This is a genomic window from Desulfobulbus sp. (assembly GCF_030824455.1).
In the GTDB taxonomy this organism is placed as follows: Bacteria; Desulfobacterota; Desulfobulbia; order Desulfobulbales; family Desulfobulbaceae; genus Desulfobulbus.
This window is the reverse complement of the sequence record NZ_JAVBXR010000008.1, coordinates 1-57,671: the sequence shown is the minus strand read 5'-3', so window position 1 is coordinate 57,671 and position 57,671 is coordinate 1. Positions and strand designations below refer to the sequence as shown.

Below are 57,671 nucleotides of genomic sequence, written 5' to 3'. Positions count from 1 at the left end.
GCGCACAGCCTGTCGTTATAAATTTTGATAAATCTCAGCATAACGACACTGGCGAGGCTTTCAGCAAGCCCGAGGAACACAGGGTGCATCTTTTTGACGTTGGTCGCCTTGAATATTCTATCGCCGTCAATGACGCCTTTTTTCGATGATTTTTGCATACCTACAACCTATCCACAAATGTAAAAATTATTTTTCCAACCAAAGCGTTACGCGATTGTCCGGGGCCGCTCGATGTCGTTGTGCAGTTCACCTACAATAAGAAGCTATCGTGAAAGATGAAATGGTTGGCAAAAATTAAGCCGGGCAAGGCAACCATGATAATTCACTTCGCACAGGCCGAGTAGGATAATCGACCTGACGCTTACTGGTTTCCCGGACAAAATCGCTGCGGCTCAGGCTGTCTCAGCCTGTTTATGCAGGAGCATCAAGAAAGGCCGGATGATTCGGGTGAAACTTCCGGTAGTGAGAGTGACGTTGGTTTGAGAGCGGCGCACGCCCCTGCGGGCAATCCGGACGAGGCGTGCGCGATGCAGTGCAGTGTCAGATTTTGTTGACCTTTTCAGCGGATGGGCCCTTGGCGCCGCTCACCACCTCAAATGTCACCCGGTCCCCCTCTTTCAGGGATTTGAATCCCTGCCCTTGGATGGCGGAATAGTGGACAAAAACATCTTTGCCGCCATCCTGTTGGATAAATCCGAATCCTTTGGAATCATTAAACCATTTTACTGTTCCCTCTGCCATTGCCGTTCCTCCTTGTGTCGACGACGTAAACAAACCGACCCGATGACGGGCCTTTTTTGAATGCGGGTTGATCCGTCCGGCGCCTTTGCCGTCCCGCTGGCGCGGAGAAACGGCAGAGGATTGTGGAGACAACCCTGGAAAATCGGAAACATCCGCACAAACCTGTTGATCGCGGCGTTGATCGGCGCGACGTCCACTCTGGGTTTGGGCTGCGCCGCACGCCTTGTCGCTTGCGAGGTGAAGCGGGGTGTGCGGAACGGCAAAATGCAGGAAAAAAGCCCTGGCGAGATGGGTGGGTATGGGGCAGTGTGGCGGAACATTAGATCAAATCCAACCCCTCGATATGGCAAAGGGGCAAGGGGCGGTCAAGCGGCGGAGCGCTGCCGCCTGCGGCGTGCGGGCTACAAATCCGGCAATCGTTGCTGCGCAGTGCGAGCAAGGGCGCATCGAGGGGCGGGATTGCACGGGAATTGAGAAGAGCGCGGAACAGGGGGCAAAGAGGCGCCAGAGCGGCGGCAAGGGGAGCAACGCTGGAATAGCTTTTGCCTGTCATTGAGCTGAGGCGCTCTGCAAAGGAGTTGAAACGGCAGACGCAATGCGGATGTTCGATGGAGAGAAATGCGGGAGGTGGCGGGAGTCTATGTGTACCACAGATAATCGAACTATTCTGCCTGGGCCAGGGACAAAAAAGGATGACGTTCAACTACGAATCGAATTTTATCTACTGCAAAATATTCTGAAAGGCCAGAATATTTTGAGTCTTTCGTTGTTGTTGCGCGCCTGTCGCCCCTTTTTTTGTCCCGTGTGATCGGAGAGTTTAGACTGTTTCCTTGAGCAGGGGGTGTCCCATGGCCGCGCGCTGCTCCACGTAGTGTTGGGCGACCTGGCGCGCGATGTTGCGTATCCTGCCGATATAGCGTGTGCGTTCAGCAACGCTGATGGCCTTGCGGGCATCGAGCAGGTTAAAGGTGTGCGAGCATTTGAGGCAGTAGTCGTAGCCCGGCAGGATCAGATTTTTCTCGACCAACTTGAGGGCTTCGCGCTCGTAATTGTCGAAGGCCACGGTCAGGTCGGCGACATTGGCCTCTTCGAAGTTGAAGGCCGAGAATTCTTTTTCCGCCTGATGAAAAATCTCGCCGTAGGTGACGTTCTTGTTCCAGGCGATGTCATACACCGAATCCACCTTCTGCAGATACATTGCGATCCGCTCCAGGCCGTAGGTGATTTCCACCGTGATCGGCTTGAGATCAATGGAGCCGGCCTGCTGAAAATAGGTGAACTGGGTGATTTCCATGCCGTCCAGCCAGACCTCCCAGCCCAGGCCCCAGGCCCCGAGGGTGGGCGACTCCCAGTCGTCCTCGACAAAGCGGATGTCGTGCTCAAGGAGGTTGAGGCCGAATTTTTCCAGGCTCTCCAGGTACATGGCCTGCACGTCCTTGGGCGAAGGCTTGATCACCACCTGATATTGGTAGTAGTGCTGCAGCCGGTTGGGATTTTCGCCGTAGCGGCCGTCGGTGGGGCGGCGCGAGGGTTGAACGTAGGCGGCTTTCCAGGGCTCGGGCCCTAGAGCGCGGAGCAGGGTGGCGGGATGAAAGGTGCCGGCGCCGACTTCCATATCGTAGGATTGCATGACGACGCAGCCCGCAGAGGCCCAGTAGCTGTTCAAGGTGGCAATGATGTCCTGAAAATACATGGCGAAATCTTTACGGTATTGATTGTTAAGGGATCATGGCTACAATTATGCGGCAATCTACCACAGGCCGGGGCCAGGGTAAACGAAATTGTCTCGCGCTCACGCGCAGCGACAAGCAATCCGGGCGGCACGTCCTTTCCCTTTCAGAGCCAGAGTTTATGGAACCGCAATACCTTCGCATTCGCGGCGCGCGCATGCACAACCTGAAAAACATCTCAGTTGATCTGCCGCGCAACAAGCTGATTGTTTTCACCGGCCTGTCGGGGTCGGGCAAGTCAACCCTGGCCTTTGACACCTTGTACGCCGAAGGGCAGCGGCGGTACGTCGAATCGCTCTCCACCTACGCCCGCCAGTTTTTGGGCCAGATGGACAAGCCGGACGTCGACCTGTTGGAGGGTTTGTCGCCGGCGGTCTCCATCGAGCAGAAGACCACCAGCAGCAATCCCCGCTCCACCGTGGGCACGGTCACCGAGATCTACGATCACCTCCGTTTGCTGTTCGCCCGGGCCGGACAGCCGCACTGCCCCCAGTGCGGACAGCCAATCCGCTCCCAGTCGGTGCACGACATGCTTGAATCCCTGCTCAGTCGGCAGGAAGGCGAGAAGGTCATTCTCCTCGCGCCCCTGGTCAAGCAGAAGAAGGGCCAGCACGAGCAAATCTTCCAGCGGTTGCGCAAGGAAGGCTATGTCCGGGTGCGGGTGGACGGCGAGATCCGCCAGTTGAGCGAAGAAATTGCGCTTGATAAGAACAAGCATCATTACATCGAGGCCGTGGTCGACCGGGTGGTGATCAAGGCCTCGATTCGCCGACGCCTGGACGAATCGATCAGCACCGCCGTGGCTCTGGGCGAAGGAAGCATGCTGGCGGCCTTTCCGGACACCGGCGAGGAGATTCTGTTCAGCGAATCCGCAGCCTGTCACCAGTGCTCCATCTCGGTGCCCGAACTCTCCACCCAGCTGTTTTCCTTCAATAATCCGCAAGGCGCCTGCCCCGCCTGCAGCGGCCTGGGCGTCAACCAGTTCATTGACGAGCACTTGATCGTCCCCGACGAATCCCTGTCGCTGCTGGAAGGCGCGATTGTGCCCTGGACCCGGAGACGGCTCTCCGCCCAGGCCGACGAGTGGATCGAGGCCTTTGCCCGCCATTATCGGTTTGAGGCCAGCATGCCCTGGGCCGATCTGCCCGCCAAGGTGCAAAAAGCGTTGCTGCACGGAACCGGCCGGGAAAAGCTGGAGTTCGTGCATACCCGGGGCAAGCGCACCCTGGTGTCGCAAATCGCCTTTGAAGGCGTCGTGCCCCGTCTCAACCGACTTTTCCGCGAAACCACCTCCTCCCGCCTGCGTGAAGAGGTGGAAGGGTTCATGAACGAACAGGGATGTCCGGGCTGTCAGGGCGCGCGCCTCAAGCCTGAGGCCCTGGCGGTGCGGATTGGCCCCTGGTCGATCATCGACCTGTGCCGCATGGCGATCGAGGAATTGATCAAGGAGCTGGAAACGATTGATTTTGAACCGCGCCAGGCGATCATTGCCAAACCGATCCTCAAAGAGATCCGCGAGCGGCTCTTTTTCCTCCAAGGGGTGGGGTTGGGGTATCTGTCGCTGGATCGCAAGGCGGGCACGCTGTCCGGCGGCGAGGCCCAGCGCATCCGCCTGGCCTCGCAGATCGGCTCCGGTCTGGCCGGGGTGCTCTACATCCTCGACGAACCGAGCATTGGTCTGCATCAGCGCGACAACAACAAACTGATCAAAACACTGGTCAACCTGCGCGACCTCGGCAACACGGTGATCGTGGTCGAGCACGACTCGGACACCATCGCCAATGCCGATCATGTGCTCGACATCGGCCCCGGCGCCGGCGTCCACGGCGGCCATATCCTCTATTCCGGGCCAGTGGCCGGCCTGCTGGATTGCGAGGCCTCGCAGACCGGCGGGTATCTCTCGGGCCGCCTCAGGATCGAGGTCCCGGAGCAGCGCCGCCCGGTTCGGCCCGGCGCCGAACACGGCATTGAGGTGCGCGGGGCCTGCGTCAACAATCTGCAGCAGCTCTCGGTCCGCTTTCCCCTGGGGGTGATGACCTGCGTCACCGGCGTTTCCGGTTCGGGCAAGAGTTCCCTGGTGATCGAGACCCTGTTCAACGAGGCCCAGCGGTATTTCACCGACAAGAAAGGCTACCGCAAGGGACCGCGCCTGCTCGCCGGTCTGGAGGCGCTTGACAAGGTGATCGACATCGACCAGGGCCCGATTGGCCGCACCCCGCGCTCCAACCCGGCCACCTACACTGGGGTGATGACTCCGATCCGCGAACTGCTGGCGCGGCTGCCGGAATCGCGGGCGCGCGGCTACCAGCCGGGCCGCTTCAGCTTCAACATCAAGGGCGGCCGCTGCGAGACCTGCGAAGGCGACGGCGTTATCCGCATCGCCATGCACTTCCTGCCCGACATTTACGTCACCTGCGAGCGCTGCCAGGGCAAACGCTACAACCAGGAAACCCTGGACATTCGCTACAAGGGCAAAAATATTGCCGAAATTCTGGCCATGACCGTGGAAGAGGCGCTGGAATTTTTTCAGAACGTGCCGCCAATCCAGAACCGGCTGCAGACCATCGTTGACGTCGGCCTGGGCTACCTTTCCCTGGGACAATCCTCGGTGACGCTCTCGGGCGGCGAGGCCCAGCGGGTCAAGTTGGCCAAGGAACTGAGCCGGCGTTCCACCGGCAAGACGCTGTACATCTTAGACGAGCCCACCACCGGTCTTCATCCCGCCGACATTCAGCACCTGCTGCGCGTGCTCGGGCGGCTGGTCGACGGCGGCAACACCGTGGTGGTGATCGAACACAACCTGGACGTGATCAAGACCGCCGACTACGTCATTGACATTGGTCCCGAGGGCGGCAGCGGCGGCGGTCAGGTGATCGCCGTCGGCTCCCCGGAGGAGATCGCCCTTCACCCCAAATCCTACACCGGCATGTTTTTGAAGCAGTTCTTGAACGGCGAATGAACGGTTTTTTGATTGTGTTTGCAGAGCGTCGCCTGTTACCATGCGGGCGACCAACAACTTGCCGGCGATCATCCGCGTTCGCCGGTTTTTATTGACTTAGACCACAAGGATACAACATGGCAGATCAGACCCCGGACCAGCAGGATCTCCCGATTTTCCGCATGCAGAAGATGTTCATCAAGGATTTCTCCTTTGAAAGCCCCAATGCGCCCAAGGTGTTTTTGGCAAGAAATCAGGACCCCAAAGTGGATTTCAACCTGCAACTGAAAAACCAGAAGCTCGATGACGACCACAGCGAGGTTTCCATCGCCATCACCGCCAAGGTGTTGGATAAAAACAACGAAGATTCGGTGATGTTCATTGTCGAGATCGAGCACGCTGCGGTGTTCCTGATGAAGAACATCCCCCAGGAGCACCATGCCCGCGTCCTGGCGGTCGACTGCCCCCTGATGCTCTTCCCCTTCACCCGTCAGATCGTCTGCCAGGCCGCAGTCGACGGCGGCTTCATGCCGTTTTTGATGGAGCCGATCAACTTTATTGCTCTGTATGACAACGCCCAGCGCCAGCAGAAGGATTCGTGATGCCAGGCTGAATCAGGCCGAACGCATCCAATGAACAAGGGCAACGGTTTCCGTTGCCCTTTTGTTTTTCATTTCGCAACAGACCAACACGTCCGTGGCAACATCAGCAGCTTTCCCTATTCAGTCTTTCGAGCTGATGGTATTGATCTGTTGGAATTCTTGTTGGATCACAGGGGGTTGGCGGGTATGGGCAGGACGACGAGACTCTTCTGTCCCGCCGGGCGGGGCGCCTGTCATCAATTGACCGTGCCGGTCGTTGAGGCTCAGGCGGTGGTGTGGGCGTGGTCTCCGGTGGCCGGGGTGTCCGGTGGTTCCTCGTGCTTGAACCACTCGGTCCACAGCTTGGCCACGGCGTCGATCAGCTCTCCACAGAACATGCTGGGTCCGATGCAGAGCAGGATGATGATCGGGCCAAAGAACTGGACTGCGGCAACCGCGGTGAAGAAGTCGGTCGCCCGCCACAGGGCGGCAAACAGGCCAGCAATGGCAACGCCGTAAAACAGATACACACCGATGTCGAAACGGCTTTTCTGCTTTTTCATGTGGAGATAATAAGCAGCCCGCCTTGCGGTGTCAAAAGGCGAAAATGACCTACCCGTGGCCGGGATGAGAGGGCTTGTCTTGTGGTCCACGAGGTGTTCGCGGGCATGGCCCGCTCCACATTCATGGCCCATCGAAGGTGTAGAAGCGGGCCATACCCGCGATGTTCAACAAAAAATTGGTAAACAACTGGGGGCTGTCCCGTTTTCCCTTTCGTTTACCGTTGGGGAGCCCGTTTTGTGATGAGTTCCAGAACCTGCTCCAAGTTCCTCTGAGTTGTTTCCACATAAGATGCAGCCTGGCCTGCCTCGAACACAGCCAGGGCCAGACGAAAGGCCGCCACCGACTCCTGCAAGCGTGTCGTGTCGCTCTCGCGCTCGCCCAATATCGCAAGCGCAATGCCGAGGTTGTTCTGTGTCCCCGCCCAATCCAGCGGTACCCGTTCACGCGTCCGTTCTTCCAAGGCCAGACGATAGGACGCTACCGACTCCTGCAAACGTGTCGTCCCGCTCTCGCGCTCGCCTAACATCTGAAGCGCATTGCCGAGGTTGTTCTGGGTCGTCGCCCAGTCCAGCGGTACCCGTTCACGCGTTCGCTCCTCCAGGGCCAGACGAAAGGCCGCCACCGACTCCTGCAAGCGTGTCGTCCCGCTCTCGCGGTCGCCTAACGTCTGAAGCGCATTGCCGAGGTTGTTCTGGGTCGTCGCCCAGTCCAGCGGTACCCGTTCACGCGTTCGCTCCTCCAGGGCCAGACGATAGGACGCTACCGACTCCTGCAAGCGGGTCGTCCCGCTCTCGCGCTCGCCTAACGTCTGAAGCGCATTGCCGAGGTTGTTCTGCGTCCCCGCCCAATCCAGCGGCACCCGCTCACGCGTACACTCTTCCAGGGCTAGGCGGTAGGCCTCAATCGACTCCTGCAAACGAGTCGTGCCGCTCTCGCGCTCGCCTAACGTCTTAAGCGCATTGCCGAAGTTGTTCTGTGTCCCCGCCCAATCCAGCGGTACCCGTTCACGCGTTCGCTCCTCCAGGGCCAGACGAAAGGCTGTTACCGACTCCTCCAAATGAGTCGTGCCGCTCTCGCGTTTACCTAAACTCGCAAGCGCAGTGCCGAGGTTGCTCTGGGCCATTGCCCAATCCAGCGGTACCCGCTCTCGCGTACGCTCTTCCAGGGCCAGTCGATAGGCCGCCACCGACTCCTCCAAACGAGTCGTGCCGCTCTCGCGCTCGCCCAAGATCCGCAACGCATTGCCGAGGTTGTTCTGGGTTAACGCCCAGTGCACCGGTTCAGTCGCACGGGGTGCTCCCGCCAGCGCCTCTTGGTAGGCCTTTATTGCCTTCTTCAAGGATGCGTCTTCCCCCATTTGGTTCCCCACGGTCTGCCAGGCATCCGCCAAAGCCAGATGCAGAAAAAACCGGGATTGGCCAAAAGGCCAGTCCCGCACCATGACCGCCAACCGGTCGATTTCGGCGCGCAGGGCACGGCCCACCGGCTGGCTGTCGGAAAAGCCACCCAAACGGGCCAACACCTGAGTGCGCACCATAGCCTCCAGGGGGGCACGGGCTGCAACCGGGAGTTCGATGGCCTGGCCCGCCTCCAGGCGAAGGGTTTCCTGGTGGTCGGTATCCCGACCGGTGAAAAAGAGCCGGACCATGCGCTCCTTGCCAGCTGTAGCCGGCAGAACCTGCCCCCAAAGAAGGAGGTCCGCTTGACTTTCCTGCAGCCAACCTTGCGCCTGCCGCTGGATGCGGAACTCCTCTTCCCTTGGATCGCTGGCCACACGCAGGCCGGTTGCGCGGTTAAAGAGCAGCACCTGGACTCCGGGCAAGCCCCGCAGCCCCTCCACCAGCAGGTCGCGCAGATCGTCGTTGGTATCCTTTTCCAGGCGGGCAATGGCAATGGCAAACTGTTTGGCTTGGGGCAGAGGGGGTTGTGGAGAGGGAACAATGTGACGATACTGCTGTTGCACCCACGGCCACCAATGATCGGAAGAGCTCCAGGCCAAGGGAATGCTGACGACCAGTACAAAGGCAAACCAACGGAATGGTTGGGGGATGAGCCGAATCCATCGTGGGCCGTACTCATCCCGAATTTCTCCCCAAAAGACTTTCCAGGAGGATCGGCGCTTGGCGGGAGAGGTGGATGGTAACGGACGGCCTTGGGCATCAACCAGGGGCGGGTGCTCAGATATTGATGATTCGTCTGTGGGTTCGCGGGGTGTCATGCGCGTTTCTCCTAGGTAGCGAACAGTTTCTCACCGAAGACGGGATCAGGACGTCACTGTAGCACAACTTGTCGAAAACGCACATTTTTTAAACCGACAGCCTCCCCGCCAAAGAGCGGGAGGCTGTCAGGGGGAAAATGGCGGGAGCCCTCAGCAGTGCTTACCTGCAGAAGGAAAAATTCAGATCTTCCGAAAAATCAAACAAGCATTCGTCCCGCCAAACCCGTAGCTGTTGCTCATCACCGTGGTGAGATCAGCTTCCCGGTTGGCCTCGACGATGTGCATGCCCACCGCCTCCGAATCCAATTCTTCAATGTTGGCCGAGCCGGCAATGAAATGATTGTTGAGCATCAACAGGCAGTAAATGGCCTCGTGCACCCCGGCGGCGCCCAGGCTGTGGCCAGAGAGCGATTTGGTTGAGCTGATCGGCGGATTGTTTTCGCCGAACACCTCGCGGATGGCGCGCAATTCGACGATGTCGCCGATGGGGGTTGAGGTGCCGTGGGCGTTGATGTAATCGACCGGCCCGGCCGCCGTTTCCAGCGCCAAGCGGATGCAGCGCACTGCTCCCTCGCCCGACGGCGTGACCATCTCGTAGCCGTCGGCGGTGGCCCCGTAGCCGACCACCTCGCCGTAGATCTTGGCCCCGCGTTTTTTGGCCCGTTCGTACTCTTCCAACACCACAATGCCGCCGCCGTTGGCCACAACAAAGCCGTCGCGGTTGCGGTCGTAAGGGCGCGACGCCCGCTCCGGCGCGTCGTTGTAGCGGGTCGAGAGGGCGCCCATGGCGTCGAACATGGCGGTTTGGCTCCAGTGTTCCTCATCGGAGCCGCCGGCAAAGACAATGTCCTGCTTGCCCATCTGAATCTGCTCCACCGCAGCGCCGATACAGTGCGAGCCAGTGGCGCAGGCCGAGGAGATCGAGTAGCACAGTCCTTTGATGTGAAAGGTGCTGGTCAAACAGGCCGAGACCGTGCTGCTCATGGTGCGCGGCACCATGAACGGGCTGAGGCGCTTGAGACCCTTCTCCCGCATGGTGTCGGCGGCGGCAACCACGTTTTCCGCCGAAGTGCCGCCGGAGCCGATGATCAAGCCGGTGCGTGGGTGAGACACCTCATCTGACGCCAGTCCAGAATCGGCGACGGCCTGCTGCATGGCGATGGTGGCGTAGGCGGCGGCGTTGCCCATGAAACGCAGACTTTTCTTGTCGATCTGCTCTTTCAAATTCACCTGGGTGAAACCGCCGAGGTGCGAGCGCAGCCCGATTTCCCGATACGGCTCATAAAAACGGATGCCGGAACGTCCCGCCTGCAGGGAGTCCAGAACCTCGCCCGCAGTGTCGCCCAGAGGCGAGACAATGCCCATGCCTGTGATCACAACTCGTCGCATTGATTTCTCCGCGATTAGGCTTCTCGGTGGATGGCCAGGGGCCCGCAGCTCTGGCAGACCGGCATGACCTCGACCGTGCAGATGTTGACGTGCGGGGGCACGCTGGTCACCCAATGGACGATCTCGGCGATGTCGGGCGGGGTCAGCGGCTGGGTTCCTTGGTACACCGCGTCGGCCTTGTCCCTGTCGCCATGGAAACGGACGACGGAAAATTCGCTCTCCGACAGGCCCGGCTCGATGTTGGTCACCCGGATTTTGGTGTGGGTCAGGTCGGTGAGCAGGTTGCGGGAGAATTGTTTGACAAAGGCCTTGGTCGCCCCGTAGACGTTGCCGCCCGGGTAGGGGTAATTGCCGGCGATCGAGCCCATGTTGACGATGTGGCCCTGGTTGCGCGCCACCATGACGGGCAGCAGGCATCGGGTCAGGTAGCACAACCCCTTGATGTTGGTGTCGATCATGGTTTCCCAGTCCTGGAGGCTGGCCTCCTGCGCCCCTTGCAGGCCAAGGGCGAGGCCGGCGTTGTTGACCAGAACGTCAACGTCCCGAAATCCTTCGGGCAGATCGCGGACCATGGCCTCCACCGCCCCCAGGTCGCGGACGTCCAGTTCCACCGCATGAACGGGCGTGTCGCGCAGTTGCGTGGTCAGTTCTTTAAGTCGATCCGCGCGCCTGCCGGTGACAATCAGCCGCCAACCTTCGGCGGCGAAACGCTCGGCGCACGCCTTGCCAAAACCCGAGGTGGCGCCGGTAATAAGAATGGTTTTCTGCATGGTTTTATCCTCCTGCAATCCCTTAAGGGAAACAGGTTTGCTTTTAAAAAACAACATTTTTCCAGAACAGCCTGGAATTCCTCATGGTTGTGCTTATAATCCTACCACTGTCAATCGCGACGGCAATCCCTCTGTCAAAACAACTTGTCCCCCAAAGGAGCACACCATGTTGAAGAAAAAGATGCTGAAGGCGCTGAACGATCAGATAAATGCAGAAATGTTTTCATCCTACCTCTACCTGTCAATGGAGTCCTATTTTCAATCGATCAGCCTCAGCGGTTTTGCCGCCTGGATGCGGGCGCAGGTCCAGGAAGAACTGATGCACGGCATGAAATTTTATGGATTCGTCAATGAGCGCGGCGGCAAGGTCACCCTGGAGGCCATCGCCAAGCCCGAGTCGGCCTGGGATTCGCCGTTGGCCGCCTTTCTGGCGATCCAGAAGCACGAAGAGCACGTCACCGATCTGATCAACAATCTGGTTGATTTGGCGATCAGCGAAAAGGATCACGCCACCAACAACTTCCTGCAGTGGTTTGTCTCCGAGCAGGTCGAGGAAGAGGCCAGCGTTGCCGAGGTGGTTGAAAAGCTCAAACTGATCCAGGACAACCCCTCCGGCCTGTTCATGATGGATGCGGAGCTGGGCAAGCGGGTCTTCACCATGCCCGCGACTCCGGCAACCTGATCGGCGTCGGGCAGACACAACGGAGAGCGGCATGAGCAGTCGCGCCATCAAACGCCAGGTCCTGGAGTTATTGCGTAGACAGGACCTGGGGCATTGCCTGGAAGAATTGCGCGCGCTTCCTCCCAAGGATGCGGTCAACGCCCTCTTCTCGGCGATCTGCCGGGAAGAGCCGATTCTGCGCTGGCGGGCGGTTTCCTGTATGGGCGATGCGGTGGCGCGGCTGGCTGCAACCGAGATGGAGGAGGCGCGGATTGTGATGCGGCGCTTTCTGTGGAGCCTTAACGACGAGTCCGGCGGCATCGGCTGGGGCGCGCCCGAGTCGATGGCCGAGGTCATGTGTCGCCACGCCGGTTTGGCCGACGAGTATGTCCATATGTTGATTTCGTATATGCGGGAAGACGGCGAGGAGATTTGCCAGGACGGCAATTATATCGAGCATCCCCTGCTGCAGCGCGGCCTGCTCTGGGGCGTCGCCCGTTTGAGCGAATGCCGGCCGCAACTGCTGCTGGAGCGGGGCGCGGGCAACGACATTGTGCCTTATCTGAAGTCGACGGACGCGGAGACGCGCGGACTGGCTGCCCTGGCCTGCGGCAATCTCAGGTTGACGATTGCCGAACCCCTGCTGCGCGGGTTGACCGAGGATGCGGCCGGGTTGAGCCTCTACCGCGAAGGCGACCTGGCCCCCACAACCGTGGCCGCTTTGGCGCAATCGGCCCTGGAGGCGATCCAGGGATGAACACGCCGCAACTGTTTCCCGCTGTTGCCTGTGTGCAGTTCCCCATTGTCCTTGGCGAGGTGGAGCGCAATATTGTCCAGGTGGAAGCGCTGATCGAGCACTATCGCCCTGCCCCGGAGACCCTGCTGCTGCTGCCCGAGATGTGGGCCACGGGTTTTGACTATCCGCGCACGGCGGAACTGGGGCGGCAAACGCCAACCATCCTTGCCGCCATGCAGCGGATGGCGCTACGGCACCGGGCCTTTCTCGCCGGTTCGCTCATTCAGGCGCCTGCAGACGGCGGCCTGCCGTTCAATACCCTGTTTGTGGTTGGCCCGGAGGGCCTGATCGGCTCCGTTGCCAAGCAGCATCTCTTTGCCTTCTGGCAGGAAGATCGGCATTATCAACCCGGGCAGGCGGCGCCGCCGATGCCCACCCCCCACGGTCCGCTGGCTGCTCTGGTCTGTTACGATCTCCGCTTTCCTGAACTCGCCCGGTGGCAGGCCTTTGCCGGCGGGCGGTTGCTGGCGGTGTCGGCCCAGTGGCCGCTCAGCCGGCTCGATCACTGGCAAACCCTGTTGCGGGCGCGGGCCATCGAAAATCAATGCTATGTGGCGGCGGCCAACGGCTGCGGCCTGACGGGGTCGATGGAGATGGCCGGGCACTCGATGATCGTCGGCCCAGACGGCGGAGTTGTGCAGCAGGCCGGAACCGAGCCGACGGTGATTGGTTGCGCGCTTGACAACGCCGCTGTTGACGAACAACGCAGCCGTTTCTGCCCTGCCGGCGAACGGCCCTGGCTGCGTTCGGATCAACACAAAATTCGCACCCTCGACCAACTTCTCCCCGAGCTGGTCCTGATCCGGCGTCAAGGCAGCCGCATCGCTTTCACTAACGGCTGCTTCGACATCCTTCACGCCGGGCACGTCAGCTATCTGGAAGCGGCCCGCCGCACCGGAGACTGTCTGGTGGTAGGATTGAACACCGACGCCTCGGTGCGCTTGCTCAAGGGGCCGAGCCGGCCGCTGAACAGCGAAGCCGACCGGGCGCGGGTGCTGGCCGCTCTGGGCTGCGTCGATTACGTGGTGCTGTTCGGGGAAGAAACGCCGATCCGGCTGATCAACGCCATTGCGCCCGAGGTGTTGGTGAAAGGGGCGGACTACGAAGAAGACCAAATTGTTGGCGCGGCCGAGGTCAAGGCCGCAGGCGGTCGGGTGGCGCGCATCGCCTTTGAGCATGACCGCTCAACGTCGGGTTTGATCAAAAAAATCAAAACCACCACGTGAGTTTGGCGCAGCGCAGACCAGACTTGGGTGTGGAACAGCCGTGAGGAATCAACGATGACAACGCTTGCAATTCAAGGCATGAAATGCCAGCACTGTGCGGCAACGGCGAAAAAGGTCCTGGAAGAATTGGGCGCCGCTGAAGTGACCATCGATCTTGCCAAGGGCGAGGCATGTTTTGCGGGGTCGCCCGACGCCGAGGCGGTGCGCAGGGCTCTTGCCGCCAAAGGTTTCACCGTGGTTGATTAACCGGCTTGCTGACGACAACGATCAAGGGCGAAACCTTCGCAAGGCGGCATCGGTCGCCTGCGACTCGCAGCTCACTGCACTGCGGTCGAAACCAGTTGGTCCTGCCCGAGAAAATGCAAGGCGGCCTCACGGTTGGTGAAATAGCGCATGGTGATGCCGTCGAACTCCGCCGCCTTGTCCAGCGACACCCACTGTTCCGCCTCGTCCGAGCCAAAAAGAACGGTCACCCGCAATTCCTTTTGCAGAATAACCGATTTAAACACCTGCAATAACGAGTGGAGCCGAAACAGCGAGGCCGTATGGTCGAATTCGGCCCCGCGCAGGTCCAACACCAACTCGCGAAATTCGCTGCCGTAGGCTTCAACGATGGCGTGCTGAATAATGCCGCAAGCGTTGTCGGCGCCGATGCGACCACCAACCCGGATTTCAAGTTTCCGGCCGAGATTGTCAATGTGACTGGTGACGTTCATTGTCGATTCCTCCCGCAAGGATGTTTCTTGTTTTCCTGAAACAGTCCGGCTTTCTGCCGTCTGGCCTTTTCTCCTTGTTGACACCCTACAGCAGCCCCCCGCAAGCGTACAGTAAGCTTTCGGTAAATTTTTGGGCGAAATGTAGGCGGTTTGCAAACAATTGTCACCACAGCGACAAGAAACCCAAGGTCCGCTGCGGCGAATGTGAAGCAGTGCGTTCATGTATCAGCAAGCGGCGCTTTGTACTGTGCGAATCCACGGTTTTCAAGCCCCCCTCGCCACATCCCGCGAGCAACATCCTTACTCCCTCCCAGCTGACGACTACGGCATTCAATCATTGTCAACAATGGTTATCGTCGCGGTTTTGTTTGTCCCCAGCACGGCCCCGGTCGTTGCACTCAACGTTACGCTGAACGTTTCAGCGCTTTCTTTGGTGGAGTTGTTAACCATCGGAACCGTGATTTTCTTGATCGAAGAATCCCCAGCTGCCCAGGTCAAGGAGCCGCTTACGCTTTTATAGTCTGAGGTTGATCTTGCCGTTCCGTTGGTAGTGGCGTATTTCACCGTTACCGTGCCGATTGTCCCGTTTTGACGAAAAACCGGGATGATGATCGAACCGCCGCCTTCCGAAACCGAATAACTTTTGGCGCTCATCTGTACAGACTGGGTTGTCGGCGTGTTGGCGTAGGAAGCCTGAAGGCTGACGCCGCTATACGCCGCAAAGGCGTGTAATGTTGCATAGTAGCGGCCGGCAGTGGGGTTGGCGATTGAGCAGGATTCGGTGTTGCCAGTCAGGTAGGGTGCGCAATCGTAGGCGCTTGTCGTCGGCAGACTGCCCCGCCGCACATAGAGGTCGACATCGCCGGAGCCGCCGGAGGTTTTGATGGTCAGGTTGGTTTGCCCGCTGGGGACATCAATATAAAAATGCTTCAGGTTGTCCACGGCGGCGGACAGGTTGCCGGCGGGCACCCCTTTGACAAGCGGCGTCACTACGGCGGTGAAGCGGGCGGCCACTGTTTTGTTGGCGTTCATAAAGACGTTGCAGGTCGCGGCGGTTCCCGTGCAGGCTCCACTCCATCCAGCAAAAGCATAGCCCGATTGAGGCGTCGCTTTCATGGCAACCGTCGTTCCGGCGTTGAATACCCCGCCGGCCGGTGTGGTCGAGCCTGCGCCGGCGGGGCTGACGTTGGCGACCAGGGTGTAGCCGCTCTGGTTGCCGACCGACGTGCTCAGATCCAAACGAGGAAAGGTCGCGCCGCTTCGCGAGTCGGTCACAGATTTCCCGCGTCGCAGACGGGTCACTGTTTGGCTGACGCTGTCCGTTGGATAGGCGGCGCGGAGAACGGCGGCGGCTCCGGCCACATGCGGCGTGGCCTGGGAAGTGCCGCCCATGACCACATCTGCGGCGTTGATTACTGCACCCGGAGCAAGCATGGTCAAGAAGGAGGCGCTGTTGGAAAAACAGGTGACCTTGTCTGCGGCCGTCGACCCGTCAGTGCAGGTGCTCCACTGCACGCCTCCGAGGTTGGCGTCATATACTGCGCCAACGGAGACCACATTGGAATAGGCCGCTGGCGTTCCCATGGAACTGATGTATCCGTCGTTGCCGGAGGCGGCGACGACCACAATGCCGGCGTCGACCGCTCGTTGGATGGCAACGCCCCAGGAATCGATGGGGTTGACCGGGGCTGTAAATTGCCCCCCGCCGAGACTCATATTGATCGACGCGATGTTATAAACGGCTTTGTTGGCGACGCACCAGTTGATGGCGTTGATAATGTCGCTGGTGTAGGCGTAGCCATCCGTCCGAAACACGTCCAATGCGGCAATTTTTGCGCCCGGTGCGACGCCGAGCACAATAGCGGCGACATTGGTTCCGTGACCATGGTCGTCAAGCGCATTGTCCGTGCTGGCGAAATCTTTCGCATAGACAACCTTGCAGGAACCTCCGGGAACGGAGCAGGACCCAAACGCCGAACGGGAGTAATCGACCCCGGTGTCTAGCACGGCGACGGTTGTATTGGCGCCGTTGTATGAGGCGACCTGGGCGCTGTCGCGCTCAATCAGCGGCAAGCTTTGCGTCAACCAGGTTTTATTCGCCCTGTTCTCGTCAATGGAAAGGATTCTTTTGTTTTGCGACAACTTCTCAAGCGCTCTAGCCGAGTTAATGCGCACATGCAAAATGGGGAGCACGGAATAGTCGGCGGCTACCTCCAAATTTGCATCAATCACTTCGGCGGCCACTTTTTCTTTAAGCGCGCTCATCCGCTGCTTTCGCTTCAGGACCCGCTGCTGATACTCAGATCCTCTTGCCCGAAAGAGTTTCGTTTGGCCTGCCTCCTCTCTCGCCTCCTCGACCTGTTCCGTTGCATCGTCGAGTAAAACAAGGACTTCCACCGTTTCGTTGCGGTCAACTCGTTCAGCGACTCGCGGCGAGTACAGCTTGGGCCAACTGGTCGGCGCAGCGAGCGATGCGCTAGGCGCGATGGTAAACAACACCAGCATCATTAGTCCGAACCAGGCGACAACGCTGGAACCGTTTTTGTGACCAACGAGCATTGCGGCGGGCTGTTGCATATCGTTTCTCCTTATTGTTGCGTCCTGTGGACAAGTGCGCGTGCGCGGCGTGTTAGCCAAGAGCCTTCTTCCTGGATGTTTCTCAGGCGTCACCCCAATTTCAAATCCAGTCCTGGAACAACAATTTTTGTAATCACGCCAAGCTGTTTTGAAGATCCCACCGGAAAAGCAGTGAGCAATCGTTGTGCGCCCTGGGGGCTTTCTCTACTGGTAAAACATTTGAAAACAAGTGGTTGTGCCGGCCGTCGGTTTTGGTGGGAAAATCGCGACGGCCGGGGACCTTGGCCAACAATCATCTGTTGCATGCTCTGTGGACCACCAACTATCGTGCCAGCTGGCAAGCGAAATTCGCACTGTCCGGGTTGGCAAGAAGTCCACATCCCAAAGGCGTCAAATGCGGCGCACCTGCCGGCACATCTAGTTGACCATCCTGGGCCGCAATGTTATCTTGGAAAAATCGCGAACTTGGCGGTTTCGGGCGACCGGGCCGCTTTTCTTTTGTTGGGGGCACGGAGATGAAAATCAAAGCGTTTTTGTTCAGTATTGCGGCTGTGGCGCTGGTGGTTGGGCTATTGGCGGGAACCAAGGTCCTGCAGATCGGGACCCTGATCAAAAAAGGCAAGGCAACGGTGCTGCCGCCGGAGGTGGTGACCACCTTTCAGGCCCAGCCGCAGACCTGGGAATCGCTGATCACCGCCGTCGGATCGCTTGAGGCTGTCCAGGGCGTGACGGTCGCCGCCGAAGTCGCCGGCAAGATCACCACCATCGCCTTTGAAGCAGGTGCCCAGGTCAAGGCGGGCGATCTTCTGGCGCAGCAGGACATTGCCGCCGAAACCGCGCAATTGCGATCTGCGGAGGCTGCTGCGGCCTTGGCCGGAATCACCCTGGAGCGATCCAAGAAGATGCTGGCCACCAAGGTGGTGGCGGAATCCAATTTTGACGCCGCCGACGCCGAGCGGAAGCAGGCCCTGGCCCAGGCCGACAACATCCGGGCGGCTATCGCCAAAAAGACCATCCGCGCTCCGTTCAGCGGCCGACTCGGCATCCGCCTGGTCAACATCGGCCAGATCGTCAAAGAGGCCGAGCCCATCGTCTCGCTGCAGGCGCTTGACCCGATCTTCGTTAATTTCCTGGTGCCCCAGCAGCAACTGCCCCAGATTCAGATCGGCGCGCCGGTGCGGATCACCTCCGACGGGCTGCCCGCAGGGCTTGTGGTGGAAGGCAAGATCACCGCCGTCAATCCGGAGGTCGACGCCGCCAGCCGCAATATTCGCGTCCAGGCCACGGTCAACAATCACAACGAACTGCTGCGTCCCGGCATGTTCGCCAACGTGGCGGTGGTGCTGCCCGCACGGGTTCCGGTGCTGACCATCCCTACCACCGCCGTGCTCTATGCGCCCTACAGCGATTCAGTGTTCATCGTTGAAGACGCCAAGGCGGAAAGCGGCCAGGGAGAAAACGCTCAGGCGGGCGGCGGCAAAGCGGCGCGGCAGCAGTTTGTGCGTTTGGGAGAGCAGCGCGGCGATTTCGTCGCCGTCCTCTCCGGGCTCAAGCCCGAACAGACCGTGGTCAGCACCGGGGTGTTCAAGTTGCGCAACGGTCAAAGCGTGGTGGTCGACAACGCGCTCGCCCCGGAATTCAAACTGGCGCCCCAGCCCAAGGACAGTTGAACCATGAAATTCACCGATCTCTTTGTCCATCGGCCGGTTCTGGCCATTGTCGCCAGTCTGCTGATCATCATTGCCGGGCTCCAGGCCATCGGCTCGCTCAATGTGCGCCAGTATCCGAAGAGCGACAACGCCGTGGTCACCGTGACCACGGTCTACACCGGGGCCAGCGCCGAACTGGTGCGCGGTTTCATCACCACCCCGCTGGAGCGGGCCATCGCCGCCGCCGACGGCATCGACTACCTCCAGTCGCAGAGCGCCCAGGGCGTTTCGACCATCAGCGCCCGCCTGCGCCTCAACTACGACCCGATCAAGGCGCTGTCCGAAATCAGTTCCAAGGTCGATCAGGTGCGCGGCGACCTGCCGCCTGAGGCCGAAATCCCGATCATCAACGTCGAATCGGCGGATTCCGAGTTCGCCTCGGCCTACCTCAGCTTCACCTCCGACGAGCTGCAGCAGAACGAAATCACCGATTACCTGGTGCGCGTGGTCCAGCCCCGGCTTTCGGCGCTGGCAGGCGTGCAGCGCGCCGACGTCCTGGGCGGCCGCACCTTTGCGATGCGCATCTGGCTCGATCCGGCCCGCATGGCCGCCTTCAACGTCAGCCCGGCGCAGGTGCGTCAGGCGCTGTCCGCCAACAACGTTCTGGCCGCTGTCGGCAAAACCAAGGGTTCGCTGGTTCAGGTCAACCTTACCGCCAACACCGACATGCGTTCGGTGGAGGATTTCAAGCGCTTGGTCATCCGCGAAGACAAAGGGGCCCTGGTGCGCATTCAGGACATTGGCCAGGTGGTGCTCGGCGCCGAGGATTACGACACCGAGGTCCGGTTATCCGGCCAGACCGCGGTGTTCATGGGCATCTGGCCCCTGCCCAACGCCAACTCGCTCGACGTGATCAAACGGGTGCGGGCGGAAATGATTACCATCGACAAGCAACTGCCCAACGGATTGTCGGCGCGCATCGCCTACGACGGCACCGACTACATCGAAAACGCGATCAAAGAGGTGGTCAAGACCCTGAGCGAGACGCTGTTGATCGTGGTGATCATCATCTTCCTCTTCCTTGGCTCGATGCGCTCGGCAATCATCCCGGTGGTAACCATCCCCCTGTCCTTGATCGGGGCGATGTTTCTCATGCAGGTCTTCGGCTTCACCATCAACCTGCTGACGCTGTTGGCCATCGTGCTTTCCGTGGGTCTGGTGGTCGACGACGCCATTGTCGTGGTCGAAAACGTCGAGCGCCATCTCAGCGAGGGCAAGACCCCCCTCGACGCCGCCCTGCTCAGCGGTCGCGAACTGGTCAGCCCGATCATCTCCATGACCATCACCCTGGCGGCCGTCTACATGCCCATCGGCCTCCAGGGCGGCCTGACCGGATCGCTGTTCCGCGAATTCGCCTTTACCCTGGCCGGCGCAGTGACCATCTCCGGTGTTGTGGCCCTGACGCTGTCGCCGATGATGTCCTCAAAGCTGCTTAGGGCGGGCATGACCGAGCACGGTTTCGCCGGCAAGATTGAGCGCGATTTCAAACGACTGCGCGCCGCCTACGGTCGTCGCCTGGAAATGACCCTCCGCCACCGACCGGCGATCTATATGATTTGGATTGTCCTTGGTCTGCTGGCTGTGCCCCTGTTCACGATGTCGGCCAAGGAGCTCGCCCCCACCGAGGACCAGGGCATCATTTTCGGCATCATCGAATCGGCGGCCAACTCGACCCTGGACCAGAACAGCCTGTACACAGCCGCGGTCAACAAGGCCTTTCTCAGCGTGCCGGAAACCAATTTCGTTTTTCAGCTCACCCAGCCCGATTCCGGCTTCAGCGGCATGGTGGTCAAGCCTTGGCAGGAGCGCAAACGGACCATCTTTGAAATCATGCCCGAGGTGGCGATGAAGGTGCACGGCGTTACGGGAATCCGCGTGCTGCCGGTGACGCCACCGGCTCTGCCCGGCGGCGGCCAGTTTCCGGTGGAGTTTGTGATTGCCTCGACCGCCGAACTTGATCAGATTCTTGAATTCGCCAAGAAAATTCAGTTAGCCGCCACCCAGAGCAAGATGTTCGCCTTTCCGCCGCTGATCGACGTCAAGATCGACCAGCCCCAGTCGGAAATTGTGATTGATCGCGACAAAGTGGCCGATATGGGCCTCAACCTGCAGCAGGTGGGCGGCGACCTAGCGGCGATGATGGGCGGCAACTACGTCAACCGCTTCAACATTGCCGGCCGCAGCTACAAGGTGACGCCGCAGATTATGCGGGTCGACCGGCTCAATCCGAACCAACTGAACCAGATCCACATCACCGGCCCGGATGGTCAGCTGGTGCCGCTGAGCACCATCGCCACCCTCAAAAACACCACCGAGGCCCGCTCGCTCAACCGTTTCCAGCAGTTGAACGCGGTCACCATCAGCGCCTACCCGGTGCGTCCCCTGGAGGAGGCGCTGCGGTTTCTCGAGGACGAGGCGGCCAAGATCCTGCCCCAGGGCTATACGCTGGATTACACCGGCGAGTCGCGGCAGCTGCGGGTTGAGGGCAACACCTTTGTCCAGGCCTTTGGGCTGGCGATTGTGCTGATTTTCCTGGTGCTCGCAGCCCAGTTCAACAGCTTCCGCGATCCCTTTGTCATCCTCGCCGGTTCGGTGCCCCTGGCCATGTTCGGCGCCCTGATCTTCACCTTCCTCAAGATGCCGGACCCGAACGTCCCCTTCTGGACCAAGGGCTGGACCACCACCCTCAACATCTATTCCCAGGTGGGGCTGGTGACCCTGGTGGGACTGGTGTCGAAAAACGGCATATTGATTGTCGAGTTCGCCAATAAGCTACAGGAGCAGGGGCTCAGCAAACACGCCGCCATTCTCGAGGCCTCGATGACCCGCCTGCGGCCGATTCTGATGACCACCGGGGCCACCATCGCCGGTCACTTTCCCCTGACCCTGGTCACCGGGGCCGGCGCGGCGGCCCGGAATTCGATTGGTTTGGTGCTGGTGGGCGGCATGGCGATTGGCTCGCTGTTCACCCTGTTTGTCATTCCTTCGATTTACATGCTGGTCGCCAAGGATCACTCGAAGGAGAAGAGCGTGCTGGACAAAGGCGAGGTGGTTGAACCGTAACCTGGGTGAAAGGGCTGCATCCGGGCTACGGACTTCATCGGATCCCGCAGACAGTGCGGAGCCGGGGCACCGGAACTAGAGACGCAAGGGTAACTCGTGGGATTTACACTCGATAAGGTTGTACCGTGGGGGAGGTCGTATGACGAATACCTCCGCATGTTTGACCTCACCGAGGCCGAACTTGGGCTTCGCCTTCTTGGTTGCGGCGACGGTCCCGCAGCGTTCAATGCGACGCTGACCCAACGCGGCGGCAAGATCATCTCGGTCGATCCGGTGTATGCCTTTGATGCAGACCAGATCCGGGGCCGCATCTCCGAAACCTATGCAACGGTGATGGCGCAAATGCGCCAAAACCAGAGCGACTACGTTTGGGGAGTCATTCCATCGGTAGAACAGCTCGGCAGCCTTCGTCTGGCGGCGATGGAAACCTTTCTCTCTGATTTTCACGCAGGCAAACAGCAGGGGCGATACATCCCTGGGGAACTGCCGACGTTGCCTTTTGCACAAGGCGCATTCGACATCGCCTTGTCGTCTCATTTTTTGTTTTTGTACAGCGCCCATTTGTCGGCCGAATTTCATGTGCAAGCGCTGCAAGAAATGTTGCGCGTCTCGCGCGAGGTGCGCGTGTTTCCGCTCCTTACACTCGCAGGCGCGCCATCGCCCCACCTGCCGTTCGTGCAGCAACATCTTTCGAAAAACGGCATCATTGGAGAAACCAAACGCGTGCCGTACGAGTTTCAACGAGGCGGCAACGCCATGCTGGTCATCAAATCTGTCCACGCCTGAGAGCAGGCCGCGCCGCTGAGTCGCCTCCTGTTGCCGAGGGTCTGCATGGCCCGGTTGACCGCCACCTTTCGCCTGCGTCAGTTCATCGTTGTCGCAACATGGTTATGCCAGGGTTGTTTTCGCGACGATTTGCGCTATGATGAATGCCATGAAGAAACACAGCAAAGGAGGGAGTTCCATGCTTGATTACAGCCAGAGAATCGCAGCGCTTCTTTTTGTGATTGTTTTCACCGTTGTTTTTTGTGGTGCGCCTGCGTCTGCCCAGGAATCAACCGCAAAGGCTCAAGCTGATTCGGACTCTATGGCGGCCGACATTGCGCTCGCGCGACCGGTCGGGACCGTGGCGACTGTGGCCGGGTTTGCGCTCTTTGTGATTTCCTCGCCGTTTTCAGCCCTTGGCGGCAACACCAAGGAGGCCTGGGAAACCCTGGTGGTCCCGCCGGCGGCCTATACCTTTAAACGGCCTCTGGGGCATTTCGAGGGTGAAACCACTCAAGGCCAGAAACAACAGTAAAGCCTGAAATGCCGGCCATGCGCCAGTCGCCGGCGATCCTGTCCGGGATTGCGTTGCTCTCCATCCCTTGATCAGACCTCCGCGATTTTCTCGCAGCGGTCATCTGTTGAACAACGACATCTTTGCGTTGCCGGACCGTTTTTCCTTCATTCCTGCATGGTTGCAAGGTGACACACCATCTTGAACGCAACTGCGAATAAGTCGTCAGCAATCAAAGGAGGTCGGACGCATGGCGCCGCGAAATGAAGGCAAAGGCAGGCCCGCCCGGAAACCGGTATTCGTCGTCCCCTGCTGGCCGCGTCTTGCCTTGCTGACGGTGGTTGTGCTGCTGGCCGGATGCGCCGGGCGCTCAACGGACTCGGTTCCGCAACAGCAAACGGTCGTTGCCCAACTCGATTCGTCCACCCCGATGATGTCGATGCTGTCAAGCATGGCCCCGGCCTTTGTCCTGCGCGAGAGCCAGGAACCCCACAACCGGATAGGTCGAGTGCAAGCCTTGGGAACCAAGGAAAACGAAACCCTTGTGGTTGATCCTGAACATCCGGTCGTCTACGCCGAAGCCCGGCCCTTTGCCACCGAAAAAGGCAGCTACACCAACCTCGTCTACCGGATTCATTTCCCGGAACTGCCGTACAGCCTGATTCCGTTTCATCTCAGCGCCGGCAAACATGTGGGGCTGTTGGTCATTCTCACCCTGGACGCAGAGCAGCGGGTGCTGCTGGCGACCATGGCGCAAACCTGCGGCTGCTATGCGGTGAGCGTTCCCACCCAGTCGCTGCCGGCGGCTCTGTATCCCGATGATTGGCCTCAAGCCCCGCTTGCCGTCTACGGCGAACGGCTGCCGGCGGTGTTGCCGTCGCTCCAGGCAACCGACGTCCTCCAGGTGGTGATTCGGGAGGACGTCCACCGGATTATGGACCTCCAGATTGTTGCCAAGAGTTCGTTGCCGCCGGAAACAGTGCTGGAAGCCGAGATGCGGGAATTGACCGCATTGAAACGACTGCCGCTGGCGGATGGCAGCCAGACCAGCTGGTACTACAGCGACTGGCCGCTGGCAGGGCACGTCAAGGGGGCAATCAAGCCCTGGGAATCGCTCTTGCTCAGCCTGATCAGCCTGGATTTCTTCGTCGGCATGGACAAGGAATACGGCGACGCCAAGGAGAGCGGCAATCCCTTCTACACCAGCCTGAAACCCTGGAACAGGTCCGCCTCGGACATGAACGATTTTGCCGGGTATCTGCGCTTTAACGGGTGGAAATTATGAGTGTGCAGGGGTTGGGATCAAAGACGCGGAAGCGATGCTCTGCCTGTCTGCCGGCCTTGATGGGCCTGTTGTTGATTGCATCGCTGTCGTTTGCCGAGACGATTCTGCTCGACGAGCATTTTGCGTCCCTGGAGCGCTGGCAACCCCTCCATTTCCCCAAGATCGCCCGCCATTCCACCTACACGGTTGATAGCTGCGAAACCGGCCCCTGTCTGCTGATGGAGAGCAACAATTCGGCCTCGGGCCTGGTGCTCAAGCAAACCTTCAATGTCTATGAGCATTCTCAATTGGCGTGGCGCTGGAAAGTGAGCAACGTCTACCGCAAGGGCGACAGCGGCAGCAAGGAGGGCGACGATTACCCGGCCCGGCTCTACGTGATGTTCGCCTATGAGCCCGACCAGGCGTCGTTGGCAAAAAAGCTGAAATATCAGCTGGCCAAGACAGTGTACGGGCAGTACCCGCCGGACAGCACCATCAGTTACATCTGGGACAACCGGGTCACAGACAAGCCGTTCATCGTCAGCGCCTACGCCGACGAGGCCCGGATGATTCCGGTCAGCGCGGGTTCCAGCGCGGTCAACACCTGGCGGGAGTACACCGTGGACATTGTCCGCGACTATCGCCTGGCCTTTGGCCGCAATCCGCCGCCCGTGGCCAGTCTGGCGGTGATGAACGACTCCGACAACACCCGCGAGTCGGCCCGCGCCTGGATTCAATTCATCCGCCTTTCCAGCCGCCCCTAGCCGCGGTAGCCGGCTTACGCCACGCCTTTTCCTCGCAAAAATCCTGCGCACCGCTTGCCGGTTTTTTTCATAATGTGCTCCACCAGCCAATCATTGAGCAACTGGAGCAACGGCATGTCCAGTTTCAAATCGCTTGCTTTGAATTTTCGCTGAAATGCAACCACCTGCGCCACGCGATGTTTGTGGTCGTTTGTCTGCGGAAGTTCTCCGAGGTGGTCATGCCGGGGAATAATTCTGTTTCCAAATCAAGCGAAGCATGATGCGCAGAGCAAAACCTCGTCGACGAAGGTGTGTCATCTCGACCGCAGGGAGAGATCTCAGGACGTTGCGAGATTTCTCCTCGCTGTGCTCGTCGAAATTGACAAGCAGACACGCATCACTTTTGAAATAGCAATGGAATAATTCCATTGCTGAATCAAAAGAGGCATGATGCACACCGCAAAATCTTGTCGAAAGGACGCACTCCCCAACCCGTAGCCTGGATGCAGTGCAACGGAATCCGGGAACACCTCACATCAAACCCCGGATTCCGCATGCTACATCCAGGCTACGGTTGCCGGAGGTCTCCCCCCGCTTCGATCCGGCTTGCTTGACCGGGTAAAGCCGATTAATCAGGATCACCCGTTGCCGGCGCCACGGCTACCCGGAGTGATCTTGTCGGCCGCGCCGCTGTCGCCCAGCTTGAAGCGGCTGGTTTCCTCCTGTAGCTCGTTGATCACGGCGGTGAACAACTGACTGCCCACCTCGACCCGGACGCTGCACTGGCGGGAATTGTGAATCAGCCGGGACACCTCGGTGATGTCGTGGGCGATCTCGCCGGCCACCTGCGAACTGCGGCCGACGTTGCCGTTGACCTCGTCGATGCCCCGGGCCGCCTCGGTGATGTTGCGGGTGATTTCCGTGGTGGTGGCGTTCTGGATCTCGATGGCTTGGGCAATCGACGACACCAGGCTGTTGACGTCGTTGATGACCTTGGTGATGCGGCTGATTTCGTCGACCGTGTCGTCGGTGGACTGCTGAATGGAGGCGATTTTGGCCTTGATTTCGCCGGTGGCCTGGGCGGTCTGCTTGGCCAGTTCCTTGATTTCGTTGGCCACCACCGCAAACCCCTTGCCCGCCTCGCCGGCGCGGGCCGCCTCAATGGTGGCGTTGAGCGCCAGCAGGTTGGTCTGCTCGGAGATGTCGGTGATCACCTCGGTGACCTTGGAAATTTCGTGGGCCGCCAGCCCCAGGGTGTTGACCTTGGCCGAGGAGCTGTGCGCCGCGGCCACGGCCTCCCGGGTGATTTCGTTCGCCTTTTCGGTGTCGGTGCTGATGCGGTTGATGGCGGCGGTCATCTCTTCCAGGGCGGCCGCCACGATATTGACGTTTCTCGCCGCCTGGCCGCTGGCCATGGCCACGGTGTTCATGTTGACGCTGAGCTCTTCGGTGGCTGCGGCCACGGTCGATGATTTGGCGGCCGACAGTTCGGCGTCGCGGGACATTTCGCCGGCAGCGGTGTGGAGATCGCTGCTGGTGTCGGCCATACGTCCGCTCTGGGAGAGCAGCGCGCCGATCAATTGCTGCAGTTGCCCCACCATCTCCCGCAACGAATCCTGCAGGCTGTTCCCCCGGTCGCCGGCCGCCTGGGGCGGAAACCGGATGTCGAGGTCGCCCTGGGCAATGCGCCCGGCCATGGCGGCCATGGCCGAAGGTTCGCCGCCGAGAATGCGAAGAATGGCGCCGGCGTTGAGGGTCAGAATCAAAAGGATCAGGGCAAAGCACACCACCGATCCCGCCAGGAAGACAAGTTTGATTCGGGCCGTCATCTGGCTGCTTGAGGCGCTGAAATCGGCGATGATCTTGCCTGAGGCTTCCCTGGTGTGGCGTTCGATTTCGCTGATCGAGGTTCCCAGGGCGGCGACGATGGCCGTTGATTCGCCGGCCAGCACCTTGTCGATGGCCGCTTCGTTTTGATCAATCAGCCGGTTGAAATGGGTGGTCAGGAGGTGTTCTTCCTCTTTGATTTTGCCGGGATCAACCGCCAGGTAGACGTAGCCGTCCGGTTCGTCCTCGTTGCCGACAGGATGGCTGACCACCAGAAATGCCTTGTCGCTCATCATGGCCTTGACGATTTCCAGAGGGGCGCGACCCGTGGTTTTGAGGAGCGTTTGCAGGCCCGGGTGGTTTTCGTTGAGATAGGTGGCCAGGGGGGTGCGCGAGCCGTCGAGGAAAAAAACAAGGAGGATGTCCGGGTTTTCTCTGGCGGTGCGGGCGTAACCGCTGAGCGTCGACGAATCGCGGGCACGCACGGCGGGAAGCGCCACTTGGCCAAGCAATTGGGCATGGGCGGCGGCCGAGTTCTCGTAGGCCTTGCGCATCCGCCAAAGCACCGATTCTCCGGCTTTGAGCATGGCGTCGCGGGAAGAACCGCCCAGTTCGCCGCGCACCGACTCCTTCATTATCTGCATCCGGGTTTCCAATTGGCTGGACAGCCCGGTCAGGTCGCGGGTAATTTTCTCGCCGGTGGTGTGGAAGGCCTGGTCAATCAAGGCGTTCAGCTGGGCGGCGCCGCGATTTTGCGAGACGATGATAAAACCAACAGCGATGAGCATTGTCGCCACCAGGGCAGCGGCCACCGGCACGATCAGAGCAAGGCGTAAATTATTGGCAAAAAATTTGATCGACATGTGGCCCCCTGGCGGAATATCACAAGAAGTATTTCTTTAAAACTCTATCACAAAGTCAAGCCGGAAAACAAGCGCCGCACAGCGTATCCTTGCCGGCCAAGGCCTTGCCGGAAAATGAGAGAGCCAAAGGGTGCTAAAGCTCGCATAGGATTCCTAAGGGCTCTCAAGAACTCCAAGCAGGCGGTGTGTTTCGGGAAAAAGTGAGATAAATGTAGCTGTTGGATTGCAAAAAGGCTTCCTTTTGTCGACAATGACAGCGTGTGACGCAAACCGGGGAGGACTGCGATGGGCGAGGGGGCGAAACCGGCGCAATCGAACGCCAACGGACCATGGGGCGGACAGGCTCGGACGCGCCGAAGCCGGTGGCGGCGGCTGGGGGCATGATTCTGGCGGCTGTTCTGGCCGGATTCTGGTCGCTGCGCAGTGGTTCCGAGGACGCTGCCGCCCGCATTGCCCGCACCGGCGTGGTCCGCACCGGCTACGCGGTCGAACCGCCCTTTGCCTTCGTGGACGCCCAGGGCCGGGTGACCGGCGAGTCGCCCGAGGTGGCCCGGGTCATCTGGCTCCGGTTGGGTGTGGAGCGGATCGAATGGATGCAGGTCGATTGTGGCTCGTTGATTCCCCATCTTCGCGCCGGCCGCATCAACCAGATTGCCAGCGGCCTGGCGGACGGCTTGGCCCTTTCGTCGCCAAGCATCCAACAGCTGGCTGATCAGCACGCCGACATGGAACGGGCCGTGCCGTTTCACAACGCCACCCTGACGCCGGGTTGCGGCGCTTTTGCCTTCAGGCCGGCGGACCAGTCCCTTCGGGATCGTTTCAACCCCGAGCTGCGCGGCTTCATCGGCGGCAGGGCCCACCTGGAGCTGATCGAGCCCTTAGGCTGTACCCGAGAGAGCCTGCCTGGACCGACAGCTGCAACCAACAAGGAGAAAACGCCATGACCTCTTCTGTGCCGCCTTCCCCGTTGATCGCCAAAACGCGGACACTGCGCAGCGAGCGGGCGATGGTCGTGATCGGCGTCATTGCCGTGGTCTCTTCAATGATGCTTTGGTGGGCCAACAACCTCTATCGCTCCTCCTACCCCAATCATGTCGCGCTGTCAGACAACCTGCAGCAGGCGCGTCGTTTCATCGCCCAGGCCATTATTTTTCAAGGCAAGCATCTGGCCGGCGAGCCGGTGACCGCCGGGGAGGCGCTGGCCGCCCTCGACAATGCCGCCCTCAAGGTTCAGGATTGCCTGGATGGCCGCAGCGCCCTGCAGGGGGTAGCCGCCGCGCCGCCGACGGGGCAGATGCTTGTTTTGCTCCAATCCTACCGGGAGGGGCTGGCCCGGCTTGACCGCACCGTGCGCAACCTGCTGGTCGCCAAAGAAAATGTCGAGGCGCTGCGCATTCAACAACTCAAGGAATTTCACGAAACCGAGCACATTGCCGACGCCGTCGAGACCGAGCAAGCGCTGCAATTGGCTGCGGTTATTGTCCGCCAGCAGCGGGAGCAGCGGGTGGGTTGGGCCTGCTGGCTCGTTTTTCTTCTCGGCTCTTTTTTTCTGCTGCTGCGTGCGACAAGAATTGAGGCTGCCCAGACGCAGCAGGAGCAGCTGATGCACGCCCTTTTGGAATCCACCACCGACGCGGTGTTTGTCAAAGATCGGGCCGGGCGCTATTTGCTGTGCAATGAGGCGGCCCAACGGGTGATCGGCAAGACCGCGAGCGAATTGATCGGGCGAACGGACCAGGACGCGTTTCCGGCTGAGATCGCCGAGCAGTTGATGGCCAGGGACCGGGAGATCATGGAATCCGGGACGGTGAGCAATCACGAGGAACAAATCGTCACCTTGAGCGGCGAGTCCCTGGTTTTTCTGGTGGCCAAGGGCGTCATTCGCGACCGGGAGGGCCAGGTGACCGGCCTATACGGCATTTCTCGCGATGTGACCAAGGAGCGTCGTGACCAGGAGCAATTGCAACGGCATCGGGTGCTGCTGCAGCGAACCAGCCGGCTGGCCAAGGTCGGCGGGTGGGAATTTGATCCGCACACCGGCCTTGGTTCCTGGACCGAAGAGTGCGCCCGCATTCACGATCTGGAGCCGACGGCCTCCATGAGCGTGGAGCAGGGCTTGTCGTACTATCACGGCGAGCACCGGGTCGCGATTGAACAAGCGGTTCGGGACGCCGTCGAGCTGGGCCGTCCGTACAACCTGGAGTTGGAGCTGATTTCGGCCAAGGGGGTGTGCAAATGGGTGCGCACCCAATGCGAGCCCCTCATGGACGAGGAGGGCCGGGTGCGCTACGTGTACGGGGATCTGCAGGACATCACCGAGCGCAAGGAGGCGGAAGCCTCGTTGCAACGGAGCGATTTGGCCTTGCGCGAGGCGCAGCGCCTCGCCGAAATCGGCAGCTGGCAATGGGACGTCGCCTCCGGGCAGCACACCTGGTCCGACGAGGTGTATCGGATTTACGGTCGGGATCAAAGCCTGCCGCCGGCTGAATACCCCGAGGTGCGGCAGTATTTCACTCTGGAGAGTTGGCGGGGGCTCAGCGAGGAGGTGGAACGCTGCCTGCGGCAAGGGGGCGCCTATGTCTATGACGCCGAGGTTGTTCGGCCGGACGGCGGCCGCCGCTGGATCACGGTGCGCGGAGAGGCGGTGCGCGGCGAGAACGGCGCGGTCGAATGTCTGCGGGGCACATTCCAGGACATCACCGAGCGCAAGCAAATGGAGGAAACCCTGCGCGCTTCCGAGGTGCGGTATCGCACCCTTTTTGAGCAGTCGATGGACGCCATTGCCATTATGGATGGATTCCCGCCGCAAATCCGCTATGTCAACCCGGCGTTTGTGGAGTTGTTTGGCTACACCGAGATTGAAATGCGGGCCATGGGAGGAGGAGACGTCTGGCGGCTGGTCCATCCCGAAGATCTGGCCATGGTGCAGGAGCGGGTGCGAGAGCGCATGGATGGCAGAGTCTCGGCGCTTCGTTACGAATTTCGGATTGTGCGCAAAGACGGCAAAATTCGTTGGGTGGAAGCCACCGGCATCCGTGCGGATCGCGGCGGTCAGGCGGTCAGGCGGTCAATCAGGCCATCTATCGCGACATCACGCCCCGGAAAAAGGCGGAGGAGGAGCAGGAAAAACTGCTTGCCCAATTAATGCAGGCGCAAAAGATGGAATCCGTTGGCCGACTGGCCGGCGGCGTGGCGCACGATTTTAACAACATGCTGAGCGTGATTCTGGGCCTTGCTGATTTTATCGAAGAGCAACTGGAGCCGAATTCGCCGATGCGCGGCGACCTCCAGGAAATCAAGAAGGCTGGGCAGCGGTCGGTGGAACTGACCCGGCAACTGCTCGCCTTTGCCCGCAAACAGACGGTCTCGCCGAAGGTGCTCAACATCAACGCCACGGTCGAGGGATTGCTCAAAATGTTGCGGCGATTGATCGGCGAGGACATCGCCCTGGTCTGGGCGCCGGCGGCGGCGTTGTGGTCGGTGCGGATCGACCCGACCCAGGTCGACCAGATCCTGGCCAATCTCTGCGTCAACGCCCGCGACGCCATTGGCGGCACAGGAAAATTAACCATCGAAACCGGCAATGTGACGCTTGACGCGGAGTATTGCGCCGAACATCTGGAGTATGTTCCCGGCGAATATGTCCTGCTCGCGGTCAGCGACGACGGCTGCGGCATGGACGAGGATATTCTCGCCAAGATATTTGAGCCGTTTTTCACCACCAAAGGCATGGGCGAAAGCACCGGGCTGGGGTTGTCGACGGTATACGGCATTGTGCGGCAAAACAACGGGTTTATCAACGTGTACAGCGAGCCCGGCCAGGGAACGACCTTGAAAATTTATTTGCCGCGTCACGGCGGCCAGGCCCTGGAGGAACTGTCGGAGAGCGTCCCGGCGGCGGACGGCGCTGGCCGGATCATTTTGCTGGTGGAGGATGAGACCGCGCTGCTGCAGTTGAACCAGCGGATGCTGACCAGTCTGGGCTATACGGTGTTGGCGGCGTCAACCCCGGGCGAGGCCATCCGGCTGGCGCGGGAGAGCCAGGGGCGGATCGATCTCCTGCTGACCGACGTGGTTATGCCGGAGATGAACGGTCGCGAACTGGCCGCCAAGCTGCACAGCTTTTTGCCGACCATGAAGCAGGTGTTCATGTCGGGCTACACCGCCAACGTCATCGCCCATCACGGCGTACTTGACGAGGGCGTTTATTTCCTGCAAAAGCCCTTTTTGAAGAAAGATCTGGCGGCGAAAATTAACGCCGCCCTGGCCCAACCGCCTCAGGATCCGGCGGCGTGAGCAGTGACGCCCTGCTTGAGCAGGAGCAGGCAGGCGGCGCCGTCTTCCTTCATCTGGCCCGCCTCCTGCCCCGCCTGTTCCCCGGTTCCCCAAAACACGTCGATCCGGCCCGGTCCCACCAGGGCTGAGCCCGTGTCCTGCACCGTGACCAACCGTCGCATCGCCCGCCACTCAATCACTTGCCCTTGCTGCATCACCGGCCTCCGGCTGTCGAGAAAGATCAGCGATCCCGGCGGATACCAGCGTTGATCGGCGGCGACCGAGCGTCCGGCGGTCAGTTTCTGGCCGAGGCTGCCGACGGCCGGGCCCGGCTTGCTCCAATGAAAGAAGATGTACGAATCGTTGGAGCGGAGGATCTGGTCGCGTTCCTCGGGGTGCTGTTCGATGTAGCGCCGGATGCTGTCCATGGTGACGTCGGCAAGCGCCATCCGGCCCGTGTCGACCAGGTATTTGCCGATGCTGCGGTAGGCGCGTCCATTGCTCTGGGCGTAATGGACCCCGCGAACCGAGCCGTCGGCGAGTTGGATCACGCCTGAACCCTGGACGTGGAGGACAAAGGCGTCGAAGGGATCGCGCAGCCACACCAGTTCGGCGCCGCGCAACAACTCTCCCTGTTCGATCTCGCCCCGCGTCCAGTAGGGCGCAAGCCGTCCTTTTTCTGTGCGCCCGATGACCGGTTTTTTCTCCTTCCCGGTTTTGACCATTAGGTCGTCTGGAATCCGGTGCAGGGGGTAGAGGTAGGGCGGTTGCCGGTGCAGACTTCCCGGAAAAATGGGCTGATAATAGCCGGTGATCAGCATCCGCTCTGTGGGCGAATTCGGTTGGCCGTGGAGTTGCACCACGTCGTAGTCGCGCCGGATCTGCTGGTCGAGCGCTTCCGGGTCGGGACGGGCATGGAGCAGGGTGCGCAGATGGAGGGCGGAGTCGATCAGGCGCTGCACCGGCACAGCCCTACCGGCAACGTCGTAACGGGTGGCGGGCGGCAGCGCGCGGAGGTAGGCAAGGCTGGCGGCCAGGGCGGGCTCCAGGTCGCGCAGTTCCAGATCGTCTGCAAACGCAGGGGCCAGGTCGGGGGAGCGGTCTGTCGCCGGAGTCGCCTGGACCGCGATTGCCAGCAACAGGACAAAGAGTGCGGCGATGCCGGCGCATAGCCGACCTTTTTGCCGCCTCACGTCCTCAGCCTCAAACGCGGAGGACGGCCTAGCGGGCCAGGGCCTCGGCCAATTCGGCGACGGCCATGGCGTAGCGGTTGGAATGGTTCCATTCGGTGACGGCTTGGAAGTTCGGATAACCGGCCACATAGCGTTTTTCGTAGGGGCCGCCGGGCTCCAGTTCCAGGCCAACGATGGTCACCGGACGATCCTGCGGCGAGGCTGGCAGTGCGAGTTGCTGCGCTTTTCGCACCAGTTCCAGCGCCACCCGTTCCTTGCGGCCCTTCTGTTCCGCCGCCGCCAGCAGCGGATCGTTGAGGGTGAAGCCGATGTCCTGGTACACCGGGGCGTCCAGGGTCCACTTGCACCGCTTGAGGTAATTGGCGATCGAGGCCAGCACGTCTGGAACCGAATTCCAGACGTCGCGCCTAGCGTCGCCGTCGAAACTGACCGCATACTCGCGGTACGATGAAGGGATGAACTGGGTCTGGCCAAAGGCCGCCGCATAGGAACCCATGACGCCGTGGGGATCCCGGCCGCTTTCCCGGCAGAGCAGCAGGAAATCGATCAGCTGTTTGCGGAAAAAATCGGAGCGCCGGGGGTAGGCGTCGAACAGGGTGTTGAGCGTCTGCAGGGCGTCGTAAGCCCCCTGACGGGTTCCGTAACGGGTTTCCACCCCCCAGATGGCCACCACCACCTCCCGGTCGACGCCAAAGTTCGCTTCGATCCGGTCAAGCAGCGCCTTGTGCCGCTGCAATTGCTCTTTGCCGTCGCGGATGTTGTCCGGGGTGACGAACATCGGCGCATATCGGTAGTAGGGCTTTGCCTCCCACTGTTTGTCCATCAGCACCAATACCTTCTGATTGATGGTCTGGCCCTGGAAAATGGATTGCAGTTCGTTGGCGCTGAATTGATGTTTTTGGGTCAATTCGGCGAAGAGGCGGCGGTATTTCTCTTGCTGCAGATCAATCGTCTGGCCGTCCTGCACCAGATCTGCGGCCAAGGGCGGGTCAGCCGCCAACCCCTGCGCAGGCCAATGCGTCAAGGTCAGCAGCATGGCGGCGGCAAGACAGACGGCAATTCGGGGGAACAAGCATCGGCTGGTCGGCTGGTCAGTCATGGGGAGCGCCTGGGGGATTATTGGAAAGAGTGGGCGGCAAAGGCGGCGAGAAAGGCATCCAACTCCTGCTCGGGCAGGTTGTTGACGCCGGCCGCGGCAGCCCGTCCGCCGCCGGTTGCGAACTGGCGACAGAGCGTGTCGGCCCCCTGGCGGGTGGTCAGAGGCGCGCGGACACTGATCAGGAAACCGCCGTCGGCGTGAGGCAGCAGGGTGGCGTGGGCCAGTTCGGGCTGTTCGCGGGACAACAGGTTGGCATATACACCGACAACCCGTTTGGACCAGGCCGCTTGCGGCAGCAGAAACACCCGGCCGCCGGCAAAGGTTGTGTAGGGGGCGAGTCTTGCCGCCTGGGCCATGTCGTTCTCGTAGCCCTGCCGCAGTTGGGCCAGCAGGTCGGAGGCGCGGTGAAAGGCAAACGGGTCCGCATAAGCGCGCACCTCGCGAAACAGGTCGGCGGGGTGGATCAGCAGATCCGATTCGACAATCCCGTAGCCGTTGTAATTGAGGAGCCGGCCGATTTCTTTGAGCGTCTCTGTGTTGCTTTCGCTCAAACCCAGCGCGCGCGCGAGCCCGAGCGCAACCTCGTCCAGGTTGTCGCCAAAGGCCCCGGCAATGGCCCAGGGACGATATTTGCCCGCCAGCAGCTGATCTATGATGAGCGAGGTGCAGAGCTGCGGCGACGGATCAAGGTGGGTTTCCAGCGTCTCCGCCGTGGGGATGGTCCCGCTGTAATGGTGGTCGGCATAGAAGACGCGATTGCCGTCTGCCAGCAGACGCTCGAGGGCGCTCCGGTTGCGGTCAAGCGAGACGTCCAGCACGGTGATCTGACAATGAGCGACGCCAACCAGCCGATCCAGAAGGGCGATGTCGCGTTTGACGCCGGTGACAAGACGCGCTGCCGGTTGAGGCGTGTGCAGGCGGAGCTGCTGCAGGGCGCAGATGCCGTCGGCGTCGCCGTTGAATACATCAATATGGTGCATGATGTGCCCAGGTCGTCGGGGATGTGCTCCCCCTTGCTTACATGCCGGGGAGGTCAAAACCCAAGGGATTGCCAATGTTGGCAAGGCGGAAGGTGAGCATGAAGGTCTGGTCGCCGGGCGTGGAGCTGGAGGCGAGTTCCACTGACCAGCAGGGCTGGAGATAGCGCAGTTTTATCGTCTCCTCAATGGTTTCGTCGGCCTCGATCGCCCGTTCCAGGCCGTAGCCGGCGGCGAAATTGTACGGCAGCAGATACCAGGCACTGCCCTTGACCGAATTAACCTCGGTGAGTTCGTTGTAGCGGTAATCCAGGGAAAATCTGTCGCCGGCGGTGCTGTAGTAGGAGCTGTCGATGGAATGGTAGAAGGCTCCGTCGCCGTACACGTCGACGTTGGTGGTGTATTTGAAGAGCAGTCGCTCAATCGGGTACCAACCAGTCTCGGCGATCACTGGGGTCAGCGGGGTGTCGCTTTCCTCGCTGCGCAGATCATAGCCTTGTTTGATTTTGAAAAAGGCGTATTCGCGTTCAAATTCGCGGCCGTTGCGTTCGCCGGAGATGCTGAAAAAGTTATTGAAACCGTAATAGAGGGTGTTTTGTTCCTCCAGATCGTCGACAACGTCGAATCGCGGCAACAGCTCCTTGTCCGGTATCGCGGTGTAGCCGTAGGCCACGTAGGGGCGCAGGGTGTGGCTCCAGGCGTTGACGTCGCCGAAATCCGCCGTGAAGTCGCGCATCAGGGTGGTGCCGATTTCTCCGCCGAGATTATAGAGGAAACGGTTTTTCGAGTCGCTGTCCTCCCAATCCGAGGCCCCGTTGTCCTGAATCATGTAGGCGGTGTTGCGGACGCCGCCGCTGACGTAACTCTCGAGATACGGGCTCAGCGGGATGCCGGTGGTCACCGTGGGCAACAGATCGAGCCGCTGGGATCCAACCCCTTCTTCCCGCCAGAAGTTGGTGTAGTTGGCGTCCCAGGAAAAGTCGGGCCCTTTGCCTCCGGTCACCGGCACGAGTCCCGAATAAGTCAGTGAGGGCAGTTTCCAGGGCTGAGACGGATTGTCGGCGGTGTACGTCGCCTCGCTGAGGTCGTTGATCGCCTGCATTTCACCCAACAGCGATGTGCCGTCGTCCCAGGAACGCAGGGCGGCAAAGGTGTTTTCCCGGTACTGGTTTGTTTTGTCGGTAAAGCCGCGGCCAAAGATGTTGAGGAATTTTTGCTGGCTGTCGGAGAAACTGCTCGACCCTGTGTTGAATTCACGCAGGTAGTCGATGTCTGAGGCGACGTCGATGTCCAGTCGGGTGGTCCATGCGCCGATGTCCTGATCCGCCTTGCCGCGAATCCAGTAGCGGTCGGAATTGGTGTGGGTGTATTGACCATCCTGGTAATACTCGACTTCGGAAGGGTCAGACAGGGCGTCGTCGAGATAATTGCCCATGAGCATGCCCTGGCTGTCGCTGTCCAGGATGTAGCGGAACTCGGCGCCGCTCATAAAGCCGCGGTTGGCAAAATAGCGCGGGAACAGGGTGAGGTCGGCGCTGGGCGAAAGGTTGATGAAAAACGGCGTTTCCATGCTGAAGCCGTCGCGGTCGGACATGAACATGGACGGAAAAAGAAAGCCGGTTTGTCGTTTGCGTTTGGCGGGCAGCAGCATCACCGGCGAGTACAGCACCGGCACGTCTTTGATGCGAAAGGTGGCGTGCTTGAGATAGGCGTAGCCGCCGTCGGTGATTTCGGTTTCGGCGGCGGCAAAGCTCCAGGGGGCGGTCTCTCCGGGCTGCAGCTTACAGGTGACGACCCATCCGTCTTCGATGAAATAGGTGGTCTCGCCGGTCTTCTCAATAACGTCGCCCTCGAAATGGAGATCCTTTTGCTGGCGGATGACCGTGGCGTTGTTGAAGCTGCCGGTGGCCTTTTCCATATCCAGGACGCCGGAGTCCGCAGTCAGTTGATCGGCCCCGACGTCGATGAGCAGGTGCCCTTTGGCCTCCACCGTCCCCTGGGAGATGTTGTAGGCGACCCAGTCGGCCTTAATGGTGGTCACGGTTTTAATTTCAGTCTCCGGTTCGCCTGGCTTGGCTGCGGCTGCGTCGGGGGCGGGGTCGTCGCCCAACAGACCGCTCCATTGCGAAGAGGTTTTCGGAGCCCGTTTTTCCACCGGCTCTTTCTTTTCCAGAAGCACGTTGCCCTCGGCCACGATGCGCGCCGGGTTCTCGTATCGGGTCATTTTATCGGCGGTTATGTCCCATTGGCGAGCGTCGACCGACACGGCGGCAGCCGGGGTTGAATGCAGAAGCAGGCCGGCAAGAATCGGAAAAAGCAGTGCAAGGATCGGGGAGGATGGGTTGGTATGCTTCACCTCGATCAGCTCCTTTGAATAGAAGGGCGAAACAGAAGAGCGGACGCACCGGAGAAAATCGTGATTGCGTGTGAACGGCGCCTCAACTGGTTGGAGCGATTAAAGAAATGGGACAACAATAATCACTGGTAACAGGCCCGAATGTACGTGTCCACCGGATTTGTGTCAAGCGAAAAGTCGTAGATTTGCCTTGCGTCAGCGGGGAATTTGGTTTAAGTATCGGCAGTCGCAGCACCGTCTAATGACTTGATTTTCCAAAGCTTGCATCATCTATCATATTTACGCTTTTCACGGCGGCATCAACCCTTCGCAGCGCTGCATGAAATGTATCTTCGGCCCGGTGAATTCCAGGCGACTTGGCCGTTCTCTCGGCATCGATCTTTTTTCGAGTAAAATCTGCAATCTCAACTGTATATACTGCGAGGTGGGCCGCACTGCATCCCCTGTCGGCGAGCGCGGAGATTATTCCGACATCCAGGCGATTGCAACCGAGATTGACGCGGTGTGCGCCGATGCCGCGCGCATGGCGAACATTGACGTGCTTACGGTCACGGCCAAGGGCGAGCCGACCTTGCACCGCGGTTTGGGCGCGATCCTGCGGCATATAAAACAGCGGACGGAGAAACCGGTAGCGGTGTTGACCAACGGCACGACCCTGACGGACCCGGAGGTGCGCCGGGACCTGCTGGTTGCGGATTTGGTCGTTCCCTCCCTTGATGCAGCCCGTTCTGAGACGTTTCAACGGGTGGACCGGCCTGTTGCCGGGCTTGATCTGCACGAGGCCATTGCGGGGTTGACGACCTTTTCCCATCAATATGCAGGAAAACTTTGGCTGGAAATCCTTCTGGTGCAAGGCGTCAACGACGCCCCCGAGGATGTCGAGGCGTTGATAGCCGCGCTTCGGCCCATGCGGATTGACAGAATTCAACTGAACACGGTGGTTCGGCCGCCCGCCGAGGGTTTCGCCCTGCCGGTGAGCAGAGAACGATTGACTGAGATAGCCCGCTCTTTTGAGAAAGCCCTGGGATTGCCGGTTGACCTGCCTTTTGTCCCGACAACGGGCGAAACGGCGCCGACGCTGCAAGGCGACCGAGCCAACGCGCCTGCCGCAGACGACGCGGTTGTGCAGGAAATTATAGAGATGTTGCAGCGGCGGCCTTGTACCGCAGCTGATATAGATCGGACCTTCCAATTGGGCGGTCCGGATAAGATTGAGCAACTCCTTGAGCCGTTGATATGTTCAGGAGTCCTGCAGCGGCAGGATCACGGCGATCATCGCTTTTATCAACACGCTTCGTGCCTCATAGGACTCGCGACGCCTGGCTGAGCCGGCGTTGCGTCTCTGACGCGGGAAGTGCAAGTTGCTTGAAAAAAATTACCCATTAAGGATACGAATGACCGAAAACGATCAAAACGAACAAGAAAAGAAAGCGCCTCCCGTGCGAAAAGCCAAAACCGGCGCATGGTGGAAAAGCGTGCCCAAAGCGGCCGCCGCCGAGGCGGCAAAGGCTGCGCAGGCAGCGGCGGAGGCGACTGAAGCGGCGGCGTCGACTGCACCAGTTGAACTCGTCGCGCCGGCCGTCCCGGATGTAATCGAAGAGCGGCGGGAGGAGTCGCCCCCCGTGGTTTCTCCTCCTCAGCCCGATGCGTCTGCGCCTGTCGCTGATCAACCGCTTGAGGTGGTCGAGCCCGTGGTCGCGGAAAGCGTGACTGAAGAGGTCGCGACGTCTGCGGCGGCGCCAGGCGTAGCCGATGAAGCGGCCCCGGCGGTTGCCGACTCAGGGAGCGAGGAGGCGACGGAAGAACCGGCTCCGCCCAAGAAAAGGCGGCCCCGGCGCAGCGGTAAAAAACGCGCCAAACCGGTTGACGCGTCCCAGGAGGCGGAAGAATCGGCTGAGAAGGCGCGGGAAACACCCGTTGAGCCGGCTGTTGATTCGGATGGCGACGAAGACGACGATTCGGATCGGGTGGTCGACGACGGGTCGGAATTTCCCGACAAGGCGGTGGTCTACAAGCTGCTGATCAACGCCGAGGAGCCGGAAGAATGCCGGATCGCCCTGGTGGAAGACGGGCGGCTTGAATCCTTCCACGTCACCACCATTGATCGCGAGCCCACCAAAAACAATATTTATAAAGGTCGGATCGTCTCGATCGAGGCCAATCTCCAGGCCGCCTTCGTTGATATCGGCACCGGCCGCAACGGATTCCTGCCGTTCAACGAAATCCATCCCGAGTACTATCGGCAGGACGTCAACGAGCGCAATCGCAATCTGATTGCCCAGCAGCAGTGGAAAAAGCTCAAAATCGAAGAGGTGATGCAGAAGGGGCAGGAGGTGCTGGTGCAGGTGGTCAAGGAGGTCACTGGCAACAAAGGCGCCAACATGACCACCTATCTGTCTCTGCCCGGCCGCTGTTTAGTGTTGATGCCGGGCAGCGACAGCTCCGGCATCTCGCGCAAGATTGTCGGCGAGGAGCGCAGGACCAATCTGCGCGAAATCATGAGCGAGTTTGAAATCCCCGAAGGCGTCGGATACATCATTCGCACCGCCAGCGCCGAGATCACCCACGCCGCTCTGGAAAAGGATCTGCACACCCTGCTCGCCCTCTGGGAAGAGGTCAAAAAGCGCGGCCAGACCATGGACGCGCCCGCCCTGGTGTTCGAGGAGCAGGACACGGTGGTCCGTTTTCTGCGGGATCATTTCTTCGCCGACATTCAAGAGATCCTGGTCGACACCCAGGAGTCGCTGGCCAATGTCGACGCCTTTATCGACCTGCTGCCGGCCAAACAGAAAAACGTCAAGGTCCGGCTGCATCGCGGCACCAAGCCTATCTTCAACCAGTTCAACATCGAAGAGCAGATCGAATCAATCTACAAACCGCAGGTGGCCTTGCCTTCCGGCGGCTCGATTGTGATCAACCCCACCGAGGCGCTGGTGGCCATCGACGTTAACTCCGGCCGGACTTCAAAGAATTCCGATTTTGACGACACTATCTTCCTCGCCAACATGGAAGCCGCAGCGGAATTGGCCCGGCAACTCAGGTTGCGCGATCTTGGCGGACTGATCGTGGTTGATTTCATCGATATGCGGAATAAAAAGCATATTCGGGAAGTTGAGCGGCAGGTGAAGGTCAGCATGAAGCGCGACAAGGCCAAGGTCGACATCAGCAAGATTTCCCGCTTCGGCCTGATGCAGATTTCCCGGCAGAAGATGGGCGCGCCCATCGAGAAAGGCAGTTACCGGACCTGCGAATACTGTGAGGGGCGCGGCGTGGTGCGTTCGGTGGAAACTTTGGCGTTGTACCACCTGCGGCGCATTCAGACCGGCATCAGCCGTAAAAAAGTGGCCCGTGTCGAATGCCGCCTGCCGCTTGACGTCGCCCAGTATCTGCTCAATAAAAAACGGGCGGAGTTGGCTGATCTTGAAGCCAAGCACCAGGCGAAGATCGACATTATCCCCCGGGTGGAGATGAAACCGTCGGAAAATCAAATCGATTTTCTGGAAACGGAAGCGACTCGGTAGACGATTGGGATGAAGGACGGCGCTGACTTGGTATGCAAGGTTGAGAGGCAAGGCGCCGTCAAGGACATGCGGTAAGAAAAAGCTTGATTATCGATCAGGTTCAGAGTATATGAGGGGACCATTTTGCGCCTGTAGCTCAGCTGGATAGAGCGTCGGACTACGAATCCGTAGGTCGGGAGTTCGAATCTCTCCAGGCGCGCCAGTACTCAAGGGTTTAGAGAATTTCTCTAAACCCTTTTTTCTTTTCCCCGGTCTCCCCCCGGTCCGCACGCGAGATTGCTTGTTCGATAAGGGATCTTCCGGATAATAGTTTTGGCCCTTCCCATGCAAGCATCCCAATTTTCCTCAGCCCGCCTGCTCGTCACCGTCTGCGTTATCAGCTTTGGCTGCTTTTTGGGTTCTTTCATGAGGATTCCCATTGTCCCGCTCCTCGCCACCTCGTTGGGCGCGGATACGGTGCAAGTCGGGCTGGTCAACAGCGCGTTCATGGTGATGACGGGGGCGCTCTCCATCCCGTTGGGTCTCCTTTCGGATCGACTGGGCCGGCGACTGCCGTTGCTGAGCGGACTCCTCCTGCTGTCAGGCTCTTCTTTTCTGCTGTACTGGAGCCAGAGCCCGCTCCAAATGGGGTGCATCTATCTCCTGTTCGGCATGGGGCTGTCAGCGATTTCGCCAACGCTGATGTCGTATGTCGCTGACTTTACCCCTCCTGGAGCATTAGGCCACGCGTTCGGGTGGTACACCATGGCCTTGTACGGCGGCATGACCCTCGGCCCGGCAACCGGCGGCCTTCTTGGAACGGCGCTTGGGTTGCGATCGGTCTTCCTTGTTGCCGGCGTTTTGATCTTGCTGATGTTCTTCGTGGCATACTTTTTTCTCCCCACCCATTCCCGCCGCATTGAACCCACCTCAGACGTCGCCTCCACCTTGAAAAATCTGCTCAGCAACCAGTCGCTCATTGCCTGTTTGCTCGCCACCCTTGGCGGTTGCGTTGGTTTTGGCATGTTCGTTTCCTTTATGCCGCTCTACATCAAGGATTTGGGACTGAGCACAACTGCGGTGGGATTTGTATTTGCGACCCAGGCGTTAGCGAATGCCGTGTCCCGCGTTCCGGCCGGATGGTTGTATGATCATCTGTCGAACCGAACCCTCCTGGTGACGGCCGGTTCCACTGCGCTTGCCATGGCGATGGTCGCTTTCGGCTTCTGTCGTTCCCTGCCTTCTCTTTTGGCAACCGCCGCCGGCATGGGGTTCAGTATGGGGATGGCGTTTACAGTCATCTGCACCCTGATTGCCGACTCTGTGCCGAAAAAAATGAGAGGCTTGGCCATGGGGTGCTACAACACCAGCGTCTATGCCGGGATGCTGACCTGTTCGCTCGGCATGGGGGTGGTTATTCGAAAGTATGGTTTTCAGGCGGGCTTTTCTTTAACCGGAGCGGTCATGATGTGCATGCTGCTGCTGTTTAACGTCCTGTATCACCCTGCAAAGGCATAGGGCGCTTCTTTATCGGCCCCAAGAGGTGGATTTCGTGGCCAGAGTGGACCAGCAAGAAGCAGGAAATCAAAAGCAGAAAACAGCTCAAGGATAGGCGACCACGCTGGAAAGCAAATTTTCCGATCAATGATCGGGACTGCAATATGTACACACGACGAGGCAGTTGCCAAGAGAGGTTCTCTTTGGCAATTTTCTTGCAATAAGACCAAATGCTTCTTGTCTTGAGAAGCGAGCTCAAAAGGGGAAAATCGAAAATGTCCATTGTTACAATCGCTCGAGGTTCTTACAGCCGTGGCAAAGAGGTGGCTGAAAGGTTGGCAAAAAAATTAGGATACGAATGCATCTCTCGGGAGATTCTGCTTGAGGCGTCGAAGGAATTTAATATCCCAGAGATCAAGCTTGTCAGAGCGCTTCACGATTCCCCTAAAATCTTTGCGTCCGACGGCGCGTCGCACTATGTGAAGTACTACCGTTCAGCCATTTTACGCCATGCCCGCAACGACAATATGGTTTATCATGGACTGGCCGGACATTTTTTTCTCAAAGACATCCCCCATGTTCTAAAAATCAGAATCAACGCCGATATGGAGACGAGGGTGCAAGAGGAGATGGCCCGAGAAAACATCTCTGCTCAAGAGGCTCTGCGCATCCTGAAGAATGATGATGAAGAACGCCGGAAGTGGAGTATACAAGTGTACGGCACCGACACCTGGGACAGCCGTCTTTATGACATGGTCATTAACATCAGCACGCTCACGATTGACGACACGGTTGACGTCATTGCCTATATTTTGCAAAAAACAACGTTCCAGTCGACGTTCGAATCAAGAAAACTGGTTGCGGACATGGCAATGGCGGCAAAACAACAGGCAGACATCATGAAAGCAATGGGCACAACACTGTTCTGATATGCGCCATCCTGAACACCACCGCATTCATCGTTCCGGCTGGCTGCGAGCAGCGGTCTTGGGCGCGAACGACGGCATCGTTTCAACCGCCAGTCTGATTATTGGCGTCGCGGCAGCTGATGCATCCCGAGAGAGCATTCTTTTAGCGGGCACGGCTGGCTTGGTGGCCGGAGCGCTGTCGATGGCCGCCGGCGAGTATGTTTCAGTGAAATCCCAAGAGGACACGGAGCGTGCTGATCTGCAGATGGAGTCCGACGCGCTCGAGAATGATCGAGAAGAGGAAGAGAAGGAGCTGGCGGCTATCTATCGCGATCGTGGCCTGGATGAGCATCTTGCGCAAGAGGTGGCGCGCCAATTGATGCAACATGACGCGCTTGCGGCCCATGCGCGTGATGAGATCGGGATCACCACCGAATTGAGCGCGCAGCCCCTGCAGGCGGCTTTTTGGTCAGCCGGCGCATTTTCTCTGGGCGCGGCAATTCCGCTCGCAACCGCAACGCTTGCTCCTGCTTCTTCACTGCTGTGGGTTGTCCCACTTCTGGCGATTGGCTTGCTAGGGGCGCTCGGCGCGGTCGCCGCTGCAACCGGGGGCGCTTCACTCTCTCGTGGCGCTGTGCGTGTATGTTTTTGGGGTACGGCGGCCATGGGGATAACTGCTGCAGTCGGCAAGCTGTTTGGCATTGCGGGATGAGTCAGCCCTGCAGACCGATTCAGTTGCAGGAGGCAAACCTTTGCCGTATCTTTCTCGCGGGAATCCCCCCTGCCCTGCCATCGGCGGTTGTCCCCTTCAGTCACGCTATACAATGTCAGGCCAACATCTCTCTTTTTACCATTTTTTTAACTTAACCGAGGAGTTATCGATGAGCAAAACCCTTGTGCAAATGACAGCGGAAATCATCCAGTCGCAGATCAGCAGCAAACAGATGAGCACCGATGAAATCAAAGCCGCCCTGAACGAAACCTTCCAGGCGCTCAAATCACTGCAGGACGCTGAAGCAAGCGGGGTTATAGAGCCTGGCGCAGAGGCAACCGCGCCGACTGTTGATCCTAAGAAATCCATCCAGAAGAATAAGGTGGTCTGCTTGGAATGCGGGCAAGAGTTCAAGATGCTGTCTCCGAAGCACCTGAGGTCGCATGGCTTTGATGCCAAGGAATACCGCAAAAAATATGGTTTTTCCGCCCGGCAGCCACTGTGTGCGAAAGCGCTTTCCGAGAAACGGTCCGCCTCTGGGAAGGAACGCGGCATTCCGGCCAACCTGCAAAAAGCCATAGTCGCCCGGACCAAGAAAAAACCTGTTGCAGATGAATAACAATAGAGGGATTTCAACAAGAATGAAGAAAAACGTCACACGAAAAGAATTGGCCCTCTCGGTCACGGAAAAGTTGGGCGTTGCCCAGCGGAACGCAGCGGAAATCGTCGACACCGTTTTTGCGACCTTGAAAAACACCTTGGTCCAAGGCGAATCAATCAAGCTGGTCCAATTTGGCAGCTTGAATGTTCGGGATAAATCCCCGCGCCGGGGCCGCAACCCGCAAACCGGCCAGTCTCTGACCATTGCCAAGCGACAGATGATCAGTTTCCGTCCGAGCAGACAGTTGCGCGAAAGGTTGAACGACAATCTTTAAGCGCTGAAAAGGGCGGCAACCGGTAGCAAATTCACGGGATATTGAAGCGATTTTCTGTAATTCCATTTCTATTTCAACCGTGAAGCACGCCGATTTGTCTTTTCGACGAACACCGCGAGGAGAAATCTCGTTATGGCGCGAGATTTCTCACTTCGTTCGATATGACAGACCTTCGTCGGCGATGTTTTGCGCTGTGCATCATGCTTCGCTTGATTTGGAAATGGAATACCTCATCACCTCAACCTCTCAAATCAACGATTATGAAAATAGTAGGCATTTGCGGCAGTCCACGCCTTAAGGGCAATTCAGCTCAACTTCTCGATTCTGTTCTGACTCAAGCAGCAGGACAGGGCGCACAGATTGTGAAACACCATCTCAACAGTCTGTCTATCAGGGGGTGCCAAGCCTGTTATAGCTGCCGCTTGAAAGGCAACGAAGGCAAATGCGCTCTAAAGGATGACATGAACCCCATTCTTGACGATGTGCTCACGTCAAACGCTGTGGTTCTCGCCTCTCCCGTGTACATGTGGCAGGTGACCGCTCAAGCGAAACTGTTTACTGATCGCCTGATGCCGGTGCTCAAGCCGGATTACTCCTCCTGGCTCACTGGGCAAAAACTCCTCTCCATTTATACCCAAGGACAGCCGGACATTTCCAAATTTGCGCCGTATTTCGAGCATGTTAACCAAATGTTCGCCTTCCTGGGCTTCCGAACCTTGGCCCCCCTGGTTTTTGGTGGACTACGGAATATTGACGACATTCAAAAGCATCCAGCAGCATTCGAGCAGGTCCAGCAGGCTGTTAACGGCTTGCTGGCTGAATGAGACGATTCTTTTTGAAGAGTAGGTCGCAATTGGAATAAGTGTGCCACGAGGCTTCTGGTTCGCAACTGCAATCAAGACACTCACGCGAACCACTAACCCCCTGTGTTGCAAATGTAGCGATGGTGTCGAGCCGGCACACGCGGCTAACCCCCTGCCTTATGAAATCGCCCGAGCCGAGCGGGTTATTCTCGTCGCTTTCTGATAACACTCGCCAACCCGGCAAGGCCTATCCCGAAAAGGAGCATGGTTGTTGCTTCTGGGACAGGAGTCGTTTGAAAATTTGCTTTCAGATATATGGAAGCGTCGTCATTGCCAGACCAAATCCATTGCGCCAATTCATCGATACCTTGGATCTTGCCGAGGCTCACACTTGTCCAAATATTATTTCCTCCATTGTTGCCATAGGAGGTAACCGAAGCCCATTCCAATCCATCCAATGAATATTCCCATTGGGAAACAGCGGCAGAGTACAACGGGCCGCCCGCAATATCCCCTGTGAGTTCGGCTAGGAATGCAGCAGGATCCCCGCCACCGATGGAGTTGCTAGGCGTTGAGTAACCAGCATTATGCATTTGCCATATAAACGAATAGTTATGGCTAGCCAGAAGATTCGCCAGGATGAGCGAGTCTGACTTGGTCCAATCGCCGGAATGCTCACCTACACCCAAGGATGACGTTACGCCGCCATCAACAAGATAAAAATTATCGACCACGTTGTCGCCGGTATAAGTCACCGCCACAGACAGCGCATTCGCCGCGCTGTTTCCACCCAACAGAAACAATCCACTGGTCAATCCCACGAGTATTTTTCGTCGCATATCCCTCTCCGATTATGTTTGCGCCATGACGCATTTCCTTGAAATCAACAAAGACTCTCCGGTCAGTGGTCATTGCAAAAATGGGGGCCTTGTCTCAAAGAAAAACAACCTGCATTCAAGCAGCTGAATTTGTACGTTTTTTTATTAAACTTGAGTCTGATGCAATCAAACAGGAGTAAACGTCATTTTCTGAATAGGCGTGCGGGAAATCCGAAATTCTTATGTGTAATTCAATCACCTCTCGCAACGGTTGTCGACGACAAGCAAAGCAGCACCGCTGGTGGATTTACCCATGTGGAATTAGATGGTTATGTATTGCCCTGGTGCAGAAAAAGAAGACGCAAGTTAAGAGCGTTTAATCTGTTCTGAGGAGGTGTTCACATGCAAAACAGTACGCAGAAAATTCACAGACGAATTCAAGGAAGGGGCCGTCAAGCTGGTCACGGAACAAGGATACAAGATTTTTGGGTTCCTCAGTAGAATCTGCGGGTAGACTTATGGCTGGACAGATCACCAAGTCCATGATACAAGGCGATTTTCTATTTATGATGGAAAACAGCTTTGCAATTCTTCCATTGAATTCTGTATTTTTTTGTTGCTTGACTGTTGAGATTGCTTGATCCTCCTGGCATTAGCCATTTGTTCTTATCATGAAATCTTGAGGCTCCTTGTATTCTACTTGTTAGTTTTGGGGATTGTTTTGGCTCTGTTGGGCTTTTGTTAGGGAATATTTAAGAAACAGTTACTTGTCCCTTCACCTATTTATGAAAAATGACCGGAGGCGTTTATGCTCTTTGATCAGGAAACTGTTACAAAGGTAGTGAAAATTTTACACGAAGAAATTGTACCGGCACAGGGCTGTACAGAGCCTATTGCAATTGCTCTAGTAGCAGCTAAAGCAAGAGAGGTGCTTGGCGAGATTCCCGAGCATGTTAAAATGTTTGTTTCGGGAAATATAATCAAAAATGTAAAAAGCGTGGTCGTGCCCAACAGCGGCGGGATGGTCGGCATGGAGACTGCGGCTGCCATGGGCATTGTGGCGGGTGACTGTAAAAAAGATTTGATGGTTATCAGTGATATAACCGATGAGGATATGGTTGCAGTACGAAAATACCTAGATAAATCCTCTTTTGAAATGATTCACGAAAAGACACCTATCAAACTATATGTACGTATTGAGGTCTCTGCGGGAGAAAAAAGCGCGTTGGTTGAGGTGCAGTATCTGCATACCAATCTGACCAAAGTAGTCAAAAATGGACAGGTGCTTCTTGATCGCGGTTTTAGTCCCGAGAGCTTTAATACCACACAGGAAGACCGCTCTGTCTTGTCGGTAAGTCTTATTTACGATCTGGCCAAAACCATTGATCTTGGTCTGATACGCCCCCTGTTCGAGCAGGTCATCTCCTTGAACTGCATCATTGCGGATGAAGGACTTCAAAATACGTACGGGGTGAACATCGGAAGCAGTATTGTCAAAAATATTGACCAGGGAATTTACGGTGACGACCTGCGCAACCGCTGTGCAAGCTATGCCGCAGCTGGAAGTGACGCGCGAATGAGCGGCTGCCCCCTGCCGGTCATGACCACCAGCGGAAGCGGCAATCAGGGCATGACAGCTTCCCTTCCTGTGATCAAATTTGCAATACTTAAAGGGTATTCCAGGGATGAACTCATAAGAGCCCTTTTTCTATCGCACCTCTGTACTGTGCACATCAAAACACAAGTAGGGCGTTTGTCTGCCTATTGCGGAGCCATGTGCGCGGCAGCCGGAGTCAGCGGGGCCATAACATTTCTGATTGGGAAAGACATGGCCACTGTAGCTCACGCTATAGTCAATACACTTGGCAATATTTCCGGTATAATCTGTGATGGAGCCAAGCCTTCATGTGCCATGAAAATCGCCACCGGAATCTATGCCGCTTTTGACTCGGCTACTCTGGCTGCCTATCACAAGGATCTGCATGGAGGCGAAGGCATTGTGGGCAATGACGTGGAGGCCACGATCCGCAATATCGGCGAACTTGCCAGTGCGGGAATGGAGCAGACCGATGAAGTGATTCTAAAGATTATGACGACAGAGTAAGGGCATGAAATTGAAAACACCAGAAATGAAGATGAGTTCCCAAGACTGGGGATGGGTAGCTATCAATATAGGCATGGGCATTGGGGCTGGAATTGTATTCCTTCCGATTCAGGCCGGAATTGTCGGCTTATGGACTTTTCTGTTGGCAATAATTGTAGCTTATCCAGCCCTGTATCAATTTCAAAGGCTTTTTATCAATACCCTTGTCGAGTCAAAGCAGTCAACAGACTATCCCGCAACCATAAGTGAATATCTGGGGACTAAGTGGGGGACGGGACTTGGGCTGATTTATTTTGTGATGCTTGTGATCTGGCTTTTTGTGTACAGTGAAACAGTTACCAATGACAGCGCTTCCTATATTCATACGGCTGGTATGACTGAAGGGCTTTTGTCGACCAACGTATTTTACGGCCTATTTGTAGTAACATTGCTTGTTTTTCTTGCATTTGTAAGCAAAACTTTACTTTTTAATCTTTCGAAGTTGCTTGTAATTGTCATCCTCTCTTCTCTGGTTGTACTTTCAGTAATAATTATACCTTACTGGGATGTTGATAATATAAAGGAGATAATTTCCGTTCGGAAAATGATTCTCCAGGCGGTCATAACCCTGCCTTTTGCCATGACCTCGATTCTTTTCCTGCAGTCCCTCAGCCCAATGGTCATTTATGTCCGCTCCGAGCATCAGGACATAGCCATTGCCCGTCGCAAGACTGTGCAGATAATGAACTGGTCTTTCGGCATTCTGGGAACTATTGTTTTTTTCTTTGCCTTTTCCTGCACCATGTCCATTACTTCCCAGGAGGCCTATATGGCACTTGCTGCCAACACTTCCTTTCTGGCAATAATGGTCAAAAATGTACCAGGGGCAATCGTTCCGGCTATGGGAGTGATTATTGATATATGCGCGGTAGTAACCTCTTTTTTCGCGGTTCTGCTGGGCATGCACGAAGCCTGCGTCGGACTGTATATGAATCTTGCGGCCAAGGATAAGCCCAGAGAAAACATCAATATGAAAAGGCTGTCAGCCGGGGTTATTGCCTTTATCATCCTTCTCGGCTGGGGCGCCACAGTCGTTGATTTTCCCATTCTTTATTTTACAAGTATCTGCAGCCCGATTTTTGCCGTTATCGGCTGTTTTATCCCTGTCGTTCTCATTTACAGGGTAGACAGCCTAGCCAGATACCGAGGTCTTCAGGCGTGGATGGTTGTTGTTACAGGTGCGCTGCTGGTGATATCCCCTTTCCTGGCCTTAATTGACAAGTAGGATTTTTGGTTTACCTACCCAAATGATAGAAGAGGATCTAGCCCTATCCAGTGACATTGTTACCTGCGAAGATGCAGCGCTCCCCGGACTTCGAATCGAGCTGTTAACTCTTGAGCGCAATATTCAAGAGCTCGCTAATGCCAAGGCGGAATACCTCAGCATGATTCATACATTCAACGAAGAGTGCAACCGAAGGCTCGGTGAACTTATCAAAAAACTCGTGAAACTTCGGGAGGAACGCTTGTTTATGTTTGAGCCTAAATCACCCGACAGTTCCAATGATGATGCTTATGAAAAATTAACGAACGCCTCAGAATCGTTTGGAAAGCAGCATGACGAGATCTTCAGTCAGCCAATTGCAGAATTAAAAGCAAGGGACAGGGCGGAAATAAGGAAAAATTATCGCCTAGCAGGTCGTTTGTGTCATCCGGACACTGTTGGTGAAGGCAAGAAAAAGAAAGCTGAGGAGATTTTTAAAACACTTAGCACCGCATATGCGAAAGGCGACCAAGAGGCCGTAAAAAAGATTCTGGAAGCCTTGCAGAACGGGGAATGTCTTGCTAGTAATTTTGAGGTTATGAATGACAAAGCGCTGCTCAAAAAAAAGATAGATAGCTTGAAGACTGAAAAAGTGCACATTGAAAATGAACTGGAAAGAATAGAAAAAGATAAAATTTTCCAGCTGTTAAGTCACATTAACGATTGGGATGAATATTTTGAGCGCAAAAAAGAAGAATTGGAATCTCAAATTCATCTTTTGCTCATCCGGTCAGCCATTGGTGACCCAGAACGAATCTCTTTTTATTGAGCAGTGTTGAAAAACGAAAAATTAGCAACTTGAACATTCTGGCGCGACATTGTCGCCATGTTTGTAAAAACAATAGGTTGCGAGGCAATGTCGACGAAATACGTACACCACCAGAAATCGACCGGAACCAATAATCAGGAGAAGGTTTATGGCCGGTGTCCTCGACATCCATACCCACGCCTTTCCAAATGGCAGAACAGCTCTGTTCGCTATGAGTACGCCTTGGTGATCTGCCTATCCCCCGTAACTCGAGGCGTGAATTCAAAAAACTCGCAGGAGGAAAACCATGCTAAATCTTAAGTCAATTTCAGTTGCTATCGGAGTTTTTTCCCTCATCTTGGGCGGTTCGACGAACGCTCAGTGCCAACTTTCGCTGGAACAGGCACAGGCTGAATGCCGCAGCATCGCTGGGCAACAAACTGGTTACGCCCCCAACGCCGCAACCACTTCAGTGCAATCAGAGAAGGGTGGTCGAGCGCGCGGTGCGGCAACTGGCGCCATGGCAGGTGCAGCGAGCCACTTCTATCTGCACTTATACAAAATTAACAAAGGAGAAGGGCTATGCGTTCTAAAATTTTCGTATTTGCAACCGTTATGACATTCTTATGGTCAGCATCGACGTTTGCTGTCGCACAAACGCAAGAAAAGAGTACTGATACAGAGCTCCAAAAATTTCAAGGCACCTGGGTTATGATTTCAGGGGAGATGGACGGGAAAAAGGTGCCTGAAGAACATGTCAAACAGAACAAAATCACCGTCGTCGGGAATAAAGTCGAACTCTTCAGTCCTCATCAACATAAAGAAGTGATCGTTGCTTCTATCACGAAACTGGATGTGACTAAGAATCCCAAGGAAATGCATTGGGTTCGCGTCAATGGACCCTATGCAGGGAAGACTGTTATTTCAATCTATGAATTTGAGGGTCCAGATCAATACAAGGTAAGCTTCGATCCTGCAGCACTGACTGTGCCTAAAAAGTTTGGCACAGAAACGGGATCGGGACATATTTGGCACAATTGGAAGCGGTTAAAATAACAAACACGAACAAATGAGCTGTACCTGTCAACGAGATCCAAGCGGAAAGCGTGATTCGGCCCATGTGCCGCCTTCACAAGGAGTCAAACCATGAATGCTCGCGACATTAAAATTCGTGGCCAGAATTTTTCTTTCGTTACACTCGCGCTGAGTGCAGTGATACTGTTTGGTTGCGCGACGACAATTCTTGCTCATCCTCCAGACGTCATTCGAGCATCAACATTGCCCGATTTGAGCGGACTGGCTTGGGTTAAGGATGACCTCTTTATCGGCGTCCATGATGCCAAACGCAATTCGGAGAAAAAATACTGGCCCCGGGTCAGCCTTGTGCATCTTCCTAAATCGGAGCTCGAGGGAGTCACCTGGCAGTCTCTGGATTTAGAGTTTCCTGGACCTGATGGGCCCAGCAGCGATTTGGAAAGCGTTAGCCGTATCCCGGGCGGTAGGGGATTTTTGTTTGCTGAAAGCGGGCAGGAAGGTGAAGGGGCTCGACGGATCTTCTTCGCTGTGTACACTAACGATACGCTGAAGATCGAGTCTCAGGTTCCTTGGCCTGTGCCCGTCGAGAATGTCGAGGCCACCGAGGTTTGCCAAGTTGGCCAGCAATTGGTGTATCTGTACGCGGAACGTGCGGAGGGCCTTGCGGCAACGAAAATCAAATGGGCCACGCTTTCATTGCATCCGCTGGAATTCGGCCCATTCAAGGAAGTTACTTATGAAGGAGTCGATCCCGTCGGGAAGGGTGCTCGACCCATTGTAGCTTTGGCGGTTGATACCGATGGTTTTATTTACAGCGCATCTGCCTATGATCCGGGAAACGATGACGGTCCGTTCCGAAGCGTAGCTTGGCGGATTGGAAAAATGATTGCTGATAAAAATGGCAATCCACTGGTTCAATTGGGTGAGAGCAAGAGGCTGGCGACCTTGGATGGATTGAAAGTAGAGAGCATCACTGTGCGCGAATCAGAGAAGAGTGGCAAGCAAGTATTCGTAGGAACAGACGATGAGCACTATGGTGGAATAATTCGCCTGCTTCCAAGTGTACCTTGAAGCAGCAAGACCTCGATGGATGCCCCTAACACCTATTAATCAGTTCATAAATTAGCGAACATTTGATCGTTTTAAAACGCATGTAATTATAGGTAGTTATTCACTAGTTTTATGTTCGGCAATCAATAAACTGGTTAATAACTCCACTCCCACTCGGCAATTCATGTAATGTTGCCGATAGATTTTCTTTATCAATAACTCTCTTCCATTTGCCGGAGGACCTCTTCGGGGGTAATATCGCGTCGTGGAAGAAAGTGCGCAAGCAACGAGGCTATGTCGGCACAACTGAACAACGAGTGCGACTCCTTCTATTCTCTTCCGGTTTTCGGCAGAAAGAGCATGGACATCATCACCATGCCTATATGATGATGCTAGGCCAGCCAGCCTCGGGCCTGGTAATGATCCATACCGGCTGTTGCTCCGCCTTACATTTTGCTACCCAGTCAAGAAAGCTTTTTTTCACACCCTCCAAACACAGGAGCACTTGCCCATGAATCGCGCCACCTGCACCCGTCCATTCTTCAAGAAAATCCTGAAGTGCCTTTGGCCGCTTTTGCTTGTTGCCGGGTTTGCCGCCTCCAGCTTTGCGGCTGAACAGCAGGGACCGTTGAAAGTCGGGATGGAGCTTGCCTACCCCCCGTTTGAGATGACCGACACCACCGGCCAACCGGCAGGCGTCAGTGTCGATCTAGCCAAGGCGCTTGGCATAAGCCTGGGCAGGGAGATCAAGATAGAGAACATGAGTTTTGACGGCCTCATCCCCGCCCTCAAAACCGGCAAGATCGACATCATCCTTTCCTCAATGACCGCTACACCAGAACGGGCACAGTCAATCGACTTTTCCAAGCCCTATCTGCAAACCGGGCTCTGTTTACTGGTGCGCAAAGATTCTGCGGTGCAAACCATTGCTGATCTTGACCAGGCCGGCATGACGGTTGCCGTGAAGAAAGGAACGACCGGGCACAACTATGCCAGCAAAGAATTGAAAAAGACCAAGGTCCTGGTCCTTGACAAGGAGGCGGCGGCCCTGCTTGAGGTCGTCCAGGGCAAGGCCGATGCCTTCATTTACGACCAGATGTCCACCTACAGCAACTGGAAGCGCAACCCGCAGACCACCCGCGCCATCCTCCAACCCTTTCAGCAGGAATCATGGGCCATTGGTATCCGCAAAGACAACACCGCCCTCAAGGAGGAGATCAATATTTTTCTCAAGGATTATCGGGCCAAGGGCGGCTTTGAAAAGCTCGGCGACACCTGGCTTCTGGAGCAGAAACAGGAATTCAAGCGCCTCGGCTATCCGTTTTTCCTGTAACCGCCCAGGAAAAAAATGGGCAGGTTGACAACCTTGTGGCGGATGCCGGACAATGACGCGCCGTCGCTGATCTCCCGGCTTATGGCCTTTGTCTTGGTCCTCCTCCTGCTCTCGGCTCTCTTCTTTTTTTCCTTCAGCCAGTTACAGTATGGGTGGAACTGGACTGCGGTCTGGCAGTATCGGCAAAAATTTCTGCACGGGTGGATGACCACTCTGCTGATTTCAGTCGCGGCGCTTAGCCTCAGCCTGCTGATCAGCGTCTTTTTCGCCCTCGCACGCCGCTCCCGCCTGTTGCCGTTGCGCTATCTGGCCATCCTCTATATCGAAGGGGTGCGCGGCACCCCGCTTCTGGTGCAGATTCTGGTCTTTTTCTACGTGGTGGCGGATGCCTTTGGCATCAATAATCGCTATGTGGTCGGCATTCTGACCCTGGCCTTCTTCGCCGGGGCCTATCTGAGCGAGATTATTCGGGCGGGCATCGAGAGCATCGGCGAATCCCAATTAGAATCAGCGCGCGCCATTGGCCTGACGACCTTTCAGACCTACCGTTTTGTCATCCTCCCCCAGGTGGTGCGGCGGATTCTGCCCCCCCTGGCCGGTCAATTCGCCTCGCTGGTCAAGGACTCCTCGCTGCTTTCGATCATTGCCGTCAGCGAATTCACCCTCAACGCCCAGGAGGTCAACGCCTTTACCTTCAGCACCCTGGAAAGCTACCTGCCGCTGGCCGTGGGGTATCTTCTGTTGACCCTCCCCATTTCCCTGTTCAGCCGCCACCTGGAACAGAAATTTCGCTATGCAACTTAGCCTCGCTCATCTCAGCAAATCCTATAATGGCCACCGAGTGCTGGACGATATCTCCATTGAACTGCCTGATGTCCACGCCCTCGTCATCATTGGCCCATCGGGAGGCGGAAAGACAACCCTGCTGCGCACGATTGCCGGCCTGGAACGACCTGATTCCGGGCAAATATGCATCAACGGCAAGCCGCTGCTTTTTGATGAAGCAAGCCTACTTATCCATCGTCGCAGCATCGGCACGGTCTTCCAGGCCTTCAATCTCTTTCCGCACCTGAGTGCGCTTGACAATATCATCCTGCCGCTTGAGCAGGCGCAAGGATATGAGCACAAGCAGGCCCTTGCAACGGCCCAGGCCATCCTGAAACGCTTTCAATTGACGGCCCATGCCGACAAGAAACCGGCCCAGTTATCCGGCGGCCAGCAACAACGGGTGGCCATTGCCCGCGCCATCGCCATCAAACCACGATTTTTGCTCTTCGACGAACCCACTTCGGCCCTCGACCCGGAGATAACTTCAGAGGTGCTTGATATTATCAGCGAACTACAAGATGAGGGCCGCGATCTCCTGCTGATAACCCATCACATGGGATTTGCCCGTACAGCGGCAGATCACTGTCTCTTTGTAGCAGAGGGAAAAATCAGAGAAAGCGGCAGTGTCGATCGCCTGTTTAATCAGCCGGAAAGCGTTCAGCTCCAGCAGTTTTTGGGAAGAATAACGCGCTATGATTAGTTCTACTTTGTCACATTACCCGTCCATGGCCCGTTGCCCCATTCAGCCTGCACCACTTTGTTCATGCTTGTATCGGAATTCTGGACCGAGGCCCGCAATCAGCACCGAGATGGCAAAAGGCAGCTCACCGTGCGCCGCTTTAACTGGTCCATCTCCTGTTCACCTTGATTGGGATAGCGTTAACTACTCGTCAAGACATCGATTCTTCCTGTGGGGGGCGACTTCTGACTGCTGCCTGCGTCAATAATTATACCACTCAAGAGGCACTGAGTATGCAATGCGCGATGGATCATATAGTTTTAAATATGGAAGATGACGAAAAAATGATTGCCTTCTCTGCAATATACCGGGACTGCCCGAAGTGACAAGGAAATCGTAAAAAATGAAATCTGAAGTGAAACACCTGGAAGATGAGCAACTCGCAAACGGTGTTGTGATACGGTTCTATGATGAATCCCGCAGGGTGGCTGGTGATCGCTGGCAGGTTACAGTGCGCTACGATGCAGTGGTCTCGGTCCCGGAAACCTTTTGGAGCCTAGTGAGTGGAGAGTCGGAACTGATTGAGGAGATTCGCGCCGTCTTAGGGACAGAGATTGTCCTTACCAATGTCAATGAGCGGAATTTTATTTCAGCGGAGGAAAAGGAGGTGTTAATTGCCGAAATAATCAGCCGGACCCGAAAAAATATCTTCGGCTATCTCGCTGCTCCTGATTTTCCCGAATGTTATTTCAAACGTCGTTTTAAGGAAGCACGCGAGGAAATTGAGCGGAAAAAGAGAGAGGCGCGGGTTCCAGATAATGAAGATATTGAAGAGCCCGTTGATTTTTCCCATCTTTTTTCAGATGTGAAAAAGAGCGAATAATGTAAATCGAGTCAGGGGCATATTAATTGATTCGTACCAAGCAATCCATCGGCTGAATTGCTGATTTTATGGTTATAGTCACCAAATGAGTCTTCATCATAGTCTGAATGGATGACGCCTCCTTTATACAAGGGGAGATAAATATATATTTGAGGTCTCGTATGAATTCGTATCACTTTATTTTTGAAGTTGAACCGCAGCTTGAAAATCCTTTGATTGCCCACGTTTCTAGGGCAGCGGTTCATATCTGGGTGTTATCAACCGATATACAGGAAGCAAGAGATACCGCAATTCGTTTTCTTTCGTCCGACCGTTGGGAGGTAACCGAGGAAAAGGATGCTTATTTAGCGACTCAAGAGCAGGTAGATGGACTGGGAGCTGATGAATCGTCGAGTTATCAAACAGCTCAATCAGAAGGAATCCACGCGACGTTTTACTACTGGCACAGGTCTGAGTGATTTTCGAACAATCCGATACGCCGGTCCTGCAGAAGTTGGCGTTCTTTTCATAGGTTGCTCAGTGATCGCAGGAAGTTAGCCCCCACGTTGGCAAAGATATCTCCCGGCATTGAAAAAAGTTGATTATCCAAATCAAGCACTGAAGATTCTTCCGGCTCTTCGACGAATCAAGTGGATTTGAGTAAATTCTGTATCGGTGCGGCCAGCAGGTAGATGATGCTGATGAAGGGGTCGTCGTTTCTATATCCCCTGGCCCTGCATTTGGCCGCCTGGAAGATACCGTTGAGCGCTTCGATTCGGGCGTTGTTGTGCCCCGAGATCCAACGGGCGCAAATGGCCTCGCGGTGTTTTTCGACTGTTCGCAGGGCCTTGCGGACTGGTTTGAGCAGATCAATGTCGGCGGTCAGTGATCGGGCGACATTGAGAAACGTGGTCAACCGCCATTTGGCGCCTCTGACGGTAGGCGCTTGGCGCACCCAGCGGAGCATTTCCTTGATTCGCCACGCCTTGGAGGTCTGCAGA

General features: G+C 57.3%; 49 protein-coding genes, 1 tRNA gene and 1 pseudogene (1 of these 51 running past the window's edge). 35 read left to right on the top strand and 16 right to left on the bottom strand.

Annotated elements, in window-relative coordinates; genetic code table 11:
- The 3 genes from RCH93_RS00975 to glyQ form a co-directional block, all read right to left on the bottom strand.
- Nucleotides 1–158 carry the start of a hypothetical protein gene (locus RCH93_RS00975; RefSeq protein ID WP_306546207.1) on the bottom strand. The gene continues 271 nt to the left of window position 1, outside the view, so only the first 158 of its 429 coding nucleotides appear in the window; it begins with the start codon at nucleotides 156–158; its stop codon lies off the left edge, out of view.
- 382 nt (nucleotides 159–540) lie between these two features.
- Nucleotides 541–741 carry a cold-shock protein gene (locus RCH93_RS00970; RefSeq protein WP_306546205.1) on the bottom strand — a complete coding sequence of 67 codons (201 nt, stop codon included), beginning with the start codon at nucleotides 739–741 and terminating at the stop codon, nucleotides 541–543.
- Between the two features lie 817 nt (nucleotides 742–1,558).
- Nucleotides 1,559–2,434, bottom strand: a complete 876-nt coding sequence (glyQ, locus tag RCH93_RS00965; protein ID WP_306546203.1) for a glycine--tRNA ligase subunit alpha — start codon at nucleotides 2,432–2,434, stop codon at nucleotides 1,559–1,561.
- A gap of 158 nt (nucleotides 2,435–2,592) precedes the next feature.
- Here glyQ and uvrA point away from each other — a divergent pair, with 158 nt between their 5' ends.
- Together uvrA and secB are read left to right on the top strand one after the other, a co-directional pair.
- Nucleotides 2,593–5,430 carry an excinuclease ABC subunit UvrA gene (gene uvrA, locus RCH93_RS00960; RefSeq protein ID WP_306546202.1) on the top strand — a complete coding sequence of 946 codons (2,838 nt, stop codon included), beginning with the start codon at nucleotides 2,593–2,595 and terminating at the stop codon, nucleotides 5,428–5,430.
- Between the two features lie 116 nt (nucleotides 5,431–5,546).
- Nucleotides 5,547–6,011 carry a protein-export chaperone SecB gene (secB, locus tag RCH93_RS00955; RefSeq protein ID WP_306546200.1) on the top strand — a complete coding sequence of 155 codons (465 nt, stop codon included), beginning with the start codon at nucleotides 5,547–5,549 and terminating at the stop codon, nucleotides 6,009–6,011.
- A 263-nt stretch (nucleotides 6,012–6,274) separates the two neighbouring features.
- Here secB and RCH93_RS00950 read toward each other — a convergent pair whose 3' ends face one another.
- The 4 genes from RCH93_RS00950 to RCH93_RS00935 all read right to left on the bottom strand — a co-directional run bounded on the left by RCH93_RS00950 (nucleotide 6,275) and on the right by RCH93_RS00935 (nucleotide 10,931).
- A complete protein-coding gene (locus tag RCH93_RS00950) occupies nucleotides 6,275–6,553 on the bottom strand; it encodes a hypothetical protein (RefSeq protein WP_306546198.1) in 279 nt (92 codons plus the stop codon).
- A gap of 215 nt (nucleotides 6,554–6,768) precedes the next feature.
- Nucleotides 6,769–8,772 (bottom strand): tetratricopeptide repeat protein, encoded by a 2,004-nt coding sequence (locus tag RCH93_RS00945; RefSeq protein WP_306546196.1) that lies wholly within the window; start codon nucleotides 8,770–8,772, stop codon nucleotides 6,769–6,771.
- A gap of 180 nt (nucleotides 8,773–8,952) precedes the next feature.
- Nucleotides 8,953–10,161, bottom strand: a complete 1,209-nt coding sequence (gene fabB, locus RCH93_RS00940) for a beta-ketoacyl-ACP synthase I (protein WP_306546194.1) — start codon at nucleotides 10,159–10,161, stop codon at nucleotides 8,953–8,955.
- A gap of 14 nt (nucleotides 10,162–10,175) precedes the next feature.
- Nucleotides 10,176–10,931, bottom strand: a complete 756-nt coding sequence (locus tag RCH93_RS00935; RefSeq protein WP_306546193.1) for an SDR family oxidoreductase — start codon at nucleotides 10,929–10,931, stop codon at nucleotides 10,176–10,178.
- 166 nt (nucleotides 10,932–11,097) lie between these two features.
- Here RCH93_RS00935 and RCH93_RS00930 point away from each other — a divergent pair, with 166 nt between their 5' ends.
- The 4 genes from RCH93_RS00930 to RCH93_RS00915 are packed head-to-tail and all read left to right on the top strand — an operon-like array spanning nucleotide 11,098 to nucleotide 13,860.
- Nucleotides 11,098–11,613 carry a ferritin gene (locus RCH93_RS00930; protein WP_306546192.1) on the top strand — a complete coding sequence of 172 codons (516 nt, stop codon included), beginning with the start codon at nucleotides 11,098–11,100 and terminating at the stop codon, nucleotides 11,611–11,613.
- A gap of 31 nt (nucleotides 11,614–11,644) precedes the next feature.
- Entirely contained in the window at nucleotides 11,645–12,349 is a 705-nt protein-coding gene (locus RCH93_RS00925; protein WP_306546191.1) for a DVU0298 family protein, read from the top strand.
- Nucleotides 12,346–13,614 carry a D-glycero-beta-D-manno-heptose 1-phosphate adenylyltransferase gene (rfaE2, locus tag RCH93_RS00920; protein ID WP_306546189.1) on the top strand — a complete coding sequence of 423 codons (1,269 nt, stop codon included), beginning with the start codon at nucleotides 12,346–12,348 and terminating at the stop codon, nucleotides 13,612–13,614. The genes RCH93_RS00925 and rfaE2 overlap by 4 nt, the downstream gene beginning before the upstream one ends.
- Nucleotides 13,615–13,668: 54 nt before the next feature.
- Nucleotides 13,669–13,860, top strand: a complete 192-nt coding sequence (locus tag RCH93_RS00915; RefSeq protein ID WP_306546188.1) for a heavy-metal-associated domain-containing protein — start codon at nucleotides 13,669–13,671, stop codon at nucleotides 13,858–13,860.
- Between the two features lie 71 nt (nucleotides 13,861–13,931).
- Here the strand turns inward: RCH93_RS00915 and RCH93_RS00910 are convergent, their stop codons facing one another.
- On the bottom strand, nucleotides 13,932–14,330 hold the full coding sequence (locus tag RCH93_RS00910) for a hypothetical protein (protein ID WP_306546186.1): 399 nt from the start codon (nucleotides 14,328–14,330) through the stop codon (nucleotides 13,932–13,934).
- Nucleotides 14,331–14,660: 330 nt separating this feature from the next.
- The gene (locus RCH93_RS00905) at nucleotides 14,661–16,907 is read right to left on the bottom strand and encodes a S8 family serine peptidase (protein ID WP_306546184.1); all 2,247 of its coding nucleotides are present in this window, start codon (nucleotides 16,905–16,907) and stop codon (nucleotides 14,661–14,663) included.
- 515 nt (nucleotides 16,908–17,422) lie between these two features.
- Between RCH93_RS00905 and RCH93_RS00900 the strand changes: the two genes are divergently transcribed.
- The 6 genes from RCH93_RS00900 to RCH93_RS00875 all read left to right on the top strand — a co-directional run bounded on the left by RCH93_RS00900 (nucleotide 17,423) and on the right by RCH93_RS00875 (nucleotide 24,986).
- Nucleotides 17,423–18,577, top strand: a complete 1,155-nt coding sequence (locus RCH93_RS00900) for an efflux RND transporter periplasmic adaptor subunit (RefSeq protein WP_306546182.1) — start codon at nucleotides 17,423–17,425, stop codon at nucleotides 18,575–18,577.
- A gap of 3 nt (nucleotides 18,578–18,580) precedes the next feature.
- Nucleotides 18,581–21,679 carry an efflux RND transporter permease subunit gene (locus RCH93_RS00895; RefSeq protein ID WP_306546180.1) on the top strand — a complete coding sequence of 1,033 codons (3,099 nt, stop codon included), beginning with the start codon at nucleotides 18,581–18,583 and terminating at the stop codon, nucleotides 21,677–21,679.
- 156 nt (nucleotides 21,680–21,835) lie between these two features.
- The gene (locus RCH93_RS00890) at nucleotides 21,836–22,465 is read left to right on the top strand and encodes a class I SAM-dependent methyltransferase (protein ID WP_306546178.1); all 630 of its coding nucleotides are present in this window, start codon (nucleotides 21,836–21,838) and stop codon (nucleotides 22,463–22,465) included.
- 178 nt (nucleotides 22,466–22,643) lie between these two features.
- Nucleotides 22,644–22,979 carry a hypothetical protein gene (locus tag RCH93_RS00885; RefSeq protein ID WP_306546176.1) on the top strand — a complete coding sequence of 112 codons (336 nt, stop codon included), beginning with the start codon at nucleotides 22,644–22,646 and terminating at the stop codon, nucleotides 22,977–22,979.
- Between the two features lie 229 nt (nucleotides 22,980–23,208).
- Nucleotides 23,209–24,243: a hypothetical protein gene (locus RCH93_RS00880; protein ID WP_306546174.1), complete on the top strand. Its 1,035-nt coding sequence runs from the start codon at nucleotides 23,209–23,211 to the stop codon at nucleotides 24,241–24,243.
- A gap of 59 nt (nucleotides 24,244–24,302) precedes the next feature.
- A complete protein-coding gene (locus RCH93_RS00875; RefSeq protein ID WP_306546172.1) occupies nucleotides 24,303–24,986 on the top strand; it encodes a DUF3047 domain-containing protein in 684 nt (227 codons plus the stop codon).
- A gap of 617 nt (nucleotides 24,987–25,603) precedes the next feature.
- On the opposite strand, the gene RCH93_RS00870 is transcribed toward RCH93_RS00875, so the two are convergent.
- Nucleotides 25,604–27,655, bottom strand: coding sequence for a methyl-accepting chemotaxis protein (locus RCH93_RS00870; protein ID WP_306546171.1), 2,052 nt, complete (start codon nucleotides 27,653–27,655; stop codon nucleotides 25,604–25,606).
- 260 nt (nucleotides 27,656–27,915) lie between these two features.
- On the opposite strand from RCH93_RS00870, the gene RCH93_RS00865 reads away from it, so the two are divergent.
- The 3 genes and pseudogenes from RCH93_RS00865 (at nucleotide 27,916) to RCH93_RS00855 (ending at nucleotide 31,951) form a co-directional block, all read left to right on the top strand.
- Nucleotides 27,916–28,599 (top strand): transporter substrate-binding domain-containing protein, encoded by a 684-nt coding sequence (locus RCH93_RS00865; RefSeq protein WP_306546169.1) that lies wholly within the window; start codon nucleotides 27,916–27,918, stop codon nucleotides 28,597–28,599.
- Nucleotides 28,596–30,656 (top strand): annotated as a pseudogene (locus RCH93_RS00860) (PAS domain-containing protein); the annotation flags it as partial. The gene RCH93_RS00865 and the pseudogene RCH93_RS00860, both read left to right, overlap by 4 nt.
- Nucleotides 30,657–30,667: 11 nt before the next feature.
- Nucleotides 30,668–31,951 carry an ATP-binding protein gene (locus RCH93_RS00855; RefSeq protein WP_373693238.1) on the top strand — a complete coding sequence of 428 codons (1,284 nt, stop codon included), beginning with the start codon at nucleotides 30,668–30,670 and terminating at the stop codon, nucleotides 31,949–31,951.
- Here the strand turns inward: RCH93_RS00855 and RCH93_RS00850 are convergent.
- The 4 genes from RCH93_RS00850 to RCH93_RS00835 are packed head-to-tail and all read right to left on the bottom strand — an operon-like array spanning nucleotide 31,933 to nucleotide 37,555.
- A complete protein-coding gene (locus RCH93_RS00850; RefSeq protein ID WP_306546165.1) occupies nucleotides 31,933–33,123 on the bottom strand; it encodes a murein transglycosylase A in 1,191 nt (396 codons plus the stop codon). The two genes, RCH93_RS00855 and RCH93_RS00850, sit on opposite strands and share 19 nt — an antisense overlap.
- Before the next feature lie 28 nt (nucleotides 33,124–33,151).
- Nucleotides 33,152–34,222, bottom strand: a complete 1,071-nt coding sequence (locus RCH93_RS00845; protein ID WP_306546163.1) for a lytic transglycosylase domain-containing protein — start codon at nucleotides 34,220–34,222, stop codon at nucleotides 33,152–33,154.
- Between the two features lie 17 nt (nucleotides 34,223–34,239).
- Nucleotides 34,240–35,202 carry an acetyltransferase gene (locus RCH93_RS00840; RefSeq protein ID WP_306546161.1) on the bottom strand — a complete coding sequence of 321 codons (963 nt, stop codon included), beginning with the start codon at nucleotides 35,200–35,202 and terminating at the stop codon, nucleotides 34,240–34,242.
- A gap of 37 nt (nucleotides 35,203–35,239) precedes the next feature.
- Complete coding sequence (locus RCH93_RS00835) at nucleotides 35,240–37,555, bottom strand: LPS-assembly protein LptD (protein ID WP_306546159.1); 2,316 nt, start codon at nucleotides 37,553–37,555, stop codon at nucleotides 35,240–35,242.
- 319 nt (nucleotides 37,556–37,874) lie between these two features.
- Here RCH93_RS00835 and RCH93_RS00830 point away from each other — a divergent pair, with 319 nt between their 5' ends.
- The 9 genes from RCH93_RS00830 to RCH93_RS00790 all read left to right on the top strand — a co-directional run bounded on the left by RCH93_RS00830 (nucleotide 37,875) and on the right by RCH93_RS00790 (nucleotide 45,931).
- Nucleotides 37,875–38,882, top strand: coding sequence for a radical SAM protein (locus tag RCH93_RS00830; RefSeq protein WP_306546157.1), 1,008 nt, complete (start codon nucleotides 37,875–37,877; stop codon nucleotides 38,880–38,882).
- Nucleotides 38,883–38,949: 67 nt separating this feature from the next.
- On the top strand, nucleotides 38,950–41,076 hold the full coding sequence (locus tag RCH93_RS00825) for an Rne/Rng family ribonuclease (protein WP_306546155.1): 2,127 nt from the start codon (nucleotides 38,950–38,952) through the stop codon (nucleotides 41,074–41,076).
- A gap of 125 nt (nucleotides 41,077–41,201) precedes the next feature.
- A tRNA-Arg gene (locus tag RCH93_RS00820) sits at nucleotides 41,202–41,278 on the top strand.
- Nucleotides 41,279–41,400: 122 nt separating this feature from the next.
- A complete protein-coding gene (locus tag RCH93_RS00815; protein WP_306546153.1) occupies nucleotides 41,401–42,573 on the top strand; it encodes an MFS transporter in 1,173 nt (390 codons plus the stop codon).
- 254 nt (nucleotides 42,574–42,827) lie between these two features.
- Complete coding sequence (locus RCH93_RS00810) at nucleotides 42,828–43,481, top strand: AAA family ATPase (RefSeq protein ID WP_306546152.1); 654 nt, start codon at nucleotides 42,828–42,830, stop codon at nucleotides 43,479–43,481.
- Nucleotide 43,482: 1 nt separating this feature from the next.
- Nucleotides 43,483–44,172, top strand: coding sequence for a VIT family protein (locus RCH93_RS00805; protein ID WP_306546151.1), 690 nt, complete (start codon nucleotides 43,483–43,485; stop codon nucleotides 44,170–44,172).
- 40 nt (nucleotides 44,173–44,212) lie between these two features.
- Nucleotides 44,213–44,791 carry a MucR family transcriptional regulator gene (locus RCH93_RS00800; protein ID WP_306546149.1) on the top strand — a complete coding sequence of 193 codons (579 nt, stop codon included), beginning with the start codon at nucleotides 44,213–44,215 and terminating at the stop codon, nucleotides 44,789–44,791.
- A 22-nt stretch (nucleotides 44,792–44,813) separates the two neighbouring features.
- A complete protein-coding gene (locus tag RCH93_RS00795) occupies nucleotides 44,814–45,107 on the top strand; it encodes an integration host factor subunit alpha (RefSeq protein WP_306546147.1) in 294 nt (97 codons plus the stop codon).
- A gap of 260 nt (nucleotides 45,108–45,367) precedes the next feature.
- Nucleotides 45,368–45,931: a flavodoxin family protein gene (locus RCH93_RS00790; protein WP_306546146.1), complete on the top strand. Its 564-nt coding sequence runs from the start codon at nucleotides 45,368–45,370 to the stop codon at nucleotides 45,929–45,931.
- Between the two features lie 182 nt (nucleotides 45,932–46,113).
- On the opposite strand, the gene RCH93_RS00785 is transcribed toward RCH93_RS00790, so the two are convergent.
- Entirely contained in the window at nucleotides 46,114–46,749 is a 636-nt protein-coding gene (locus RCH93_RS00785) for a PEP-CTERM sorting domain-containing protein (RefSeq protein ID WP_306546144.1), read from the bottom strand.
- 787 nt (nucleotides 46,750–47,536) lie between these two features.
- Here RCH93_RS00785 and RCH93_RS00780 point away from each other — a divergent pair.
- The 11 genes from RCH93_RS00780 to RCH93_RS00730 all read left to right on the top strand — a co-directional run bounded on the left by RCH93_RS00780 (nucleotide 47,537) and on the right by RCH93_RS00730 (nucleotide 57,149).
- Complete coding sequence (locus tag RCH93_RS00780; protein WP_306546142.1) at nucleotides 47,537–48,832, top strand: serine dehydratase subunit alpha family protein; 1,296 nt, start codon at nucleotides 47,537–47,539, stop codon at nucleotides 48,830–48,832.
- Nucleotides 48,833–48,836: 4 nt separating this feature from the next.
- A complete protein-coding gene (locus RCH93_RS00775) occupies nucleotides 48,837–50,096 on the top strand; it encodes a hypothetical protein (RefSeq protein ID WP_306546140.1) in 1,260 nt (419 codons plus the stop codon).
- Between the two features lie 22 nt (nucleotides 50,097–50,118).
- Nucleotides 50,119–50,904 (top strand): J domain-containing protein, encoded by a 786-nt coding sequence (locus RCH93_RS00770; protein WP_306546138.1) that lies wholly within the window; start codon nucleotides 50,119–50,121, stop codon nucleotides 50,902–50,904.
- Nucleotides 50,905–51,190: 286 nt separating this feature from the next.
- Entirely contained in the window at nucleotides 51,191–51,502 is a 312-nt protein-coding gene (locus tag RCH93_RS00765) for a hypothetical protein (protein WP_306546137.1), read from the top strand.
- Nucleotides 51,466–51,939 (top strand): TIGR03067 domain-containing protein, encoded by a 474-nt coding sequence (locus tag RCH93_RS00760; protein WP_306546135.1) that lies wholly within the window; start codon nucleotides 51,466–51,468, stop codon nucleotides 51,937–51,939. Before RCH93_RS00765 ends, RCH93_RS00760 begins: the two co-directional genes overlap by 37 nt.
- Before the next feature lie 90 nt (nucleotides 51,940–52,029).
- Entirely contained in the window at nucleotides 52,030–52,989 is a 960-nt protein-coding gene (locus RCH93_RS00755; RefSeq protein WP_306546133.1) for a hypothetical protein, read from the top strand.
- A gap of 490 nt (nucleotides 52,990–53,479) precedes the next feature.
- Complete coding sequence (locus tag RCH93_RS00750) at nucleotides 53,480–54,301, top strand: transporter substrate-binding domain-containing protein (RefSeq protein ID WP_306546131.1); 822 nt, start codon at nucleotides 53,480–53,482, stop codon at nucleotides 54,299–54,301.
- Between the two features lie 15 nt (nucleotides 54,302–54,316).
- A complete protein-coding gene (locus RCH93_RS00745) occupies nucleotides 54,317–55,105 on the top strand; it encodes an amino acid ABC transporter permease (RefSeq protein WP_306546129.1) in 789 nt (262 codons plus the stop codon).
- Complete coding sequence (locus RCH93_RS00740) at nucleotides 55,095–55,829, top strand: amino acid ABC transporter ATP-binding protein (RefSeq protein ID WP_373693237.1); 735 nt, start codon at nucleotides 55,095–55,097, stop codon at nucleotides 55,827–55,829. Before RCH93_RS00745 ends, RCH93_RS00740 begins: the two co-directional genes overlap by 11 nt.
- A gap of 382 nt (nucleotides 55,830–56,211) precedes the next feature.
- Nucleotides 56,212–56,691 (top strand): hypothetical protein, encoded by a 480-nt coding sequence (locus tag RCH93_RS00735; RefSeq protein ID WP_306546125.1) that lies wholly within the window; start codon nucleotides 56,212–56,214, stop codon nucleotides 56,689–56,691.
- Nucleotides 56,692–56,852: 161 nt separating this feature from the next.
- Nucleotides 56,853–57,149 (top strand): hypothetical protein, encoded by a 297-nt coding sequence (locus tag RCH93_RS00730; RefSeq protein ID WP_306546123.1) that lies wholly within the window; start codon nucleotides 56,853–56,855, stop codon nucleotides 57,147–57,149.
- A 167-nt stretch (nucleotides 57,150–57,316) separates the two neighbouring features.
- Here RCH93_RS00730 and RCH93_RS00725 read toward each other — a convergent pair.
- Nucleotides 57,317–57,671, bottom strand: a 355-nt coding sequence (locus tag RCH93_RS00725) for a transposase (RefSeq protein WP_306546121.1), incomplete at its 5' end; no start/stop codon positions are given.

Coding starts and splice junctions, on each gene's coding strand:
- RCH93_RS00970 (WP_306546205.1), bottom strand. CDS start 741: ATGGCAGAGGGAACAGTAAAATGGTTTAATGATTCCAAAGGATTCGGA.
- glyQ (WP_306546203.1), bottom strand. CDS start 2,434: ATGTATTTTCAGGACATCATTGCCACCTTGAACAGCTACTGGGCCTCT.
- uvrA (WP_306546202.1), top strand. CDS start 2,593: ATGGAACCGCAATACCTTCGCATTCGCGGCGCGCGCATGCACAACCTG.
- secB (WP_306546200.1), top strand. CDS start 5,547: ATGGCAGATCAGACCCCGGACCAGCAGGATCTCCCGATTTTCCGCATG.
- RCH93_RS00950 (WP_306546198.1), bottom strand. CDS start 6,553: ATGAAAAAGCAGAAAAGCCGTTTCGACATCGGTGTGTATCTGTTTTAC.
- RCH93_RS00945 (WP_306546196.1), bottom strand. CDS start 8,772: ATGACACCCCGCGAACCCACAGACGAATCATCAATATCTGAGCACCCG.
- fabB (WP_306546194.1), bottom strand. CDS start 10,161: ATGCGACGAGTTGTGATCACAGGCATGGGCATTGTCTCGCCTCTGGGC.
- RCH93_RS00935 (WP_306546193.1), bottom strand. CDS start 10,931: ATGCAGAAAACCATTCTTATTACCGGCGCCACCTCGGGTTTTGGCAAG.
- RCH93_RS00930 (WP_306546192.1), top strand. CDS start 11,098: ATGTTGAAGAAAAAGATGCTGAAGGCGCTGAACGATCAGATAAATGCA.
- RCH93_RS00925 (WP_306546191.1), top strand. CDS start 11,645: ATGAGCAGTCGCGCCATCAAACGCCAGGTCCTGGAGTTATTGCGTAGA.
- rfaE2 (WP_306546189.1), top strand. CDS start 12,346: ATGAACACGCCGCAACTGTTTCCCGCTGTTGCCTGTGTGCAGTTCCCC.
- RCH93_RS00915 (WP_306546188.1), top strand. CDS start 13,669: ATGACAACGCTTGCAATTCAAGGCATGAAATGCCAGCACTGTGCGGCA.
- RCH93_RS00910 (WP_306546186.1), bottom strand. CDS start 14,330: ATGAACGTCACCAGTCACATTGACAATCTCGGCCGGAAACTTGAAATC.
- RCH93_RS00905 (WP_306546184.1), bottom strand. CDS start 16,907: ATGCAACAGCCCGCCGCAATGCTCGTTGGTCACAAAAACGGTTCCAGC.
- RCH93_RS00900 (WP_306546182.1), top strand. CDS start 17,423: ATGAAAATCAAAGCGTTTTTGTTCAGTATTGCGGCTGTGGCGCTGGTG.
- RCH93_RS00895 (WP_306546180.1), top strand. CDS start 18,581: ATGAAATTCACCGATCTCTTTGTCCATCGGCCGGTTCTGGCCATTGTC.
- RCH93_RS00890 (WP_306546178.1), top strand. CDS start 21,836: ATGTTTGACCTCACCGAGGCCGAACTTGGGCTTCGCCTTCTTGGTTGC.
- RCH93_RS00885 (WP_306546176.1), top strand. CDS start 22,644: ATGCTTGATTACAGCCAGAGAATCGCAGCGCTTCTTTTTGTGATTGTT.
- RCH93_RS00880 (WP_306546174.1), top strand. CDS start 23,209: ATGGCGCCGCGAAATGAAGGCAAAGGCAGGCCCGCCCGGAAACCGGTA.
- RCH93_RS00875 (WP_306546172.1), top strand. CDS start 24,303: ATGGGCCTGTTGTTGATTGCATCGCTGTCGTTTGCCGAGACGATTCTG.
- RCH93_RS00870 (WP_306546171.1), bottom strand. CDS start 27,655: ATGTCGATCAAATTTTTTGCCAATAATTTACGCCTTGCTCTGATCGTG.
- RCH93_RS00845 (WP_306546163.1), bottom strand. CDS start 34,222: ATGACTGACCAGCCGACCAGCCGATGCTTGTTCCCCCGAATTGCCGTC.
- RCH93_RS00840 (WP_306546161.1), bottom strand. CDS start 35,202: ATGCACCATATTGATGTATTCAACGGCGACGCCGACGGCATCTGCGCC.
- RCH93_RS00830 (WP_306546157.1), top strand. CDS start 37,875: ATGAAATGTATCTTCGGCCCGGTGAATTCCAGGCGACTTGGCCGTTCT.
- RCH93_RS00825 (WP_306546155.1), top strand. CDS start 38,950: ATGACCGAAAACGATCAAAACGAACAAGAAAAGAAAGCGCCTCCCGTG.
- RCH93_RS00815 (WP_306546153.1), top strand. CDS start 41,401: ATGCAAGCATCCCAATTTTCCTCAGCCCGCCTGCTCGTCACCGTCTGC.
- RCH93_RS00810 (WP_306546152.1), top strand. CDS start 42,828: ATGTCCATTGTTACAATCGCTCGAGGTTCTTACAGCCGTGGCAAAGAG.
- RCH93_RS00805 (WP_306546151.1), top strand. CDS start 43,483: ATGCGCCATCCTGAACACCACCGCATTCATCGTTCCGGCTGGCTGCGA.
- RCH93_RS00795 (WP_306546147.1), top strand. CDS start 44,814: ATGAAGAAAAACGTCACACGAAAAGAATTGGCCCTCTCGGTCACGGAA.
- RCH93_RS00790 (WP_306546146.1), top strand. CDS start 45,368: ATGAAAATAGTAGGCATTTGCGGCAGTCCACGCCTTAAGGGCAATTCA.
- RCH93_RS00785 (WP_306546144.1), bottom strand. CDS start 46,749: ATGCGACGAAAAATACTCGTGGGATTGACCAGTGGATTGTTTCTGTTG.
- RCH93_RS00780 (WP_306546142.1), top strand. CDS start 47,537: ATGCTCTTTGATCAGGAAACTGTTACAAAGGTAGTGAAAATTTTACAC.
- RCH93_RS00775 (WP_306546140.1), top strand. CDS start 48,837: ATGAAATTGAAAACACCAGAAATGAAGATGAGTTCCCAAGACTGGGGA.
- RCH93_RS00770 (WP_306546138.1), top strand. CDS start 50,119: ATGATAGAAGAGGATCTAGCCCTATCCAGTGACATTGTTACCTGCGAA.
- RCH93_RS00765 (WP_306546137.1), top strand. CDS start 51,191: ATGCTAAATCTTAAGTCAATTTCAGTTGCTATCGGAGTTTTTTCCCTC.
- RCH93_RS00760 (WP_306546135.1), top strand. CDS start 51,466: ATGCGTTCTAAAATTTTCGTATTTGCAACCGTTATGACATTCTTATGG.
- RCH93_RS00755 (WP_306546133.1), top strand. CDS start 52,030: ATGAATGCTCGCGACATTAAAATTCGTGGCCAGAATTTTTCTTTCGTT.
- RCH93_RS00750 (WP_306546131.1), top strand. CDS start 53,480: ATGAATCGCGCCACCTGCACCCGTCCATTCTTCAAGAAAATCCTGAAG.
- RCH93_RS00745 (WP_306546129.1), top strand. CDS start 54,317: ATGGGCAGGTTGACAACCTTGTGGCGGATGCCGGACAATGACGCGCCG.
- RCH93_RS00740 (WP_373693237.1), top strand. CDS start 55,095: ATGCAACTTAGCCTCGCTCATCTCAGCAAATCCTATAATGGCCACCGA.
- RCH93_RS00735 (WP_306546125.1), top strand. CDS start 56,212: ATGAAATCTGAAGTGAAACACCTGGAAGATGAGCAACTCGCAAACGGT.
- RCH93_RS00730 (WP_306546123.1), top strand. CDS start 56,853: ATGAATTCGTATCACTTTATTTTTGAAGTTGAACCGCAGCTTGAAAAT.